A 56,284-nucleotide genomic window follows, 5' to 3' on the forward strand; every position below is an offset into this window, starting at 1 on the left:
CTCATGGCCGAGGATCGCCGGAAACAGGCCTTCCGGATCGGCCCCCGACAGCGTGAAATCGTCCGTATGGCAGATCCCCGTCGCCTTCACCTCGACCAGAACCTCCCCAGCCTTCGGACCTTCGAGCTCTACCTCAGTCACGACAAGGGGTTTTCCGGCCTCAACAGCCAGAGCAGCGCGTGTGCGCATGGATCGCCTCCCGAAAACTTACATGATGCGGGCCTTCTGCGGCCTTGACTGCAGATTACAAACGGGTGAAGCGCAGTGACAATTGCGACCTTAGTGTGTGTATCAGCCCTTTTAGCATGGCCATCGGTAGGCCTATACTGACGCTTGTCAGGGAGGACATCGTCATGAAAATCGCAAGCTTGGCGTTGTTTGCGGTGCTTGCCCCGGGGATGGCCGGAGCCGCCGATTTTTCCGATCCGGACTGGCCCTGCATCCAGCGCAAGGTGGAAAACCTGTCGCCGGGGCTGATGTGGCCGACTCCGGTGACCAGGACGTCTTTGCCTCAGGAGGCCGCCGATCTGGCCTCTATTCTTGCCCTGCGCCGGGTAAGCCCCGAAGAGGCCGAGACGCAGGTCCAGAGCTTCGTTGAAAAGATGCCGGCCGCCGATGCGCAGCTTCTCGGCAACATTTTCTACGACGCCTTCGACAAGCTCGCCGAGGACCGCCATCGCCTGATCAGCGGCATTGCGCGCTATTCCCGCAGCCAGATCGCCCTGTCGAAGAAGATCGACGACAGCCGCAGCGAAATGGCGAAGCTGACCGCCGGGAAGAGCCAGGAATTCGACCGCATCGACAAGCTGGAAGAACAGATCGACTGGGACGAGCGCATCTACAAGGATCGGGCGCAGGCGCTGACCTATGTTTGCGAAACGCCAGTCATCATCGAGAAACGCGCTTACGCGATCGCGCAGCTATTGCTGAAACACCTCCAGCACTGACATCGGCAACTTACGAAGCGACACCTTATTCCCATTCCAGTTCGGTATAGGCCGTCGTCGCGTTGCGGGGATTGTAGAGATCGAACAGCACCCACGTCTGCGCCTCGCTCATGCCGATGCTGCGTGATGCTTCGGCAAGCGGCACTCCCGCCCGGACAGCGGCCCGCGTGTCGGTTTCCAGAACCTCCAGATAATGCGCCAGCGCTTTCGCCCCGGCCGGCCAGCCAAACACCGGACCGCCATGGCCCGGCACGGCGCGGACGGCTTCAATCCCCGAAAGCGCATCCAGCACCGAGCGCCAGCCCTTGAGCGAGCCGTCGAGCGCCGGCGCATGCTCGTCGAAAAGCAGGTCTCCCGCGATCAGCGTCGCGGTTTGCCTGTCGAATACGGTGAGATCGGAAGACGTGTGAGCTGTCGGCCAGGCCTTCAGTTCGATCGTCCTGCTGCCGAGATCGATCGTCTCCATATCGGCAACCATGCGGTCCGGCATAACGATCCGGCTACCGAGAAAGACCTGCGCGCCGATCAACCGGCCGAAGCTCGCCTGGTAGCTTTCCGCCCGGTCGGCAAGCGCCCCCGGCAGGTTCTGCTGTCCGACGATCTTCGCCCCGGCCTCGCGCAGCGGTTCGGCGCCGAAAACGTGGTCCGGATGCATATGGGTCAGGATCAGGTGGGAGATCGGCAGTGCGGTCCGCTGGCGAACGGCAAGATAGACCTCCTCGCCCACCTGCCGGGAACCGCCGGCATCGACAACGGCAACGCCCTGCGTTCCGACCACGAATACGATGTTGGAGACATCGCCGGCATTCCCGGCATCCGGTTCCGCCACGTCACCGCGATGAACGAACAATCCGGGCGCTATTTCCGTGAATGCAAGCCGCGACTCCCGACGCGGCCGGCAGAACGGTTCGGCGGGAGCGAAGGTGGTAAGCCAGGACGGGGGACGATCCCGCACGCTCTCTTCGCATGCCGCCTCGCTTACCGCCGCATGACCCGGCAGCAGCGCCACGCGGCAGGTCCCGTCGGAAGAGGCCGCACCGGATGCCTCCACGGCGGACAGTAGACACAAAGACACGAAAGCCTCGAACATCGGCCTCTTCCTGTTTCCGGACACCAGAATCCGACGGAGCCTGCGTCCGGCACGGCAATGCCTCAACACATCCGAAAGGCTCGGTTCTTCGCAGGCCCGACATGGCATATGATGAAAGACATGAGTGCCCCAGGCATTGCAGGCCATCAGCACAGGGGACATCGCACCGATGAGACAAGCACTTGCGGCGCTGTCGGATCCTGCTTTCAGCGGGTTTCGCCCTGGGCGATGAACCGCGCCCGAACAATCCGATGGTCGAGAGCGCCACCTGGAACGACATCAGGGGCGACGTCGCCGGTGACGCATCCCTGCTCGATGGCGGAGGCTTCCTCACGATGACCGCTCCCTATCGCGCCGATGACGCGGCTATCGTGCCGATCACCATCGAACAGACGGACAGGACGATGGGCCCCATTTCATCGATCAAGCTGGTGATCGATGAAAACCCTTCGCCGGTCGCCGCCGAAATCCGTTTCGGCCCGGCCATGATGCCCCTGAAATTCGAAACCCGCGTGCGGGTCAACCAGTATTCCAACGTCCGGGTGATCGCGGACACGCCGCAGGGCAGCTACATGACCGGCCGTTTCGTCAAGGCTTCCGGCGGTTGCTCCGCGCCGGCGACGAAAGATCCGGCTGCCGCGCTGAAAGGCATGGGCGAAATGCGCCTGAGAAGCTTCGACACGGCAGGCACCGCGCAGAACGTCCGTCGGGAAGCGCAGATCATGATCCGGCACCCGAACTATTCAGGCTTGCAGCGCGACCAGATCACTCAACTCTTCATCGGCGCCCATTTCATCAACGAACTGGAAGTGCGCCAGGGCAGCGAATTGCTCTTCACGCTGCAAGGCGGCATATCGATCAGCGAGAATCCCACTTTCCGTTTCACCTATGTCGACGATGGTTCGCTGGAGTTCACCATCCATGCGGTCGACACCGAGGGCAATATTTTCGACCGCGTCCTGCCCAAACGCCCGCCGGCCTGACAACAACGGTTCAGAAACAGAGCATTTCCGCCTCGGCCTGCGCCCTCCGCAGATCGGTGACCATGGCGCGTGGCACGACTGCCCCCTTGAACATCGAAAGCTGCTCGCCGGTCCCCTGCTGCAATGTCAGAACGGTCTCGGCCTCGACATATTTCTCATAAGGCAGGATGGAGGCGATCACGTCTATGGAACAGGCGCATTGCCTGAGGACCGTGCGGTTCTGCCCATTTGCCGCCATGCAGGCGAAAACATAATCGGCGCGCGCTTCCGTGGGATAGTCGTTCAGCCGCTCCTGCAAGCTTTGCCCCGCCGCAGGCGCACCAAAGACCGAGGCGAGGAGGAGGCAGGCGATCAGCCGTCTCATGGCTTTGCCTCGCCCTTGTCCGTCAGCGTGATGACATTCCGGTAGCCGGCATCCTCCGCCCCCTGCCCCTCCGGCACGGTCGCTTCCAGCGAGTAGAGCCAGCCGGGCACCTCCTCCGAAACGACAACGGACAGCGCAAGCTCGGCGAAGCGCCCCATCCTGGCACGCGCCTTGTCCTTCTCCAGCGGGTGAAGCGTCACTCTCTGTGCGGCGATGTCGCGATCTCCAAGTTGCACCGAGACTGGCACGATCTCCGCATCCTTCAGGAGCGCCTCCTTGATGCGGTTGCGGATGTAGAACGGGCTTCCGCCGGATTGAGCGGCGATATCCGACAACGTGCTTTCAAGGAAATACATGATGAGCGGGTTGCCGACGGAAGCCGGGAAATTGCCGAGCGACCGCATCCGGGGACCCTGCCGAAGGATCAGCGCGACATTGTCGTCGCCGGTCAATTGCAGGCCGATATTGTCGCTGTCCGGCGCCTCTCCCTTCTTTCCGGCGGAAAGCACCCGGTCATAAAGCAGGGTATCCGGCGGCTGTTTTCCGACGCCTGCCGGCGGCGGGGCATCGAGCCCCGAAAGGGACCCTTTGTGGAACAGAAGATCGTAGGTTCCGGCAGCGGACGCAGCTCCGGCGAAGCCGAGCATTACGAGAAGAAGCACGAACAGACGCATTGCCAACCTCCCTTTTTGCCATGAGCCTAATGCCGTCTTCCTCAGCACGTCACCGCAGACATTGGTCTGTATTTAGGGTTGCATTTGGGGTCTGTATTCGAGGCCCGTATCGAAGTCAGCGGTCATCCCGCTTCACGCGACCCGCACCCGGGTCTTCCAGTCGATCAGCGCCCGGAGGCGTACGAGCTGCACCGGCTTGGTCAGCACGGCGAAGGACATCTCGTTCGCCTGCACCTGAAAGTCGCGGTGCCGGTTGGCGGAAATGATGATGGCCGGTATCTCCGAGCCGGCAAGCGCGCGCAGCGTACGGATCGTTTCGATACCGTTGTCGTCATCGTCAAGCTGGTAGTCCGCAAGCACGATATCGGGCGCGGTCCCGATCTCCTGCATCAGGGAGACGGCTTCGAGCGTCGAACCGGCCGCAAGCACGCTCGCGCCCCATCCCTCCAGCTTTTGCGTCATCGCATGCAGTTCGTCCGCATCGTTCTCGACCACCATCACGATCAGGTCGAGATCGCCCTCCGGCGCAGCCTCCACCACCGGGTTTTCGTAGAGGGCGACAGGGCCCGGCGCGGCCAGCGGCACGTCGATCGAGAACATGGAGCCCACACCCGGCCGGGAAACGAGACGAACCGGATGGCCAAGGTGACGACAGGCCCTCTCGACGATCGAGAGTCCCAGTCCCATACCGGTGCCCTTGCCCCGGCCGCCCCGGGTGAATTCCTTGAACACGCGCTCCTGGTCGGCTTCCGATATGCCAATCCCCGTGTCCCACACCTCGACGCGCAGGCGCGGGCCGGCAAGCCGGCAGCCGACCAGCACCTTGCCTCTTTCCGTGTACTGAATGGCGTTGACCACGAGGTTCTGCACCGAGCGCATGAGATAGCGCTGGTCGCTCGTCACCCAGCGGCTCGACGGCACGATCCTGAGCTCGATTCCCTTTTCCGAAGCGAGCGGCGCCAGGTCTTCGCTCAGTCCCTGCAGCATGTTTCCAAGCGAAAAGGACGTGATGCTGAATTCGGCGCCGGAACTGTCCAGCCGTGAAATGTCGAGCAGCGCCTGCAGCAGGGTCTCGATCGAGGTGAAGGAGCGGTTGAGGCGGCTCACGACCTCCTTCGCGCCCGTCTCCCCGACCGTCTCCGTCAGCGTCGACAGGTAGAGCTTGGCGGCATTGATCGGCTGCAGGAGATCGTGGCTGGCGGCGGCAAGAAACCGGGTCTTGGAAACATGCGCGGCTTCCGCGGCTTCCTTGGCAAGCCGCAATGCTCCTTCGATCTTCGTCTGCTCCGCGGCGTGGACCTGCAGTTGCCGGTTGGCTTCGGTCAGCTCCGCCGTGCGCTCCAGCACCCGCTGTTCGAGCAGGGCGGCCGCCTCCGTTTCCGCTGTCACATCCATGAGCGAGACGATGAAACCATCGTCCGGCAGGCCGTGCAGGCGCATGTCGAGGCGCATGCCATCGCGCCGCCGGAAGCGCTGCTGCACGGTCTCTCCACGCCGCAATGCCTTGAACCAGCGCGCCAATTCCGGCCGGCGGGATTTTCGGTCGAAGATTTCGTGGCGTTCGACATGCTCTATGATCCGCTGGAACGACGTGCGCTTTTTCAAAAGGGACAGAGGCACGCCGAGCAACGCGCCAAACCGTTCATTGTGCACCAAAAGCTCGCCTTCGAAGGAAAAAGTGCAAACCCCGAGCGACATGTGGTCGAAGGCCGCCTGCAGGAGATGGGCCTGCTGGTCGATCAGACGGTCCTTTTCCCGCCGGTTCTCCCGCACCAGATCGGTAATCTCCGTCTGCAGCACGGCAATATTGCCCGAACTGGTCTGGCGGCGGGAAATCTGGAACCACCGGTCATTGCGAAGCGCAATGACAAAGGAAGAGAAACTGTGACCGGCAGTCTCCGGCAGGCCGTTCGCCGTTCGCCTGCGAACGGCCTTCACGCCCTCGGTCTGCTCGCTTGCGAGGTATTTGCTGGCGTCGACGGCGCGAAGATAATCCTCGAATGCGAGCCCGGGTTTGATCATCGGCTCGACATCCGGCAGAAGCCGCCGGAACTGCGTGTTGCACACCTGCAGCCGATCTTCCGAAAAGAGGGCGAAGCCTCCTTCCATCGCAACCATGGCGTCGGCGAGATTGCGCTGCATGCGCTCCTGCGTCTGGTAGGCGATTTCGAGCTCGCTCGACGCCCTGCCGAGCGTGTCGAGCGCCTTTTCCAGATCCTTCGTCTTCTCCCAGACCTTGGCCTGCAGCGTGATCGCCGACTGGAACAGCGAATAGGCCGTGCCGCCCACTTGGTGGCCGCGCTCGGCGCGGTTGATGAGCGCTTCGATGATCTTCGCCTGCTTGGCGATCTGGACCTCGGGAGGGTCGTTCGGGTCGATCATAGGGCCGCCCCCCGTTCCGGCCGGAAGAAGGCAACGCCGACGAAGGTTTGGTTCACATGCACGCCAAGATGCTGCTCGCCATAGGTGCTGAAGCCGACCACACGGTGCTGGCGAAAGCGTTCCGATGCCTCGTCAGCCAGCCCCTTTCGTTCGATTTCCAGCTTGCGCAGGTAACAGTCGAACCCGAGGATGAAATCAGGTTCGGCGCCATCGTCATCGGTGACGGTCAGGCCGCTATCGAGGGTGCGGATGATCTCCTTGCCCCGCCCCAGCGTGAGAAGCAGGCCGTCATCGATCGCCGAGAGGAAGGTCAGGCCATGTTCTCCGTGGATCTGCTGGATGGCGCGCACATGATAGAGATCGCGATTGCGCACCAGCACCGGATTTTCCGCAAAGATGGTCGGAGAGAGTTCGTCGACCGGAACGCCGACAAGCCGCGCATATTCCTCCGCGGCGGGCGAACCGTTGATCTCCAGTACCAGCCGCTCCTCGGGAACTGCGCGGGTGACCACCATGCGGCTTTCCGTCGGCTGAAAGTGGTCGAAGCCGAGGCCCCGGAAATCGAGATCCGTTTCCAGCAACAGGAGAAGCGCCGCGTTGCTCTGGAATTCGCCGTCGCGCAGGACCTGCGTCTGCTGGAAGCGCAGTCCGTCGCCCGCGGAGCCGCCGAACACCGGTATGTCGCTGAGCCCTGCCTCCAGCGCCGCGACCAGGATATCCTCCTGCTTGGACAGCCCATCCGCAAAGATCAGCGCCAGGCGCCGACGTCCCGGCGTGCTGCCGAACTGGGCGGAAAGCCGCTCGGCCTGTGACACCACATCCGCGATGGAAAGCGGCGAGATCGGTGAAAACAGGGCCGACGCAACCCGGAAATGGCTTCGCTCGAAGGCGAGCGCGACCAGCCCGTCGTTATCATAGCCGCGCGGCGTTATCTGGCCGGCCGTAGTGCAGCCGAATACCACCGTGTCAGGCATGGCGTCCGCAAGCACGGCTGGCAACGCCTTGGTCGCCAGCCGACAGGGTACGAACAGAAGAATGAAGCTCGGCCGCGCGTTCGACAATTGACGGCGGATATCGAGGATAGCCTCCCTCGTATCGCCGGCATGGGACACGGCGATACGCACCGCTCTCGCGGGTTTCCTGTCAAGAGCCTCCCGTTGCGCCGCCACCCTCCTGCCGTCCTCCCGTGAAAGGCTTGTCACCGCCGCCGGCACCCTCCTATTGAAGGTTGTGGCGGATGGAAACTTCCCTCACCAGCATCGCCGCCTGGGTGCGATTGTGCACCCCGAGCCGCCGCAGGAGCGCCGTGATATGCGCCTTCACGGTCGCCTCGGCGAGCTGCATCTCATAGGCGATGAGCTTGTTCGGCATGCCTTCGCAGATCAGGCTCAGAATGCGTGTCTGCTGCTGCGAAAGATGAGCGATCTTGCGCGAGATCGTCTCGACGGAACGGTCGTCCTCCTGCGCCCGGGCCGGCATGGCATAACCCGGCGGCACATAGGTCTTGCCGTTCCAGATCTCCGTCATGGCTTCCTGGAACACCTGCCGTCCTGTTTCCTTTGGAATGAAACCCGCCGCGCCGGCGGAAATCACCGATTGCACGACACCTTCCGTCGTGATCGCCGAGATGACGATCACTGGAACATCCGGCATCTTTTCCTTGATCTTCAGGAAACCGCTCAAACCCGATACATCGGGCAGGTTGAGATCCAGGATGACAAGATCCGGCGAAAACCGCATTCGCAATTGATGCAATGCCTCGCCTAGCGTAGTCGCAGTTCGAATCCGGCGGGTATTGAAGATACTCTCCATCGTCGTCGCAAGAGCATCGCAATAGAGCGGGTGATCATCGATCACCAGCGCCGACTTGATCGAAAGCGACGGTACGGACAGTGCTGCCCGTGACATAGCTTTCCTCCCAAAAATCCTTTCTGGGCAATGCAGGAAGCCGTCTCGAACGGCTTAGGCACCACCGGAAAAATCTCTGCTCCCAATGCAGCCATGCTCTCCTCAACATGACAGCGACGAATTTGTCGCACAATTTTCCAGACCCGGCAATGCTGAGTTCAAAACTGTGATGAGGGCGGTCAGGAGCGATGTCGGCTCCAGCACGCCGGGTGCGGAATGGTCGGGAGCCTTTACACTCTCCGAGGACGCCGGGCCTGATCGACCGCGCTTCTTGAAGAATTTCAGCCGTCGCACACCAACGGCTGAACAAATTGAGGATATTCAAGAGGATGCGCGGGCGCATTACACGATGGAAGACAAGATCGGCAGTGACGTAAATCCTCCGATAACCGCCTCGGCGAACTGTTCGCTGTCTTCGGCGTAGCCGGCGTGGCCGACGCCGGTCATGGCCGTGACGGCTTTGCCCAGCACTGCGCCATGTTCCGCCACGACATTGGCAGGAACGATCCGGTCGCGGTCTCCGGAAAGAAAGTGGATGGGGCTGGTCGATTCGGCCAGAAGCCTATGCAGATCTGCTCGCGCATAGAGGGACGACGCGGCGCGCAACCCTTCAGGCGTCAGTCGCGCCATTTCGCCGCGAACAGCCTCGACAGCCGGCTCGTCGGCACCCTCGGCGCACAATGAGGCGGCGCGCTTTTGCGCATAAAGCTCCGGCCCTTCGGCGATGAGGTCTGCAATGCGTTTCGTGTGAGCTTCGGGCCAGTTCTCCGGTCCGCCGAGCCCAAATCCCCTGGGCGGAGAACTCAGCACCATCCGATCGACACGATCCGGATGGAAGTGTGCAAGGGTCGATGCCAGGACGCCACCAAGCGAATGCCCAAGAATATCGGCCCGCATGATCGCGATTTCGTCAAGAAGGCCACGCAGATGCTCGGCAAACTGCTCGAGTGTCGGAAAGTCGTCGTAAAGCCTGTCGCTGCCGCGATATCCCGGCATGTTCACAGCCACCGGCCGGAAACCGGCAGCCTCCAGCGCCGGCATGACCGGCACGAAGGAACGGGCGCTGCCGCCCAATCCGTGAAAAAGAAGCAACGGCCGTCCCGGGCCTTCGGAATAGGTCATCACGACAGTCCGGCCGGAGACGCGAACCGCATGATCCTTCAATATCCCGGTCGCCTCGACCTCCTGCTCCACAAAGTCAGGAACGGTCGCAAACGATGCGGCATCTTCCTCGTCGCCATCCGACCAGATCAGCTGGCCCGGTTCCTCGCGAAATGCGAACCGGCGCAGGTGCTCAACGACCATGTTCTGAAACTGTTCCATTTGCCCGCTGTCCGCCAGGCTGAGGCGAATGCGCAGAACGCCCTCTTCGGCATCCAGCTTGCAGATCTTCTCCGCACTGAACGGAATCCAGCCTTCATAAGGCGTGTAGGTTACCGGAAAACGATGGTTCCAGTGTTTGCAAAGCTGATTGAGATATTTTTCCGCGTTAGGCGTCGTGAAAGTCGTTTGGGAGATGGCCATGAAACAAACCTCACTGAAATCAGATAACCGGGTTCTCGAGGACACCTATTCCGTCGATCTCGATCCTCACGCGATCGCCGGGCGATAGGTATTTCGGAGGGGTGAAGCCGATGCCGACACCGGCCGGAGTGCCTGTCGCGATCACATCGCCCGGCAGAAGCGTGATTCCGGCCGAAATGGTCTCGATGATGCGCGGCACGTCGAAAATGAGCAGGCTGGTGTTCGACGACTGGCGCAGCTCATTGTTGACGAAGCAGCGAATGCCGGCATTCCCGAGATCGAACTCGTCCCGCGTCACGATCCATGGTCCCATCGGGCAGAAGCTGTCCTGCGACTTGCCGATCAGCCACTGGCTATGAAGACCCTGCAAATCCCGGGCCGTCACATCGTTGACGATCGTATAGCCCCAGACGTGATCCAGAGCCGCCTCGCGCGAAATCCCCTTCCCCGCCTTGCCGATGACGACCGCCAACTCGGCCTCGTAGTCGATGGCGGTCGACACATCGGGTTCGATCCGAATAGGTTCGCCGCTGGCGATCACCGTTTCCGGGACCTTGGAGAAGACGATCGGAGCCTTGGGCACCACGCCGGCCGCGGCGCTGCTGTCGAAGCCGCTCGATGCGAATTCGGCGGCATGTTCCGAATAATTCTTTCCGATGCAGAAAATGTTGCGTCGCGGCCGCGGAAGCGGCGCGTCCAGCCGGACGTCTTTCAGCGCGACCGCCTTGTCGTGAAGTGGCTGAGGTGCGACCGCACGACCGATGAGGGCGGCGACGCCGTTCTCCGCCTCGGGCTCGCTCAGATCGAGAGGGACGACGGCCTCCAGATTGGGGGAGACGATACCGACATGGCGCCGCACACCGTCTGAATAGACGCAATACTTCATTCTGCTGTATTCCTGTTGTTTCTGTTTTCGGAGTGTAGAAGGTTCTGCCCGGCGTACGGTCGCCGGGCAGCGTGATGCTTTTGCCGCGTCAGTCGTACAGGACGTCCTCTGCGTAGCCATATTTCTTGATGGCGGCCGCCAACTTGCCGTTCTCCTTCTCCACGCGCAGGAATTCGTCCAGATAGGCTGCCCAGATGAAGTCGCCCTGCACGATGGGCAGCGCCAGCGGGCTTGCGCCGTACTCGGAATTTGGCAGGAGTACGAGTTCGGGGCGCTTCCCGACCACATCCGTCAGGGCGGAAGTCGAATTGGCCCAGGCATCCGCCTTGCCGGCGATGACCTGCGCAACGCTGTCCGTCTGGTTCTTCACACGGATGATCTTGGCGTTCTTGAATACGGCCGTGACGAACATGTCGATATTCGAGCCGAGTGTTGTCGAGATCGTCAGCTCGGGTTTGTCGAGATCCTGCCAGCCGGCATATTTCTTGGCGTCTTCGGCCCGCACCACCAGGGCGGCGGGAGACTTTATGAAGGGCTTGGAAAAACTCAACGCCTGCAGCCTTGGAAGCGTGATGGCCAGCGGGATCGTCACGTCGAATTTTTTCGACTGCAGACCCGCGGCCATGGTGGCCACGGAATCTTCGACATATTCGACCTTGACGCCGAGCTGCGCTCCGAGATCGTTGAAGACATCAATCGCGTAGCCCGCCACCTTGCCGCTGGCGGGATCGCGATAGGAAGCAGGATAGTTCACGGTCCAGCCCACGCGCAGCGTTCCGCGATCGGAAATCTGACGCAGGATGGAATCGCCTTGCTGGGCATAGGCGGAGGCGCCGAGCGCCAACACGGCAAGGCCGCACACAAACACACTCTTCAGCAGTGCAAAAAGCTTGCTCATTTCAAGTTCCCCTGTTTATTGGATATTGAATACAATCTTCTATTGAATGTCGAAAGTCAAGCCGCTATGGTCGGCTCAAATTCGATCCTGAAAATCAAAAAGGGGAACTCAATCGGGATGGGGTATCGGTTTTCGTTTGGTGTTGTGTGGGACAATTTGCCAATCCTGCTGTCGGGTCTTGGCGTCACGTTCCTGGTTGCCTTTGTCGCGCTTGCGATGGGGCTGGTCATCGGAACGGCATTCGGCGTGATGCGAACCTCGCGGAGCAGGCTGTCGCAGGGAGCCGCTGCGGCATATGTGAGCGTCTTTCGAAACACGCCCACGCTTGTCCAGCTGATCTGGGTTTATTACTGCCTTCCGATTTTCCTGGGAATCGAGCTGAGTTCGATTGCCTCCTGCACCATTGCCCTGGGGCTTGGGGCCGGCGCCTATACCGCGGAGATCATCCGGGGCGGCATTCAGGGCATCGACCGCGGCCAGTGGGAGGCTGCGGCCACGATCGGACTGAGCCGATTCGAAACGATGCGGAAAATCATCCTGCCCCAGGCGCTGCGCAAGATGATCGCGCCGCTGGTCAATGAGATCGTGTCGCTCGTCAAGTTCTCGTCGCTCGTCTCAATCCTGGGCGTCGAGGATCTGACGTATGTCGCGCAACTTCTCGCCACGACGACCTTTCGGCCGATCGAACTCTATACGTTCCTCGGGCTGGAATATTACGTCATCTGCACGGCGCTCTCCTACCTCGCCGCGATGATCGAGCGCAAACTTGCAAGGAAAGACTAGATGTCTGTTTCGAAGGTGAAGATCCAGAACTTGAAAAAGTCCTTTTCGAACCACGTCGTCCTGCGCGGAGTGGACCTGGATGTCGCGGAAGGCGAAGTCGTGGTTGTCATCGGCGCCAGCGGTTCGGGCAAGACCACCCTGCTTCGCTGCATCAACCTTCTGGAGATTCCGGATGCGGGGTCCATCCTTGTCGACGGAGAGCCGATGGGGCGCGAGGAAAAGGGGCGATTCCGCCCCCTTGGCGACCGCAAGCTGCAGGAAATGCGCGCACAGATCGGCATGGTGTTCCAGAGGTTCAACCTTTTCCCGCACAAGACCGCGCTTGAGAACGTGACGCTCGGCCCGATCATATCGCGGGGAATGTCGAAGGCGGAGGCCGAGAAGCTCGGCTCGTTGCTCCTTGAGCGGGTCGGACTGGCCGAAAAGCGCAACGCCTACCCAAGCCATCTTTCCGGCGGCCAACAGCAACGGGTTGCCATCGCGCGCTCACTCGCAATGCAGCCGCGGCTGATGCTCTTCGACGAGCCGACCTCGGCGCTGGACCCCGAACTCGTCGGTGAAGTGCTCGAAACGATGCGCCAGCTGGCGACAGAGGGAATGACGATGATCGTCGTCACTCACGAAATGGCTTTTGCGCGGGAAGTTGCCGACCGTGTTGTATATGTTGACCAGGGGCAGATTCTCGAAGAAGGACCGCCCGATGAAATTTTCAGGGCACCAAAACACGAGCGGACACAAAACTTTCTGCGGCGAACCCTTCGCGAAGTTCCTGATCCGGGGCACTGTCAAGTCGCCGGCTGCCCGGCGCGGGCAGAGCCGAGGAACGGTTGAGTCTGGCTCCGGTGCCTGAACTTATAAAAGTAAGGAGAAAAAAGAATGCCGCCCTTGAGCGACGTCCTGGGAAAAGTCGATGGTCCTGTAAGCGTGCCTGAACATGCTTACAGCGTGCTGAAGAATGCTCTTCTCGGGGGCAAGCTTAAACCGGGAGACACGCTGATCCAGGAAGACATCGCCAGCAGTCTCGGCTTCAGCCGGGTCCCGGTTCGCGAGGCTCTGAAGCGCCTGGAAGGCGAAGGCCTCGTGGTGCAGCGGCCGCGTCGAGGCTATGTGGTCGCCTCGCTCGACGCGGACGAAGTGGAGGATGTTTTTGATGTCCGGATGCTCCTGGAGGAGCGCGCCGGATATCTCGCAACGCAAAAACGGACGGATAGCGACGTGGCCGCGGTGCAAGAGGCCTTCAAGGAGATGCTCAAGATCCAGGCGCGCGCCAAATACGATCGGGAAGGCTGGGGCGTCGCCAACCGAAGCTTTCACGATCGGCTGTTCGCGCCCTGCAATCGCCCTCACCTGCTCCGCATGCTGGGCCAGCAGCGCGATCTGGTGACGTTGTATGTGCGGATCGGCGGCAACATAGCACCGGACATCGAGAGAACCACCGAGGACCACCGCCGGATTCTTGACGCCTATGAAAGACAGGACGCCGACGAAGTCGCCCGCCTCAGCCGCGAGCACGTCGAACATACCATGACGAGACTCGTCTCCAAACTGCGCGAACTGGGCTGAGGCAAAGCATCGGCCTTTCGCGACCCTACGGAACCTTCGTAGCGAAATTTGAATACAATCGACTGTAGTCATAAAAGAGGGAAGCATAAGATGGCAGACAGCAAGCGCATTGCGATCATGGGAGGCACTCTGATCGACGGCACAGGAACGGCGCCGCGATCCAACCCGGGCCTCTACATCGAGGGCAACACGATCCGGAAAGTCGGGACGCTCAATGAAGACGAGAGCCGGGACTGGAGCACAGCTCAGGTGGTGGATGCGTCCGGGCAATACATCATGCCCGGCTTGATCGACGCCCATTGCCATATGTCTCTGCATCAGGGGAGCCTTCCAGGCGTCAAATTCCCATCGAGCGCGGAGTTCTGCACGCTGTGGGCCGGTCGGAACGCAACCCAGGTCCTGCACGCCGGCGTCACCGGGATATCCGTTCCCGGCGGCAAGTGGTTTGCCGACGTGGCGGTGCGCGATTCGATCAATGGCGGCCTCCTGAAAGGCCCCCGGATGTTCGTGGCAGGGCGGGGACTGACCCCTTATGGAGGTATCTTCGACCAGACGTCCGCCTGGAGCCCCGCCATGGGCGACACAAGCGGCCCGACCGCTTCCGCAGGCGTGATCTGCAACACCATCGACGAATTCGTGACGGAAGTTCGGCGCCAGAGCAAATATGGCGTCGACATGATCAAGGTCGCGGATTCCTATTGGGGCGACATCCAGACGGTATCGCAGGCGGAACTGCGTGCGGTCGTGGAGGAAGCCCATCGCCGCAACCTGAAGGTCAGCATCCACGCCCGAGGCTCGGGGTCCACGCGCGATTCGGCGAAAGCCGGCGTCGATTGGATATTCCACGCCGACTGGGCAACCGACGAGGATCTCGATGCGGTGGCCGAAGGCGGAATGCCGATCGTTCCGGCCTTCACCTCCCCGGCCATCGCGGTCAAGTTCGGTGGAGAGATGGGCTTTTCCGAAAAGATGCGCGACCGGCTCAAGCGGCAGCTGGATATCAACTACCGCGCTATCCAGAAAGCCCGCGATCGCGGGATTCGCATCCTCGCCGGCACGGACAGCGGAAACGTCGCAGCTTACGGACATGGGCGATGGCACGGGCTCGAACTGGAGATCTTCGTGAAGGAGATCGGCATGTCGCCCATGGAGGCGATCATGGCTGCCACCAGCCTGAATGCCGTGACGATCGGGCTGGAAGGCAAGACCGGAGCCATCAGGGACGGAATGCTGGCCGACATCATCATCTGGGACGGCGATCCGGTTGCCGACATCTCCATCCTGCACAAGCCGGAGCATCTGACCTTGGTCATGAAGGATGGCGGGATCGTCGATCGGACGACCGAAGGCTATCTCCCGCTGAAGAACGAGCCTCCCCGAGCCCATTGAGACGCGATCGAGAAGGAAGGCACTCCATGAAAACACTTCATGAATTCGATTTGCCGTTCGAGGGAACGACGGTCCATTGCTGGGAGGGAGGAAGCGGTGTCCCGATTATCCTTCTGCACGGCTCCGGAGCCGGGGTCGGAACCCACTCGAATTTCAAGAAAGTCATCGGACCGCTTTCGCGGAAGTACCACGTACTTGCAGCCGACCTCGTCGGCTTCGGGCGCTCAGGCCTCAAACCGGACAAACCTTTCTATGACATGGACATGTGGGTCCGTCAGGCCCGGATGCTCATCGACCGGTTCGCCGGAGAACCTGCGGTGCTTGTCGGACATTCGCTGTCCGGTTCCATCGTCCTGAAGGCGGCGGCGGGGTCGCCGCATGTGCGGGGAGTTCTCACCACCGGCACGACCGGCATGCCTCCCGTCGAAGGGAGGCCCGGACCGCGTTGGCGCTTTCCGGAGGGACATGACGCTGTTCGGGCCGCTGTGGAACGCACCTTCTACGACAAGTCCCTGGCGACCGACGAGGAGGTGGACAACCGGCTGGCGGTCCTGACCGCCCCGGGTTATCGGGACTATTTCACAAGCATGTTCTCCGAAAGCCCGAACCATTACCTCAACGCGGCCGCGCTTCGGGACGCCGAACTTGCATCGATCACCTGCCCGGTCGTGTTCATGCACGGTTTCCAGGATGCGTCCTTCGCGCCGGAAGACACCTCGCTGCCACTGGCACGCCGCGTCGCCAATTCGAAGGTCATCGTCCTCAATCGGTGCGCCCACAGCGTCGCGGTCGAGCATGCACCGACCTTTCTAGCGGCAGTCGATGAACTCGTGGCCCGGACGGCGACAAACTCACACAACTAAGGAGTGATGAAATGGTATATGTTGAACAAGGCATTTTCTATCGTTATGAGCCGGAGGTGTCGCCAGTCCCCCTGGTTGTCGACGTCTCGCGAAGCGGCCGGGAGTATCCGACCGACATGCGGACGAATGTGCCGTTCAATGCCATTCACGACAACGTTTCCATGTATGTCGACGAAATCTGGGCCGACACACCCCGGTACGGCGGAACGATGCTTTATGCACTCTTTCCCCACATGTACATCGATGCGAACCGGCATGAACTGGACATCGACCCCGAACTCGTGGTGCTTCCCTGGCCGGTGCCGCTGGAACCTACGGTATCGAAGCGCGGGCTTGGCCTGATCAAGGCGAAGTCCCGATATGGCGAGCCCGTCCAGGAACGCAAGCTGACCTACGATGAAATCGAGGACCGGCTGAACCGATATCATCGGCCGTACCATCGTGAGTTGGGCGCCATTATCGACCGGGCCAAATCCGGTTTCGGCAAGGTCTATCATCTGAGTTGCCATTGCATGTCCGCGATCGGCGCTCCTACGCATCCCGATCCGGGCCAGGAACGCCCCGACTTCTGCGTGGGGAACAATATCCGCGGAACGGAATCGAGTTCGCCTGAATTCATCGAATACGTCGCAGGCCTGTTCCGGGAGCAAGGCTTCAGCTGTACGGTCAATTTCCCCTACGGAGGCGGGGAAATAAATCGCCGTTACGGCAATCCCGAGGGGGGTATCGAGAGTATTCTCGTGGAGATCAACAAGAAGAAATTTATGGACGTAAAGACCTTCCGCAAGAACGAAGGCTTCGACGAGATCAAGAACGCCGTAAACAACGTGCTTAAAACGCTGTCCAACGACCTGCGCTCAAAATGAGGACACTACGGTTTACCCAAGGCTGCGACGGTTAAACCGGAAGCACACCTCGGGCATCCTGAGTTCCAGCCTGATGCATCAAGTGTGGCCAAGGGCGTGTTCCCTTGGCCATTTGCCTCGTTTCGTCCTGCCTTGGAACGCCGGGCCTCGCACAAAGGAGATGTCGCTGTTCAGCGACATGCGTGATCGCAAGGTGATAACAGCACGACAAGCGGAACACGGCCATCCGGTGCTCGATATCAAGCGTGCTGGTCGCTTGGTCGAGCAGGAGCAGTTTCGTCCGCCGGGCCACAGGGCGGGTACGAGCCATGCTCCTCGAAGATTGCGATTTCCTTTCGCCAAGAACGAAGATTTTCCCCGCTCTCCAATACGAACGCTGACAGGCAAGACCTGTATCGAGTCCATCAAAACTCCAATTTGAGACATCACTAGACATGGTGTATCCTGCAAATATCAGGGCTCATGTCGGATAGGCGATGGTTCAATCGTGATCACTGCAGCTCAGATGCGGGCTGCAAGAGCCCTTCTTGGCATCGATCAGCGCCAGCTGGCCGAGCGGGCGGGAGTTTCGGTGCCGACAATCCAGCGCATGGAGGCAAGTGTCGACGTCGTTCGCGGCAACGTGGATTCGCTGATGCGGCTGCTGGCAGCTCTGGACAGCGCCGGCATCGAACTCATAAACGAGCGAGCCGTCAGCGAGGACGGCGGACGGGGGGTCCGGCTGAGGACGAAAGCCAAGCCACCCGAAGACGGATCAAGGACATCGTCTAAACCCGTGGGTCAGGCGAGGTCGCGTCAATGACATCCCTTTCCGTCATCCTGTCGTGCATCGCCGCGTTTCTGGTGACGGGAAGCATCGGAATCCTGATGAGCCGGTCCCATCTGGCGACCCCGACCGTTTACGGCCTCAATCTTCTCGTTTCGTTGGTTGTCTTCGTCGCCAGCCTGTCGCATCTCCCGGTGTCTTTCGCCGATGCGCCGACCCTCGTCCTTCCCATCGGCCTGCCGTGGCTCGGCGCTCATTTCCGGCTCGACGCGCTCTCGGCCTTCTTTCTCCTCGTGGTCAATCTCGGCACCATGCTCGCCAGTCTCTATGGCCTCGGCTACGGCCGACACGAACAGGCACCACACCGGGTGCTGCCGTTCTTCCCGGCCTTCATCGCCGGCATGAACCTGGTCCTGCTCGCCGATGATGCCTTCACCTTCCTGATCTCGTGGGAATTCATGTCGCTCGCCTCGTGGGCGCTGGTGATGTCGCATCACCGCGATGCCGACAATCGCAGGGCGGGCTATATCTATATCGTCATGGCGAGCTTCGGCACCCTGGCCTTGCTGCTCGCCTTCGGTCTTCTTGCCGGACCGGACGGGGCCTACGGCTTTGCGGCCATCCGTTCTGCCGAACATTCGCCGCTCACGGCAGGCCTCGTCCTGACCCTGCTGCTGCTCGGCGCCGGCTCCAAGGCGGGTCTCGTGCCACTGCATGTATGGCTGCCTCTGGCTCATCCCGCCGCGCCGACCCATGTCTCGGCGCTGATGAGCGGCGTCATGACCAAGATCGCGGTCTATGGCTTCATCCGCGTCACCTTCGATCTACTCGGCACGCCGATGTGGTGGTTCGGCCTCGTCGTTCTGTTGCTGGGTGGAGGCACGGCGGTGCTGGGCATCCTGCACGCGATGATGGAACGCGATCTCAAACGCCAGCTCGCCTACAGCACGATCGAGAATATCGGCGTCATCTTCGTCAGCCTCGGGCTGGCGCTGGCGTTCAAGGCAAACGGGATGGGCCTGGCCGCGGCGCTCGCCCTGACCGCAGCCCTGTTCCATGTGCTCAACCATTCGCTCTTCAAGAGCCTCCTGTTCTTCGGTGCCGGCGCGGTGCTGACGGCAACGGGCGAGCGGGACATGGAAAAGCTGGGCGGCCTCATCCATCGCATGCCCGTGACCAGTTTCACCTTCCTTGTCGGTTGCGTCGCGATTTCGGCCTTGCCGCCGCTCAATGGATTCGCTTCGGAATGGCTGGCCTTCCAGGCCATCCTACAGAGCCCCGATCTGCCGCAATGGGCATTGAAGATAGCGGTGCCGGCGGTCGGCGGCCTGCTTGCCCTGTCGGCCGCACTGGCCGCTGCCTGTTTCATCAAGGCTTTCGGCATTACGTTTCTCGGTCGTCCCCGGACCCCCGCAGCGAGTGGAGTCTCGGAAGTCGACCGTTTCTCGCTCTTTGCGATGGGCGTGCCTGCCGGCCTCTGCCTGCTGGCAGGCGTCCTGCCCGGGATCGTCATCGACGGCGCTGCGCCCGTGGTGCTTTCTCTCGTCGGCGACCGGATGCCGGTGCAGACGGATATCCCATGGCTGTCGATCGTGCCCGTCGCCGAAAGCCGCAGCTCCTATAACGGCCTGCTAGTCTTTGTGTTCATCGCTTTCTCGGCCTCGGCGACGACCTATATCGTCCATCGCTACGCGTCGCGGGCGCTTCGTCGTTCGCCTGCCTGGGATTGCGGCTTTCCGGAAAGCAGTCCCCTGACGCAATATACGGCGGGCAGTTTCGCCCAGCCCATCAGGCGCGTTTTCGGAACGCGCGCGATGCGCGTCCGCGAGCGGGTCGACATGCCCGCTCCCGGCGATCTCAGGCCAGCCACCTTCTCCGTCGAGCAACACGATCTCATATGGGAGGGGCTTTATGTGCCGATTGCGGGCGCGGTCGGGTTTGTTGCCGAAAAGCTCAATCACCTGCAGTTCCTTTCGATCCGGCGTTATCTGAGCCTGGTCTTCCTGGCGCTCGTTTCCCTGCTTCTGGTGCTGGCGCTATGGTCCTGATTTCCGCCCTTCTCGTGCAGGCTTTGCAGATGGCGCTGGTCGTGCTGCTCGCACCGCTGCTGACCGGGCTCGTCCGCAAGATCAAGGCAAGGCTGCTGCGCCGGCAGGGGCCTTCGGTGATCCAGCCCTATCGCGATCTCCTGCGGTTGCTCCGCAAGGAGGCGGTGGTGGCGGAAAATGCCTCCTGGCTGTTCAGGGCGGCACCCTACCTGATCTTCGCCTCGACCTGGGTGGCGGCCGCCGTCATCCCCACCTTCGCGACCGGCCTGATCTTCAGCTGGACCGCGGACTTGATCGCCATCATCGCCCTTCTGGGCAGCGCGCGGTTTTTCCTCGCGCTCGCCGGCATGGATGTCGGCACCAGCTTCGGGGGCATCGGTTCAAGCCGCGAGGCGATGATCGCGACGCTTGCCGAACCCTCGATGCTGCTCATCATCTTCACGCTGGCCCTGGTCGCCGGCTCGACGCAGCTTTCCACCATCGCCGCGTTCATGGGCTCTCCCGCTGTGGGTTTGCGGGTTTCACTCGCGATCGCGCTGATCGCTCTCATCATCGTGGCGGTCGCCGAGAACGCCCGCATCCCGGTCGACAATCCGGCGACCCATCTGGAGCTCACCATGGTGCACGAGGCCATGGTGCTCGAATATTCCGGCCGGCATCTCGCGATGATCGAACTGGCCGCCTCTCTCAAGCTGCTCCTCTACATTTCGCTGATCGCCTGCATATTCGTCCCGTGGAAGCTCGCTGCCCCGGAAGCCGGACCGGCCGCCTATCTGGCGGGGCTCTTCGCCTATCTTGCCAAGCTTGCGGTCGGCGGAGCGCTTCTTGCGCTGTTCGAAACCTCGGTTGCCAAGATGCGGGTTTTCCGTGTGCCGGAATTCCTGGGCGCAGCACTCATGCTTGCGCTGCTCGCCACTCTTCTGCGCTTCGTTTCGAGGAGCCTGTGATGAACGGTCCGGTTTTCGACATCGCCCATATGCTCGCCGGCGGATTGGTGCTGGTGAGCATGATGATGCTTTACCAGGATCGCCTCTATGCGCTGCTCAACGTGTTCGCGCTGCACTCCCTCGTGCTGACATTATCCGTCGCCTGGCAGGCCTTCGTGCAGGATGCGCCGCATCTTTACGTGACCGCGGCGATCGCTCTCGTGTTCAAGGCGATCATCATCCCGGTGGCGCTCCATCATATGATCCGCCAGCTCGGCATCCATCGCGAGATCGAGACCGTCGTCGGAATCGGCTCCACCATGCTGGCCGGCATCGGGCTGGTCGCGCTGGCGACCGTGGTGATGCTGCGCGTCACGCCGGAGGCCGATCCCCTGGCGCGCGAGGATCTCGCCTTCGCGCTCTCGGTTCTCCTGCTCGGACTCCTGATCATGGTCACGCGTCGCAATGCCGTCAGCCAGGTCGTCGGCTTCATGTCGCTGGAAAATGGGCTGGTGCTTGCCGCGACGGGCGCCAAGGGCATGCCGCTGGTCGTCGAGATCAGCGTCGCCTTCTCGATCCTGATCGCCTTCATCGTCATCGGCGTCTTCCTGTTCCGCATCCGCGAGCGGTTCGACACCGTCGATGTCCGGGCGCTCGATGACTTCAAGGGAAGGCGACGGAAGTGAACGCACTCGCCCCTCCGCTCGCCTTTGATGCGGTCGCCGCAGTTCTCCTGATCCCCGTGGTTGCGGCCGCCCTTCTGACGCTGCTGCCCGGCTACAGGATCACGTCGCGACTCAACGTGCTTGCAAGCCTTCTGACATTGCTTGCCGCTCTTTCCCTGTTCGTCACCGAGAGGCCCCAGCCGGGCCAATACCTGCTGGTCGACGATCTCAACATCGTCTTCATCGTCCTCAATGCCTTCGTCGGGTTCACCACCAGCATATTCAGCGCGAGCTATATTGCACACGAGCTCGAAACCGGTCGGCTGACGCCGGTGAACCTTCGTTTCTATCATGCCATGTACCAGATCATGATGTTCGGCATGAACCTCGCGTTCGTCTCGAACAATATCGGACTGATGTGGGTTGCGGTCGAGCTTGCGACGCTGACGACGGTGCTGATGGTCGGCATCTATCGCACACATGAGGCGCTTGAAGCCGCCTGGAAATATTTCATCCTCGGAAGCGTCGGCATCGCCTTTGCGCTCTTTGGCACCATTCTCGTCTATCTCGCCGCACAACCCGTCGTCGGCGAAGGTTATGACGCCATGGTCTGGACCATTCTGGTCGAGCATGTCGCGGCCTTCGACCCGGCGCTTCTGAACGTCGCCTTCGTCTTTCTCATTCTGGGTTACGGCACCAAGGTGGGTCTCGCACCGCTGCATGCCTGGCTGCCGGATGCGCATGCCGAGGGACCGACGCCGATTTCGGCCGTGCTCTCCGGCCTTCTGCTGAATGTCGCGCTCTATGCCGTCCTGCGCTTCAAGATCCTGCTCAGTGCAAGCCCCGAGGCGATCGCCGCCGGGCCGCTGATGATGACGATGGGGCTTACGTCATTGATCTTCGCGGCCTTCATGCTCTACCGCCGCCGCGACATCAAGCGCCTGTTTGCCTATTCCTCGATCGAGCACATGGGCATCATCGTCTTCGCTTTCGGTCTCGGCGGACCGCTCGCCAATTTCGCCGGGCTGTTGCACATGGTCATGCACTCGCTCACCAAATCGGCGATCTTCTTCGCCGTGGGTCACGTTGCCCAGATCAAGGGAACACAAAGGCTTTCCGCTATCCGAGGCCTTACCGAAACCCATCCGGCTCTGGGCTGGGGGCTGCTTGCAGGCGTCGTGGCCATCGCCGGCCTTCCACCGATGGGCATCTTCATGAGCGAATTCCTGATCGTCAGCTCGACCTTCGCCAGGCATCCGCGGCTCGCGATCCCGCTCGTTTTCGGGCTGCTGGTGGCGTTCGGCGCCCTGCTCCTGCGGCTGACAGGAGTGGCCTTCGGCCAGCCGCGCGGCAGCACCGCTCCCGGCAAGGCGTCTTATATTCCGATGTATGCTCATCTGGCGCTGGTCCTCGGTGCCGGCATCTATCTGCCGCCACCGCTGGTTGCCTGGTTTCAGCATGTCGCCAACCTTCTTCGATGACGGGAGAGACCGGGATGTCGATGCTGACCAATTTCATGAAGGCGGGCCATTCCGTTCAGGCGCACCGGCCGTGGCCGCGCACCATTCTCGACGTGCCGGCCTGGATTTCGATCGCCGAGGCCCTGAGGGATGGACACCTGACCCTGCTAGGTCTCTGGGGCGAGCGGAATTCGGTCCACATGGCGCTGCTGGATGAAGCCGATGGCACGGTCGGCGTCGTGAGCCTGGAAGAGCTGAAAGGCGTCTATCCCTCCATTGCGGCGTATCACCCCCCTGCGCTCCGGCCGGAAAGGACGATCCGCGATCTGGTCGGACTCGAACCGGAGGGCCTGCCGGACACCCGGCCCTGGCTCGACCACGGGCGCTGGGATATCCGTTTTCCGCTGGGGCAGGCGATGTCTCGAACGCCGGAGGCCACTCCATACGGATTTCTGCCGGCAAAGGGAGAGAGCCTGCACCAGATTCCGGTCGGCCCCGTTCACGCCGGCATCATCGAGCCGGGACATTTCAGGTTCACGGCCAATGGTGAGACGGTCGTCCGCCTCGAAGAACGCCTGGGCTACGTGCACAAGGGGATTGAGGCACTGATGGCAGGCGCCGATCTCAGCAAGGCGGCGCGGCTCGCCGGCCGGACATCGGGTGACAGCACGGTTGCCTATGCCTGTGCGTTTTCGCAGGCCGTGGAAGCGGCCCTCGGCCTTGAAATTCCTTCCCGCGCGGTATGGCTACGGGCGCTGATGGCCGAACTCGAACGGCTCGCCAACCATCTCGGCGATATCGGCGCCATCTGCAACGATGCCGCCTTTTCCCTGATGCTTGCCCATTGCGGCGTGTTGCGCGAGCGCGTGCTTCGGGCTGCGGACGTCGCTTTCGGCCATCGTCTGATGCGTGATCGCATCATCCCCGGCGGTGTTGCCGTCGATCTCGAAGACAACGGCATTGCCGCCCTGCGGGGCCTGATCGCGGAAATCCGCCGCAGGTTTCCCGCCTTGGTGGAACTCTACGACAATACGACGTCGCTGCAGGACCGAACGGTCGGGACAGGTCGTGTCCTCCCGGAACTCGCCCGCCAATATGGCGCAGGCGGCTATGTCGGGCGCGCATCCGGTCGCGGTTTCGACGCGCGGCACAGCCTGCGCTATCCGCCCTATGACGAACTTGCCTTCGACGTCCCGGCACTCAGCGAGGGAGACGTGAATGCCCGCGTCTGGACCCGCATCCGGGAGGTGGAGAACAGCCTGTCGCTGGTCGATCAGATATTGGACCGGCTTCCGGCGGGACCGGTGCGGACCGAGCTTCCCGGGAACGTCGAGACACGGGAAGGCATGGCTGTCGTCGAAGGTTTTCGAGGCGACGTGCTGGTCTGGCTCCGGCTTTCCGGAAACAGCATAGAGCGCTGCCATCTGCGCGATCCGTCCTGGTTCCAGTGGCCGCTGCTGGAGGCCGCCATCGAGGGAAATATCGTCGCCGACTTTCCCCTCTGCAACAAGTCGTTCAACTGCTCCTATTCCGGCCATGATCTCTGAAGGCAGGCCAACATGCGCAAGCTCCTTTTTGGAAGTCTGATCCGACCGCCCCTGACCGAACCGCCTCCGCACGTTTCCGATGCGGCGATGGAGGAACTCGCCGCCGCCATCGACAAGGCCGCCCGCGGGCGGCTCGGCCACAGCCTGTCGATCCGCGCCGTCGACGCCGGCTCCTGCAACGGCTGCGAGCTGGAGATGCATGCGCTGAGCAATGCTTTCTACGATATCGAGCGTTTCGGCATTCGGTTCGTCGCTTCCCCCCGGCATGCCGACGTCCTGATGGTGACCGGCCCCTTGACGCGGAATATGGGCGAAGCCTTGCGGCGAACCTATGACGCCACGCCCGGCCCGAAATGGGTGGTCGCGCTCGGCGACTGCGCCCGCGACGGCGGTTGCTTTGCCGGCAGCTATGCCGTCCTCGGCGGGGTTTCAAAAGCTGTGCCGGTGGATCTTCATATTCCGGGATGTCCGCCTTCTCCGGCGGACATCCTCAAAGGTCTGCTCGCGCTGCTTGAACAGGTGAACAAGGGAAGCCGCGTTTCGTGACGGCGATCCACAATGCCTTTCAGGGCAGGACTGACCGCCCGGCCCGTGGCGTTCAATGGGCCTCCGCGCGGCCGACGCGGAGGCTCGAAGGCGTCTGGCCGAAGGCCTGTTTGAACGCCTTCGTAAAATGCGAGGCGCTCACATAGCCGACATCGAACGCAACATCGACCACTTCACGCTTGGTATTCTGTAGCAACTCCCTGGCACGTTCGAGCCGTATCTGCCGATAGGCGGCGGCGGGCGACAGACCCGTCTTCTCCTCGAACAAACGCTCAAGCTGCCTTCGTGACAGACCCACCGATTTGGCAAGTCCTTCAATGGAGAGGTCTCCTTCGAGATGCTGTTCCATGGTGATCAGCACGGACGTGATCCGGGGATCGTCGACATCCAGCACGAAGGGCCGGCGAGCCTGGCAATCGGTGGAAGTACGAGCGCGGTCGATCTGAAGGACCTCGAGAGCGTTCCTCGCAGCGTCCCGGCCGATATGTCGCTGTACGAGAAGATTGGCGAGGTCGGCCGCGCTGCTTCCGCCAGCACACGATCCCCGGCGGCCGTCGAGATGGAAGAGCCTGTCCGATCTTACCTGCAGGTCCGGATATCTTTCGCGGAAAGCCTGGAAATGAAGCCAGCTCACGCAGGTCTCATGCCCCTTCATGAGACCTGCCTCGGCGAGAATGAAAGACCCGGTGCAGAGCCCGATCAGTTTCACACGCTGTGAAGAGGCACGTTTGAGGAACGAAATGGTTTCATGATCGACAGGATTGGAGGCCGACAGCAACCCGCCGACGACCACGATATAGTCGAACAGCGCGGGGTCCACGAAATCGGAGGTCGGCGCTACCTGGACACCGCAGCTCGACGTCACGAGGTGGCGGGTGCTGCCCAGAACCTGCCAGTCGGCAAGCACCCTGCCCGACCGATCCTTCTGGTCACTGGCGAGCCGGAGCGTATCGACGAACATCGCGAACGCGGAAAGCGTAAAAGACTTCGCCAGGACGAAGCCCACCTTGAGACGCCGGCCCGAATCCTTCTGTTCACCCTGCTTGTGCTGCACCGAAAGCATTGCCTTGCCCTCCTCGCCGATCCGACATGGAACCGAGAGACCTTAGATGATCTGAAATCCGTGCGCGAGCGGATCGCCGTCCTCGACGAAGATCATGCTGTGGCCGACCAGCCGCAAGGATGGACGTCGACACGGCAGAGGGTTCCCATCTCATCTTTCCGGTCATCTCGTTGCCCGCAGGGCACTGCGGTCAAGCACGCCACGGGAAAGCCGGTCCATCAAAAGGGCGACGGCCACAATGGAGAGGCCAGCCCTGAGGCCTAGGCCCATTTCCATGCGGGTCAGTCCGCGGGTCACCTCCGCGCCCAGCCCACCGGCCCCGACGAGACCGGCCAGGACGACCATGGCCAGCGAGAGCAGGATGCACTGGTTCAACCCGACAAGAAGCGTCTGCTTGGCAAGCGGAAACTCGATCTTCCAGAGCACCGAGCGCGGGTGGGCTCCGATGGCGCTTCCCAATTCGAGAAACTCACGCGGCACCTGGTTGAAGGCCAGCGTCGTCAGCCGGAGCATCGGCGGGATGCCATAAACGATGGTCGCAATGATCGCCGGCACCCGTCCCAGGCTGAAGATCATCACCGCCGGAATAAGGTAGACCCATGGCGGAACTGTCTGCATCACGTCGAGTATCGGACGGATCACCGCTTCCAGTGTCTTGTGGCGCGCGCAAAGCACGCCCAGCGGAAACGCGACAACCACGGAGATCGTAACGGCCACCGTGACGAGAGCGACGGTCTGCATGGAAGCCGTCCACAGGCCGGCGATCAGGCTGAAGCCCAGGCACAGCCCGGACAGGATCGCCACCCGCACACCGACCGCGAAGAATGCCGCGACGACGACCATGCCGATGATGCCGACGGGAGGTATGGAGAGCAGCGCCGCTTCGATCGCCGAAAGGACTACTTCGACGGTGTAGCTGATCGCCGCAAACAGCGGATGGAGATTCCTGTTGAGCCAGTCGACAACAGGCGCGAGATAGGCGCCGGGCGAGAATTGAAGCATTGCGGAATTCATGATGTCCTCCCGGTTCCGAGACGAGCTGCGCTCTGGGTCATCCGATCGAGCACCATGGTCAGGACCACGATGGCGATGGCTCCGTCGATCGAACTTGCAATGTCCAGCGTCCGGATCGAGCCGTAGATCGTCTCACCCAGCCCGCCGGAACCCACGATCCCTGCGATGACGACCATTCCGAAGGCCATCATCAGGCTCTGGTTGATACCGGCCATGATGCTCGGAACCGCAAACGGAAGACGGATCTTGAAGAACATCTTTGCAGGCGTGCTCCCGGTCGCCTCGCCAAGCTCGATGAATTCCCTCGGCGTCATCCGGATACCAAGCGAGGTCAGCCGGATGACGGGAGGCATGGCGACCACCACCGTGGCGACAAGCGCTGTCGCCGGACCATAGCCGAGCAACGCGATGGCCGGCAGGAGGTAGATGTACGGCGGCAATGTCTGGATGAGATCCAGTCCAGGCTCCATGAACCGGTCCAGGACCGTAAAGAACCCTGCCGCGATGCCGATGGGTATGCCAAACGCCAGCACGAAGGCGGTCGCGGTCATGACCAAGGCAAGCGTGCTCATCGTCTGGGGCCACAACCCCATCGAGAAACAAAGCGCCAGGGCAACGGCGCTCAGCACGGCGAACCAGACGTTGACCAGTCGCCAGCCGGCCAGCGCCACGGCGAGGGCAACGACGTAGAAAGGCGGATACTGGACCACCCAGAGAATGCCGTCGTACAGTCCCTCAAGCAACCATCGAATGTACTCGAAAATGAAACCGCCGTTGTCGCTCAACCGGCTCAGTGCGGCGTCCGTCCATTCGTCGAAAGCGTCCGTGAAGTCTGAAGTGTCCATGTCGTCCAGCTCCGGTTCGCAATCAGGCCGCAGCAAGATCGCTTGCGGCGGTTCCCTTGACGCCCATCAGGAGACTGAGCGGAGTGACCACGCCGACAACCTGATCGTTGTCGACGACGGCGATCGCATCGTGCTTCGACTGCATCGTCAGGGTGATCAGCTCGTCTATGTCGGCGTCCGGGGTCGTGCGGATCAGCGACGAGATGTCGGAGCCTGGCTTGCTGCTCTGAAACTCGGCGACGCTGCGCATGACGGAGTGCGCCTTGATAAGATGCAGCCTCGATATCCCGGCGACGAATTCGGCGACATAGGCATCCGCCGGATTGAGGATGATCTGTTCGGCGGTGCCGGTCTGTATGATCGCGCCGTCCTTCATGATCGCGATACGGTCACCGATGCGGATCGCCTCGTCGAGGTCGTGGGTGATGAACACGGCCGACTTGCCGAGTTCCTTGGTGAGCTGCCGGAACTCGTCCTGAAGCTGACGGCGAATAAGCGGATCGAGCGCGCTGAACGGCTCGTCCATGAGGATGATCTCGGGGTCCGAGGCCAGGGCGCGCGCAAGACCGACACGCTGCTGCATGCCTCCGGAAAGCTCCTTGGGATAGCGGTCCACCCAGTCGGCCAGGCCGACCTTTTCGAGAGCCTGCCTCGCGGTCTCGTTCCGCTGGATCTTAGGGATGCCCTGCACTTCAAGACCGAAGGCGGCGTTTTCGATGACGGTCCGATGTGGGAGCAGAGCGACGTTCTGGAACACCATGCCGATATTCCTGGCGCGCATCTGCCGGAGTTCCGGCTGCGACAGCGCGGCGATATCCCGCCCCTTGACGATGACCTTGCCGGAACTCGGCGCAATCAGCTTGTTGAGCAGGCGTATCAGCGTCGATTTCCCGCTTCCGGAAAGCCCCATGATACAGAAGATCTCGCCCCGGCTGACCTGCAGGCTGGCATTGCTCACGCCGACGACGCAATTGAACTCCTGAAGAACCTCCCTCTTGCCAAGGCCGCGCGCGGAAATGGCGTTCATCGCTGCGCCCGACCTGTCTCCGAAAACCTTCCAGAGGGACTGGCAGTCGATCAGGACTTCACCGGCGTTGGCAGCTTCTGTTTTCATGGCGATCCCCTGTGAGCCAATTGCGCTGGCTTCTCTCGTTGGACGGTGGAACGGTCGCCCGGCATCGTCGGGCGACCGGCGGACGATCAGTCCTTCTTGATATTTTCCCAGCGCTTGACCAGGTCGGCATGGCCGGCGATCCAGGACTGGACCGCCTGATCCATCGTCTTGCCGTCGTTGACGGAGCCATTTATGGCCGTGATGTCGGCGAGCGGAATATAGACGCTGGCCATGACTTCACGGGCGTGCGGATTCTTTTCGGAGAAGCCCTTCTGGCCGATCCAGTAATAGCTCTGCGGCGGCGGGAAGATGCCCTTCGGGTCCTTGAGGTACTTCACCTCATATTTCTGGACCATCCATGATGGCTCCCAGATGGTGACCGCGATCCACTCCTTGCGATCGTAGGCGGACTTGAGCGCCGCCGTCATCGCCGCGCTGCTGCCCTCGACGAGCTGCAGCTTGATGCCGTAGTCCTTGACCGCCTTGGAGGCGTCCTTCATCAGGCCGGACCCGGGTTCGATGCCGATGATCTTGCCGCCGAACTTGTCGCTGTTTTCGTTGAGCTGCTCCAGGGTGTCGATCGGCACGTATTTCGGAACCGCGATCGCCTGATAGAGGCCGTGCGAAACGGGAGAAATCTTTTCGAGACGGTTCTTGTTCTTGTTCCAGTAGTCCTGGGCAACATAGTCCGTCTGGGAAGCGAGAACCTGGATGTCACCCTTCGTGAGAGCGGCGTAAGCGATCCCCCATTCGGAGAATTCCGTCACCTTGACGGTATAACCCGCATCCTCGAGGACCTTCCTGGTGATGCCGGTAATGGGCGTGAGGTCCTCCCAGGAGAGGGTGCCCATGTTGATGGTCTTGTCTTCCGCGCGCGCGGGAAGCATGCTCATTCCGATCATCGCAGCGGCGCAAAGCGCCTTCCACAAAGCCTTCATCTCTTTTGCTCCTAGTTTTTCGTTCCCATTCTCATCGAAGTCCCGCGCAAGACGCAGTCCTCGTATTGCGCGGCGTGGGGATCATCCCTCACGGCCGGCGCGCAATTCCTGAAACCGGATGACGGAGTTGACGCCGAGCCATGCGATCGGCTCCGGCGGCAGCCTGCTCGGCTCCGGCTGATTTCTGTATTGGTCGAGTTCAGAACCGCCGGAACCGGCAGCCAGATCGGCGGCCATCATGCCCGCCAGTGTGCTCTTCACTGTCCCGAGGCCGTTCTCGCAACATGCGGAATACAGCCCCTCCTCCACTTCGCCGAAGGCCGGAACATGGTTCCTGCTGAGGCAGAGCCTGCCTGCCCAGCTATATTCCATCGGCAGGCTGCCAAGCCCGGGGAAGCGGGCTTCGAATGACCGCCTCTGCTCGGCGGCGATCCCTGCCACGCGTCTCTCCGAAACCTGAAGACCGGGGTCATAGGTGAAGCGCGTGCGGACCACGATCCTCGACATGCCGCTGACGGTTATCTTTCGGATGGTGGCGCCCATCGGATCGGCCGGCAGCAGCGCCCATCGATCAACCCCCGTGACATCGTCGCCGTATTCGTTCTGGGAAAACGCCGCGGTCATGGACGCATAGGTGAAGATATGCATCAGCCGGCCTTTGAAGTGACCGAAGCTCTCGATGTGCCCGTTCACACCGAGAATGACTTTCGGGGCGCAGACGGAGCCGCGACTGGACCTCGCCTTCCAGCTTCTCCCCTCCTTCGACAATTCGAGAACCGGAGAGTGTTCGTATATCGAAACATTCCGGCTAAGCCCGCCGGCCAGCTCGCGGATATAATCCGCCGGCTGGATCATGACGGCGCCAGGAGTGTAAAGACCGCCATAATAATACCGGGACCCGGTCATCTCCCGCATCTGTCCGGCGTCGAGGAGGACATGCGCCTCCCCGATGCGCTGCAAGGACTTCCGATAATTGTCGTTCAGGGTAAGGCCACGCTCGGTCGCCGCGGCGTTAACCTTGCCCGACTGGTCGAACGTGGCTTTCGACATGCCGTACTCGGAAGCGATTTCCGCCGCGAACGCGATTGCGAGGCGGTTCTGCCGGATTTCCGTCCTGGTCGCCTCCTCGTTGGCGAGCGAATATTCGCCTGACGACAGATTGTGGGGAACGTCGATCATAAAGCCGGAATTCCGTCCGGCAGGCCCCTTGGCGATTTCGCGGGCGTCCAGGACGACAATCTTGTCCCGGGGACGAAGCTGGGCCAGACGCCGGGCCGCCGACAACCCGGCGAACCCCGCTCCGATGATCAGCCAGTCCGCGGTGACATCCTGATCAAGCGCCGTCGCGGGAAAGGTGCGCCGGCTGATCGCCTCCCATCCGGAGACGCCGGTATCGACTGGCAGGCGCTTGATCACATGGCGCGTCATCTGATCGTCTCGTCGACCGAGCGATCCGATATGTCGATCCAGATCGTCTTGAGTTCACAATAATTGTCATGGGCGAAGACGGATTTGTCGCGTCCGCCGAAGCCGGATTCCCCGTAGCCGCCGAACGGCGTGGTGGCGTCACCTTCCCCGAAGCAGTTCACCGTGACGACGCCCGCCCGAATCTCGCGCGACAGCCTGATCGCGTTTCGCAGGCTGCCCGTGTAGACCGAGGCCGTCAGACCATAGTTCGTGTCATTGGCGAGAGCGACCGCTTCCGCCAAGGTGCTGAAGGTCGTGACCGAAAGGATCGGCCCGAATATCTCTTCCTGGAAAAGCCGGCTGGACGGCGTCACGCCCTCCACGACGGTCGGCTCGATGAAGACGCCGTCCCGCGTCCCTCCACCATGAGCGACGTTCAGTTTTTCCTTCTTCGCCTCTTCGAGGAAGGAGTTGACCTTGTCGAAGTGGGACTTGCTTACCAGTGCGCCGACGCGATTTTCCGGATCGAGCGGATCACCCGTCTTCCATTCGCGCATGTAGGCGCCGATCCGCTTGAGCAGTTCGTCCTTCACCTTTGCATGGACGATGAGGCGTGACGTGGCCGAGCAGTTTTCCCCCATATTCCAGAAGGCGCCGTTCACCACCTGCTCGGCGGCGAGATCAAGGTCTTCGGCATCGTCGAGAACCACGGCCGGATTCTTCCCGCCGCATTCGAGCACGATCTTCTTGAGGTTGGAGTCCGCAGCATAACGCAGGAAGCGGCGTCCCGTCGGGGTCGAACCGGTGAAGGCGACCATATCGACGTCCATATGCATGCCGATCGGCTCGCCCACCTCCTTGCCGCCGCCGGTGACGACGTTGAAGACGCCAGCCGGGACGCCTGCCTCATGGGCAAGTTCCGCAACACGCAAGGCTGTGAGCGTCGTCTCCTGGGCGGGTTTCACGATGACCGAGCAGCCGGATGCAAGCGCCGGACCGATCTTCCATGCGAGCATTAGAAGCGGGAAGTTCCAGGGCAGCACGCAGCCGACCACGCCGATGGGTTCGCGAACAACCATGGCAAGTGCGTTCGCGCCGACCGGGGCAGTGTTGTCGTAGAGCTTGTCGATCAGTTCGGCGTGCCAGCGGATCGTATGAATCGTGTCCGGAACATCGACCGTCTGGCATTCGCGGACCGGCTTGCCGCTGTCGAGGCTTTCCATGACGGTGAGCTCATGCCGGTTCCGTTCCAGCAGCCTGGCAAGCCTGAGAAGAACTTCCTTGCGTTCGCCCGGAGAGCGAAGCCGCCAGCGGCCGTCGTCGAACGCTTCCCTCGCCTTCCCGACTGCGAAGTCGACGTCGGTCCCGTCGCAGTCCGCGATTTCCGCCAGAACCTCGCCCGTGGCGGGGTTGGTGGAGGTATAGGTCTTTCCGGAGCTGGCCGGACGGAACGCGCCGTCGATGAATGCGTTGGCCGGAAGTTGAAGGCCGGCAGCGATCGCCCTGTACTCGGCAGCGGTCAATGGTTCATGCATGGTTCGCTCCCGATACGATCTGGCCGACCGTGCGCTTCAACGTGGCGACGATGGTCCGCAGGTTTTGTTTTTCCTCGGAGTTGAGAGGGCGCAGCGGCGCGCGGACCGAGCCGGTTTCGAGGCCGACGATCTCGCATCCATGCTTGATCGACTGGACGAACTTGCCGCATTCGAGGAAGTCCATCAGCGGCAGCATCGCCGTCATGATGGCACGCCCCTTGTCGAAATTCTTCTCGATGACGCAGGCTTCGTAGAGTGCGACATGCTCGCGCGGCAGGAAATTCGAGCCGGCGCAAACCCAGCTTCTCGCCCCCCATGCGAAGAATTCGAGAGCCTGGTCGTCCCATCCGCAAGAAAGTGCAATGTGCGGAAATTTACGCGCCAGAAGATGGAGGTTGCCCACCTCCCCGGAGCTCTCCTTGATGGCGACGACATTCCTGGACTTGCCGACGCGCGAGAAATATTCCTCGCCCATCTTCATGCCCATGCGGGCCGGGTAGTTGTAGAGCATGATCGGAAGATTGGCCGCCCGGTCGACCGTCAGCGCGTGAACGGCATTCTCGCGCTCGGTAGGCAGCGCATAGGGAGGTGTCGACACCAGGATCGCGTCCGCGCCGATCTCCCTGGCGGCCCTGGCGTATTCGACACTGTCCTCGGTCCTCGTCGCCCCGGTCCCGATGATCAACGGCAACCGGGCGCCGATAACCTCCTTCGCATAGGCCGCAAGATCATGACGCTCCTGGCTGGTCTGGGCGTAATACTCTCCGGTCGATCCGCCGACAACGATGCCATGGACGCCAGCCTCGATGAGGGATTCGAGGACCGCGGCGAACGCATTCCGGTCTATCTTCCCGTCTCGATCCAGCGGCGTCACGGCAGGCGTATAGATTCCCTCGAACTTCACGACGATTTCTCCAGAGACGGGGTGGCGGGAGCGCCGAGCTGGGCGTCGGATTTCATTCCCTGTGGCGCGATGAACATTTCCATGTTCTCCCGGGATAGCTCCCAGTGCTCGAAGACCAGATCGACCACGGCATCCTCGTCATGGGCGCCAAGCGCTTCTATGAAGCCGTCGTGATGCTCAACGGCCAGATCGAGCCGCCGCCGCATGTCGTCGTTCCTCGGGCGGAAGAAGGTGTGCCCGATGCGGGCGTGGTCGATGAGCAGCCGGCCAAGACTCGGCTGGAGATAGACGTTGGCGGACATTTCGCCGAAAATCTCATGGAACCGGTTGTTCTCAAGGACCATCGCCAGCGCGTCCATCTCCTGGCTGGCCCTGCGGAATCGCTCCTGCGTCGCCTTGAGATCCGCGAATTGAACAGGCTTGTAATTCTGCACTGCCAAGCGACCGACCGCCGCATAGACCATCGGTGCAACAAGAAAGAAGTTCCGCAGCGTCGCGTGGTTCATTGGAATGACGCGCGCACCCCGGTTCTCGCGGATATCCAGATATCCCTCGCCCGCGAGGCGGCGGAAAATATCCCGGACCGGCGTCCGGGAGAGGCCGTAGCGCTCGCTGAGGCTCGCTTCGTCAAGGTCTGCGTCGGGGTCGAGCTCCATCGTCAGGATCTTGCGCTTCAGATCCTCATAGAGGCTGCCCTTAACGGTCTTCGCCATGGCGTAGCTCCAAGCATTTCGGTTGGGAACGACCGAAACATCGCACGTCAGCGGCAACGAGTCAATCAATTGTGTACTTCGAGTACACAATTGATGTTTCTAGAAAGTACAAACGAGCCAAAGGTCGGAACCGTCGATGTCGGCGGCGTCGTGGAGGTCCTGGGGGATGGCCTTCAGGCCGGCCGCGAACAGCACCATGGCGAAGCCGAGGTGCTGCCAGATTCCGATGACCGCAAGCACGGGAAGGACGGCGTTCTCGTCGCGCGGCCAGTTGGCGGCCGACAGCCGCCGCATTCTCAGCGGCAGGCCCATGTTGGCGGCGCCCGTCATGTGCGGATAGAGCGCATAGGAGTGGAACACCATCGCCACGTCGCGCCGCTTCGGCCTCACGCCGCCCACCGGATAACCTTCCGCATCTTTTGAACACGTCGGATGTTGATCGCGGGAGTGCGGAAGAGGTCGAAAAGATCAACGGTGGCGCAAGAACGCCACCGTGAACCTCCATGGGGCCAAAACAAGCATGAATGCCCTCGGCTCCCAACGCCGGTCGTTCAACGTCAGGTTCGGCCTTCTGGAAAAATACCCACTACCTTGGTCGGATTTTCCCCCTGCATCGGCCCAATATACTGTTCGAGTTGATCCCTGAATGTCTCTGCCCGGATGCGATCGCGCAAGAATTCGCGGAAGTGAACGGGATAGGTCTTGTAGGCGAAGATGGGTTCCATGCCCTCCGGTGGCGGCATATCTTCCCGCACCGACCAGGAGCGTCTGGTGCCCTGGTTTTCCTCGGACAGCAGCCAGGACATATAGAGCTTCGCGGCCGCAGGGTGCCTGGCTCGCCTGAAAATCGCGCCGGGATGCGCCCAAGAGAGGAACGCTCCCGTTTTCGGAAGAAGGAACTGCGTCGGCCCCTTCGGATTGGCAACGATCGGCCCAGACGTGGTAAAGGACACAGCCGCCTCGCCATTTTCGACACGCTTGCGGGTAATGCCCGAACCACGGTTCCAGAGCACGTCCTGTTTCACCAGCTTTTCGATATAATCCCAGCCGTGCCCGGCGACGATGCGCTCGAACTGATAAAGGATGGAATCGTCGTCCTGCGGATAGGTCAGCGCAATTTGTCCTTTGAATTTCGGATCGAGGAAGTCGAGTGCGTCGTAGGGCGCCTCGCTCTCCGTTATCTTGGACTTGTTGATAAGGCTGCTGAAAGCGTAGATTGCGACGCTGGTGATCATGCCGTCGGGGTCCTTGAAATCAGGATAGACGGCGTCCCAGCCGAGGGGCTTATAGGCCAGAAGTTCGCCATTGGCCTTCCAGCGATCATAATACTGCCAGGCCAGCATATGCACGACATCGCATTGCAGAGTGTCGAGATCAAGCTGGTTGTCGATCCGGACACCCTGGTATTTGCTGCGGTCGATCAGAATGCGGGCGGTCATGCCCGGAAAGCGTTTTGCAAACGCCTGTTCCATCCCGGCTGCACCGTTGGGTATGTCGCCACCGCCATACACGACGAGTTTGCCGCCTTCCGCAAGAGCAGCTTGGTGTAATTCGTCCAGCGATCGGTTTTCCATCTCCAAGGCGGGAGCAGACCCTGCAACTTTACCAGATGCCGCGGCAGATGCAGTCGAAGCCAGAACGGGCGCAAGAGCGACAAGCTTTGCCATCGTGCGGCGAGTGAACATTCGGGTGTCTCCTCTTGTTTTATCTGAAGGTTCGCCACGGCTATCACGGTCAATTTATTCGAAAAAGTCAGGAAAACTTCGTTGTTGACGTTCGAATACCTTGATATTGTTTGCGTATGGAAGTTCCGGCAACCACCCATCTCATTGACTTTCTTGCAGTTATCGATCATCGGGGGCTTTCTGCGGGTGCCCGGGCACTGGGACGGGCCCAGGCCGCTGTTTCCTATTCGATACAGTCACTTGAGCGTGAGTTGGGGGTCACCTTGTTCGATCGGACAGCAAGGCCGCTTTCTCCGACGGAGGATGGACTGGCTCTTGCCGCCGCGGCGCGCGACGTCGTCCAAGACATTGCCCGGCTCCAGGCCAAAGCCGCCAATCTGCGTGGCGGCATAGAAAGCCAGGTGAGCCTGATCGTCGATACGTTGATGCCGATGGCGCCTCTCATCCCCGCGGTGGCGGCCTTCGGCCAACAATTCCCGGCGGTCGATCTCGAGGTCGTCATCGATGCCATGACCTCACCGCTGGTCGCGGTTCTGAACGGCACTTGCGCCTTGGGAATCGCAGGCCCGATGGCGCTCAGGGTGCCCGAGATAACAGCCGTACCTTTGATTGAGATAAGGCGAGTTGCCGTTGCCGCCCTATCGCATCCGCTGGCGGAAGCAAGCACGCCGATCTGTTTCGAAACCGCGCGGCGCCACAGACAGATCATTATGCTCGATCGCGACCGGACGAGCTCGAGCCGCGCTTCCAACGCCGTCTCGGATCAGTCCTGGCGGACCAGCGACATTGGCGCCAAGCGAGAAATGCTGCTCGCCGGGCTTGGCTGGGGAAACATGCCGCTGCATGTCATCGAGGACGATCTGATCTCAGGACGGTTGAAGCAGCTTCCGCTTGCAACGGACTTGGCGGCACTCTGGTCGGCCGCCATGCCACTTTATCTCATTCGCTCAAATCGGCATGCCACCGGGATCGCGGCCGATTGGTTATTCCAGCGTGCGACCGATTTTGTCTCCCGCTCATAGTCACCGATAATTTCAAGCCACCATCGGCCAAAGACGATGATCCGGGGCCATTTGCTTTTGCGGGCGAGCCGGCAGACGTTTTGCTCCCTACCAATAGCGTCACTTCGACATAGCGCACCCTCAACGAAAACCCTTTCCCGCAACACGGTATCTTGCAATGGATACCAAATTGGTTTTAGATAGCAGGTACCGGTTGGCGCTCGTTGTTTTGGGAACGCGGCGCCGCCTGTCGTGACGGTCGATCGCGGAATATGGAGGAGAGCGACCGGCATTGTCTCAACTAGACTTTAGTTAGGGAGGACACCCGTGAAATTCGAAATCAATCGCAGAACATTGCTCGCCGGCGCGGCAGCTTCGTTTGCAATGCCGTCTATCCTTCGAGCTGCTGAATGGCCCGAGCGCGCGGTGACGCTCGCGCATGGTTTCGGGCCTGGCGGCAACAGCGATGGTATCGCGCGCGTCGCAGCGGAAGGCCTGACAGCCGAACTCAAGCAAAGCTTTGTCGTCGATCCGCGGCCTGGCGCAGGCGGAACGACGGCTTCCGATCAGATCGCCCGTGCGACGCCCGACGGCTACAACCTGATCATGTTCACCGGAGCCCATGCCGTTGCCGCGGCGATTTATGCCAAGCTGCCCTACAATACCGTCGACGACTTTACCTTCGTCAGCCTGATCGCAGGTGGCACCCCCTTCACCATTGCCACCTATCCCGACCATCCGGTCAACAATCCAAGGGATCTGATCGAGCAAGCGAAGAAGGCAAGCCGTCCTTTCACATATGCTTCTTCCGGTATCGGCACGACATTGCATCTGGCAATGGAACTTCTCGCTTCACAGGCGGGTATCAAGCTTCAGCATGTCCCCTACAAGCAGAATTCGCAGTCCATGGTCGACCTTCTGTCCAAGCGACTCGATTTCGTCATCAATGGTCCCGCTTCCGTCTTCCCGCAAATCCAGTCCAAGGAAATCAAGGCGATCGCGGTGACGAGCCCCAAGCGCTATGCCGACCTTCCGGACGTTCCCGCCATCGCCGAGGTTTTGCCGGGATACGACGTCACGTCCTACTACGGCGTCGCCGGACCGAAGGGGCTTCCGGCAAACATCGTCAGCAAAATACAGGGCGTCATGACCGACATCGTGAAGCAGGATACGAGCATCTCCCGCATCAAGGGCCTCGGTTCGACGGCGATGGCCTCGACGTCCCAGGCGTTCCACGACCTCGTGAAGGCGGACGTCGACAAATGGACCAAGGTCGTCAAGGACGCCAACATCGAACGCATCTGATGCGCCTGCCACCTCCGCCTGGGGATCGTCCCGCCGCCACGGAGGTGGCTCCACGCCCGTGAAGAGATGGAATAGTTTATGGAAAGCACCTCCAAGGCCTGGCCTGTTTACAGCGACCAAAGATCGGCAAAAGGCCTCCATTTCCCCCGCATGACGACGGCGGAGGCTTTGGCAAGAAGCCTGATCCGATACGGGATCGATACAATCTATGCGCTGCCTGGTCTTCAGAGCGATCCTTTGTTCGACGCCTTTTACAGGGAATCCGCGTCGCTTCGCGTCATCCATCCGAGGCATGAACAGACTGCCGCCTATATGGCGCTTGGTGCGGCACTCGCCACAGGCAAGCCGCAGGTCTGTTCCGTCGTGCCAGGTCCGGGTTTTCTGAATGCGTCGGCCGCCCTGTTGACGGCGTTCAGCATGAATGCACCCGTGATCGCCATTGTCGGCCAAATTCCGCAGTCAGACATTGATCGCGGCTACGGGCATTTGCATGAATTGCATGACCAGCTCGGGATAGCGGACCATTTCAGCAAGTTCACGATGCGGGTCACGCATCCGCAACAGGCGCCCTCGGCGATTGCAGAAGCTGTCGCCAAGGCGACGTCCGGCCGGCAGGGACCGGTCGTATTGGAATGCTCCATGGATGTCCTGGCGCAGACAGCGCCCGTCGACCTTGACGTGCCTGGCTATCCGCTTGTCTCATATCCCATCGATCGCGACGCCGTGAACAGGGCCGCAGCGCTGCTGGCGACCGCAAGACGCCCGTTGATCATCGTCGGCGGCGGAGCACAGGATGCCGGCCCCCAGATCGCAGCCCTTGCCGAGTTGATCGAGGCGCCGGTCGCAGGATATCGCCGCGGCACCGGTGTCATTCCGTCGGATCATCGGCTTTCGGTCCGGTTGCCGGTTTCGCACCGGCTTTGGGCCGAGGCTGACGTGGTGATCGGCATAGGCACGCGGCTTCATATGCAACAGTCGATGTGGGGAGTATCGGATGACCTGAAGGTCATTCGCATCGACATCGACCCATCAGAACCGAACCGGTTCCGCAAGGCAGACATAGCTTTGGTGGGCGACGCAGCGCTTCATGCATCGGCACTGGTCGAGCAACTTTCGGCACTTGCCGTCACGCCATCCTCCCGGGCTGCCGAGCTGGCCGCGCACAATGCGTGGCTGGCCGGCAAGCTCGACGAGCTTCAGCCTCAGGTCGGTTTTCTCAAGGCCATTCGCGCGGCATTGCCCGCTGATGGAATCTTCGTCGACGAGGTGACGCAAGTCGGCTTCGTCAGCCGTCTCGCTTTTCCCGTGAACGGTCCACGAACCTTCCTGTCCCCCGGCTATCAGGACAATCTCGGCTGGGGTGTGGGAACGGCGCTCGGCGTCAAGGCGGCGCTGCGCGACCGCGCTGTAGTCTCTATCGCCGGCGACGGAGGTTTTCTCTACCAGGTCAGCGAACTGGCGACGGCCGTGAAGCATGATCTTCCGGTCGTCTTCGTGGTGTTCGACAACAGGATGTTCGGAAACGTCAAACGCATCCAGCAGGAGCGCTACGGCAACCGCGTTATCGCCGCAGATCTCCAAAGCCCCGATTTCGTGCAGCTCGCAGAAGCTTTTGGCGTGCTTGGCCTTCGTGCCGAAAACCCGGATGCGCTCGAGCAGGCGGTGCGCTCCGGGTTCGAAAGTGGTCGCCCGACCCTCGTCCATGTGCCATGCGGGACGATGCCGAGCCCGTGGCCACTCATCCTCATGCCCAAGGTCCGCGGCTGAACGCGAGGAGATGACGACATGACCCTGGAACAGACTTTGATCCATCTGCACCCCGACGTCCGGGATTTTCTGAAGCGCGACCAGCAGATATTCATCGGCGGCGCATTCACGCCGACACCGAATGCCGACCGCATCGATGTATTCGACCCGTCAAGCGGACTGGCGATCACGACCATTCCGGCCTGCGGGAATGCCGAAATAAACGAGGCCGTCGCGGCTGCACGGTCTGCGCTGACGGGCGAGTGGTCACGGCTGCGGCCGGCCGATCGCGAACGCGCGATCCAGAAGCTCGCCGATCTCCTGGAGCGCGACGGCGAAGTTTTCGCGCAACTGGAGTCGCTCAACAATGGCAAGAATATCGGCCTCTCCCGCGCGATCGAGGTCGGAGCATCCGTTGACTATCTGCGCTACATGGCCGGCTGGGCGACGAAGATCGAGGGCCATACGCTCGACAGCTCCATTCAGGCGCCTCCCGAAGGCAGCCGGTACATGACCTACACTTTGCGCGAGCCAGTCGGCGTCGTGGGTGCGATCATTCCCTGGAATTTCCCTCTTTCCATGCTTGTCTGGAAGGTCGGGACGGCGCTTGCAGCCGGCTGCACGATCGTCGTCAAGCCTTCCGAGGAAACACCCCTGACAGCCCTGCGTTTTGCGCATCTCTGCCACGAAGCAGGACTGCCGGCAGGCGTCGTCAATATCGTGACCGGTTACGGCCACTCTGCCGGCGCAGCGCTTGCGACACATCCGGCCATCGACAAGCTTGCGTTCACCGGCTCGACCGAAGTCGGCAAAATCATCGGCCACAACGCAGTCGATGGCATGAAGCGCTTTACACTGGAACTCGGCGGAAAATCGCCGATGCTGCTCTTTGCGGACATGCAGGATAACCAGGATCAACTCCTCGCTCGCCTTGGCCTCTTCTTCAACCAGGGGCAGGTTTGCACGGCTGCCACGCGCGTGCTGATCGAGCGCAGCATCTACGAACAGACCGTCGAGAAGCTTGCGAAAGTCGCGGATAGCCTTGCGTTCGGGCCGGGCCTTGATCCGACCGCCGAGATGAACCCGGTGGTTTCGGCCCGGCAGCGCGACCGCGTGAAGGGCTTCATAGAGCGCGCGGAAGCCGCCGGCGCATGCCTTTCGAGCGGTCACCGCGCCGTCCCGGAACGCGGCTATTTTGTCGCTCCCACCCTCGTCAGCAACGTGACGCCCGATATGGAGATCGTCCGCGAGGAAGTGTTCGGCCCCGTTATCGCCGCCATGCCTTTCGAAGACGAGGAGCATGCGCTTCACCTTGCCAACAACACGTCCTACGGGCTCGCCGCATCTATCTGGAGCACGGATCTCAACCGCGCCATGCGCCTGACACGCGCGCTGAAGGCGGGCACGGTCTGGGTCAACACCCACAACGTCCTTGATGCCAATCTGCCCTTCGGCGGCATGAAGCAATCGGGCCTCGGGCGGGAACATGGCCGGGAAGGGCTCGAACATTACCTGGAAACCAAAACGGTCACCATCCGGTACCAGTGAATTCTTCTACAGAGGATTGATATGAAAAACTTGCCGCTCGCGGGCCTTCGTGTGCTCGAATTCACCCAGATGGTCATGGGGCCGTGCTGTGGCCTGATCCTCGCCGATCTTGGTGCGGAGGTCATCAAGATCGAACCCATGCCGCGCGGCGATCGCACCCGGCATCTGTCGGGTCTTGCCGCCGGCTTCTTCGCAGCGTTCAACCGAAACAAGAAGAGCATTGCCGTGGACATGAAGAGCGTGGAAGGCCTGGCCCTGGTCAAGAAGCTTGTCGGCAAGGCGGATATCGTCATCGAGAATTTCCGGCCCGGCCGCATGGACAACCTCGGCCTTTCCTACAAGACCCTGTCGGCAATCAACGACAGGGTCGTCTATTGCTCCTTGAAGGGCTTCCTGCCCGGCCCTTATGACAAGCGATCCGCACTGGACGAGGTCGTACAGATGATGGGTGGCCTCGCCTACATGACCGGCTTGCCGGGCAAGCCCATGCGAGCGGGCGCGTCCGTCAACGATATCATGGGCGCGATGTTCGGCGTCATCGCGATCCAGGCAGCCATCCGCGAGCGAGAGAAGACCGGTAAAGGTCAGGAAGTGCAGGCGTCACTGTTTGAAAACAACGTTTTCCTGATGGCCCAGGCGATGCTGGCCGAAGCGATGACCGGCGAGACTTCCGAGCCCTGGTCCGTCAAGGAAAGGCCATGGCCGGTTTACGATCTCTTCGACATGACCGACGGCACGCAGCTTTTCGTCGGCATCATCGGTGACGGCCAGTGGAATGACTTCTGCATCGAGTTCGGCCGGCCGGAATGGCTGTCCGATCCGCGCCTGCAAAGCAACAATGATCGTTCAGCCCAGCGCTCGTGGCTGCTGCCCGAAGTCCGCAATATGCTGACCGCCATGCCGATCGATCAGCTTATCGAGAGACTTGAGGCCATCGGGCTTCCGTTTGCGCCGGTTCGCCGCCCCGGCGAACTGTTGGAAGATCCACATCTGCTTGCGTCCGGCGGATTGATCGATCTTACGCTGCCGAATGGTGTCGAGGCGCGCACGCCGGCGCTGCCGATCACATTCGGCGGCAAGCGGCTCAACCCGACCGCCGGTCTTCCGACTGTCGGCGGACATACCCGCAACGTGCTGAGCGAATACGGCATCGACGCCAACGAGATCAATAGCATGATCGCCAAAGGCATTGTTGCGGAAATGCTGGGCGAGCGGCCTGGGGAGGACAGCGCCCAACGCACGGCGCAGTCCGCATAGGGAGACGGACATGGAGAGAGAGAAAGTCGAAATCGTCGAAGTCGGCCTGCGCGATGGCCTGCAGATGCTACCGATGATCGTACCGACCGCTGAGAAGCTCGAATGGCTCTCGATGGAAGCAGCGGCGGGCGTCAAACGTTTTGAGGTCGCATCCTTCGTACCCGCGAAGAACCTGCCGCAAATGGCGGACGCAACGGAAGTCGTTGGCGCGGCCCGCGATATGCGCGGTCTGGTCGTGGCCGCGCTTGCACCGAACCTTCGTGGCGCGGTCAATGCGGTCGCCGCCGGCGCACAGGTCGTGGTCATGCCTGTTTCCGCCAGCGCCGCGCATTCCATGTCGAATGTACGCAAGACGCCAGACGAGATGGTGGAGGAGCTTGGCCATGTCGCCCGGATGCGCCGTGACGAGAACTGGAATATCCATATCGAGGCCGGTATCGCGACAGCGTTCGGCTGCACGCTCCAGGGTCGGGTTTCGGAGGACGAGGTTGTTCGCCTGGCCGTGGCCGCCGTGGAGGCCGGCGCCGACGAGATCGGTTTGGCCGACACTGTCGGCTATGCGACACCTGGTCAGGTGAAGCGCATTTTCAGCAACGTCCGCGCGGCGGTCGGCGACAAGTGCAAATCGGCGCATTTTCACGATACTCGGGGAACAGGACTCGCCAATGTGCTTGCTGCCCTCGATACAGGCATCCGCTCGTTCGACGCATCTCTCGGCGGTTTGGGTGGCTGCCCTTTCGCGCCCGGCGCCAGCGGAAACATCGCGACGGAAGATCTGGTCTATATGCTCGAATCCATGGGTTTCGACACCGGGATCGATCTGGCAACCCTGGTCGCGATGCAACCGACGCTGAAGCGCATCATTCCAGGGCAGGAGCTGTTCGGAAAGATGACGAAAGCCGGCATACCGCTCGGTTTTGCAAAAGACAAAATGGCCGCAGAATAAGGAACCGCAGATGGCAATCTACAGCCTTGATGGCATAGCTCCGCAGTTCCCCGAAGAGACCTCGTGGATTGCCGATACCGCTGTTATAATCGGAGACGTATCGCTGGGCGAAGGTGTCGGGATATGGTTCGGCGCCGTGCTGCGAGGAGACAATACACCGATCAATGTCGGCCGGATGACCAACATCCAGGAAAATTGCGTCATCCACTCCGATCCTGGATTCCCCGCCGGCATTGGCGAAGGGTGCACGATCGGCCATAGCGCAATCGTGCATGGTTGTACGATCGGAGACAATACCTTGATCGGGATGGGCGCCACCGTCCTCAATGGGGCCGTGATCGGCCGCAACTGCGTGATCGGAGCCGGCGCGCTCGTGCGCGAGAAGGAACAGATTCCCGACAACTCTCTGGTCGTGGGCTCCCCGGCCAAGATCATTCGCCAGATCGACGAAAGTGGTGAAGCGATGCTGAGAGCGTCCGCCGAGGACTATGCTGAAAAAGCTCGCCGCTTCGCCTCCACCCTTCAACGAATCCGCTGAGCTCTAGTTCTACTCACCTTGAAAAGGGAGCCGGGCAATCCGGCTCCTTTTTCTATTACCCGCAACCTTCTATTTGCATGCAACGCGCAGGATGAGCTTTTGAAGAGCGATCAGTTGGTCAGTGATCAGCTTGACCGCGACCGGATCAGTCAGTTCGCCATTCTCGGCGAACTTCTTGTCGGCCATGCCGATGAAGACTTCCGGTCTGTTGAGGGTGAAGCAGTTCATGTAGACGAGAATCTGGCGCAGATGATACTGGGACCGCGCCGTGCCAAGCATGCCGATGCTCGCACCCATGATGGCCACCGGCTTATCCTCCATGGGCGGCTCCGGCGCGCGAGACACCCAATCGAGCGTGTTTTTCAAAATACCTGAGACGGAAAAGTTGTATTCGGGAGATGAAATCAGAATCGCATCGGCTCCCGCAAGCTTCTGCCTGAGCTGCATGACCGAGGCGGGCATGCCATTTTTGCGGATATCGTCGTTGTAGAGCGGAATATCCGATATGCTTTCGATCGAGATTTCCATGCCGTCCGGTGCGAGTTTTTGGGCCGCCTTCAGGGCAAGCATATTGAACGAGCCTTCGCGAAGGCTGCCACAAAGTCCAATAACATTCATAGATTCCACCCTATATTGGATACCATATTGGTATATATTTGGGATGGAGGATGTCAGCAACCTTAAAATGCGGGCATGACCGAGAATACGCCGGCAATTGACCTCAAGATCAAAGATCGGTACTCATTGATGGATACCGCGAGGAAGAGAATGCAGGAATCAGACGCTGGAAAGTCAGCAACGACGATAACCTATGAGCGCCTAAAGAAGGCCATTTTGTCGCTGGAGCTTTTGCCGGGCCAATCTCTTGCCGAGCGCAGTCTGGAAACTCTGCTGGATTCGTCCCGAACCCCCATTCGCGCTGCGCTCGTCAAGCTGGAAACCGAGGGACTCGTCCGCAAGGGCGATCGCAGCTATTCGGTCGCGCCCATAGAACTGGACGAACTTGAACAAGCGTTTGCGTTCCGAGCCCTTCTGGAGTGTTCAGCCGTTCGCGCCGCAGCAGCAGTCGCGACACCGAACGATATCGCCCGCCTGCGGGCCTTGGCGATGGAATCCTCGGCAAGTTCCCCTGAGGTGGAAATCCGCGCCCCGAAAGCGGAGGAATTCCATCTGGAATTCGCCCGGATTGCCGGCAATGTGTTCACAGTCCGGGCACTCGAGGACATCATGCGGGTCGTTTATCGCGCACGTTGGCTCGACCTCAAGGCTGACAAGGACGATGTTGGGTCACGCGAACACAATGCAATCATCGACCTGATAGAAAGCGGAAAGGCCGATCAGGCCGTGGCCATGATGGAAAAGCATGTGGCTCACTCTCGCGACAGGCTACTGTCTGCCATCAAGTCGCAGGCGCAGGGTTTTCGCATGCGAGGGCTTAAGGTCGTCAGTTAACTTGAAGCGAGCCTGGTGCCGATCTTGAAGTAGGCCAAGCCTTCTCCAAGCCCGTTTCTGAACATGGTCAGAGGCACCGGCGCCGTCCCGGCAGCGGAATGCCAGGAACGAAATTTCCGAAATCGAACAGTTCCGTAACCCGCCGCAGGAGAAGATTTCCAATCCTGCAACAGATAATGCGCGTCACCCGCTGTCCTCCATTTGGGGCTACCGGAATGATTTGGCCTGATCGGCAACCTCACCGCATTTCCGTTGACAGCCTGAAAACAGAGGGTATATTTGGTATATTATTTTGGATACCAAAACGGTAGACAAATTGAGGAGAAAGCGGCGCAATGACCGACGGGCTGGAAGAGACGAAGCCGGTAGGATTTACAACGCAGCGCCTGGCGCATGTCGATCTCGCCAGTGAAATCGGGGCGATCGATACGCATGTGCTGCGGATGAGCCGGACCATCATTGCACCGGACGGCGGCTATGCGCCTCATTCGCATGAGGGGCGACCCGAACTGATCTACATACTTGAGGGAACCTTTACCGACGTCCGCGATGGGATGGAAACCCATTATGGGCCAGGCGAAGTGGTTTCGATGACCAATGGCGTCACGCACGCTATTCGCAACCTGAGTGGGAAGCCGGTGACGTATATTTCCGTCACGGTACGCAAGCCCTGAGGAATACCGGACGCCGCGCGGCGTCCACCATTTGGGAGGAGAGCCACCGGTGCGACGCGCTTTTGTCTGTCGAACGCGAGGCAGCTGAGGATTGGATCGACGAAAGCCAATGAACAGAACGTTCCAGAACGCTTGGGTTGTCAGCCTGACGCATTTCGATCGCGACGGCGGTCTCGACGAACAGGCTATGCGCACGCATCTTTTGCGTCTCGCCGATGCAGGCCAGAACGTCTATGCTGGCAGCACGAACATCGGTGAGGGCTTTTCGCTGGATGACAAGGAACTCCATCGTGTTCTGAGCGTCGCGGCGGAGACGCTTAAAGGCCGGATTGGCATACGTGCCGGTGGCCGTGAGGCGCGAAGTGTTAGTGAGGCTCTCGCCACCATCCGCATCGCGAAGGATGCCGGCGTAGAAGCAATTCACCTCTTCCAGCTGGATGTCGGACACGGCAGCAGCAAGCCGGACGCCGGCGAATTGGAGCGCTTCTACTGCCAGGTCCTGGAAAGATGCGATCTGCCCGTCATCCTCTCCAACTATCCAAAACTTGGCTACGCCGTGCCTGTCGACCTGATCGCGAGGCTTACAGAGCGCTTTCCGCAGATCATCGGCATGCGCGATTCCGGTGGAGATACCGCCTATCTGACGGATCTGCTGTCGCGCCTTGGTGGACGTCTGGAGATTTCGACCGTCGGCGTACGCGCGATGCTCCCTGCCCTCTTTCTCGGCGCCGACACGGTGATGACAACGGAGGCGAATGTCGCACCGGCTTTGGTCACATCGGTCATGGAGGCCTTTCATGCGGGAAAGATGCGCAGCCTGCGTGAGCACTATGCCGCATTGGTCTCGCTGCATCTTGCCCTCAACCGCTATGGCGGTTCCGGCGGACGTGGCATGAAGCCGCTGCTCGACAACCTGGGTCTGATGGGAGGCGCCCTGCGACAACCGCGCAGAGGGATATCGGATCAGGATGCCGAGGCGCTGCTGCATGCCGTTCGTCTTCTCGACCTTGAGGAGTTCAGGGAGTTGGTCGCGACCTGAACAACTGATCATCTTCGGGAGGAAGAAAGCATTTCGTCTTCGGTTTCATGGCCGGATCGGCCAGCTCATGGGAGGAGTTCATGAACACCAAATCCATCGTCTCGGGCGGTGTCTGCATTCTGATAGGCGGCTTCTTCAGCTTGTCAGCCCTGACATCGCTCAAGATCGGTACGTCGACCAATATGGGTCCGGGGTACTTTCCGCTATCCTTGGCGATCATCCTGATCGGCATCGGCCTCTACATCGCCGCCCAGGCCATCAGGGAAGAGAGCGACGGCTTTCGCTTCGGCCTCGGCGCGATACCATGGCGCGGGACGCTGCTCATATGCCTCTCTCCCATTATCCTGGGTCTGACCATTCGCGGCATGGGGCTTGCTCCCTCGATTTTCCTGACCGCGATGGTCTCCGCCTTTGCCAGCCGTGCGCAGACCATGAAGATGGCAGTCTCCGTGAGCCTCGTTCTAACCATCTTCTGTGTCCTCATCTTTGGTGTGATCCTGAAACTTCCGATCCCCGTCATCGGTCCGTGGTTCAGTCTGTAAGGAAAGCCTTATGGAAATTCTGTCTCACCTTGCCATGGGTTTTTCCGTCGCCATGACGACGCAGAACCTTCTTTATTGCTTCATCGGCGTGGTCGTCGGCACTGCGATCGGCGTTCTGCCGGGTCTCGGCCCTGTCGCCACCATGGCGATGCTCATGCCAATCACCTTCAATCTCGATCCGACGGCGTCACTGATCATGCTTGCCGGCATCTATTACGGGGCGCAATATGGGGGATCGACCACTGCTATCCTGATCAACATGCCAGGCGAATCCTCGGCCGCCGTCACGACTCTCGACGGCTATCAGATGGCGAAGCGCGGCAGGGCCGGCCCGGCGCTGTCGGCCGCGGCGCTCGGCTCCTTCTTCGCAGGCTGCGCCGCCACAGTGCTGATCGCCCTCGTGGCCATACCGCTGACGCGCGTGGCGCTCGAGTTCGGACCGGCTGAATATTTCTCGCTTGTTCTTCTCGGCCTGGTCTCTTCCGTCGTTCTCGCTTCTGGCTCGATGCCGAAGGCAATCGCGATGATCCTCATCGGCCTCTTGCTCGGCTTGGTGGGCAGCGATCTTTACACAGGCGTCGCTCGCTTCACCATGGGCTTCACGGAACTTTCCGACGGCGTCAATTTCACGGCCGTCGCGGTGGGCTTTTTCGGTATTTCCGAGATTTTTCGAAATCTGCAGCTGGAGAGCGGAAAAACCACGGACGTCTTCCCGATCGGCAAGCTCTGGCCTTCCAGGGATGATTTCAAGCGCATGATAGCGCCTGTCCTGCGCGGAACGGCCGTCGGCTCGGTTCTGGGCACTCTCCCCGGCGGCATGGCGGTCCTTTCCTCCTTCGCCGCTTACACGATCGAGAAAAGTGTTTCAAAGAACAAGCAGGAATTCGGAAAAGGCGCGATCGAAGGTGTTGCAGCGCCCGAAAGCGCCAACAATGCGAGCGCTCAGACATCCTTCATTCCCATGCTTACACTGGGTATTCCGTCCAACCCGGTTATGGCCTTGATGATTGGAGCGATGATCATGCAGGGCGTGGTGCCTGGGCCGAACGTCATCAGCCAGCACCCCAACCTGTTCTGGGGCATCATCGCCTCGATGTGGATCGGAAACGCCCTGTTGGTCATCCTCAATCTGCCGCTGGTCGGCATCTGGGTGAAACTACTCCGCGTTCCTTATCACGCATTGATCCCGGTGATTATCGTGTTCTGCTCTGTGGGCGTATACAGCATCTCAAGCGCACCCCTGGACCTGTGGCTGGTCGCAATCTTCGGTATTGCAGGATACCTTCTCATCAAGCTGGACTTTGAGCCCGCACCCCTGCTTCTCGGTTTCGTGCTGGGGCCTTTGCTCGAAGAGCATTTCCGCAGGGCAATGATCCTGTCCGGCGGCGATCTCAGGATTTTCTTCAGCCAGCCAGTCAGCGCGTCGCTGCTATTCCTCGCGGCCTGCGTGCTGATCGCCGTCTCCTTCCCGGCGCTGTACCGGAAGCGTGGCAAAGTTTTTGTCGAGGACTGACCGGTAGACGAGGCCGTGCTCGGCACGGCCTCACTCATTCCAATCAGGCAAGAAGAAGCCGCGAGATTTCCCGCGAGGCAGCCAGCAGGGGCTCGACAAGCGATGAAAGCAGACCGCTTCGAGCGGCAGGCACCAAGATGGCGAGACTTGCTTCACACCGGCCACCTTCCTCAATGATGGGAACAGCAACACCGTGAACGCCGAGCTGAAGTTCATCATAGGAAACCGCATATCCGGCTTCGCGCGTGAGCGCGATACGCTGCCGGGCAACCTCAGGGTCTTTACTGCTCTTGAGAACCTTTTCGACATATTTGGGATCCTGAAAGGCGATCAACGACCAACCGCTGGCACCTTGGAGGAGCGAATGGCGAGAGCCCGGCCGATGCTCTACTCGCACCAGATGCTTCTGGCCGAGGGCCTGTTCGATGACCACAGCCTCCGCGTTGGCAATGCCATGCAGCACGACTGTCTCGCCGGTCTCGCTGGCAAGTTTCTGCATTACAGGCTTGGCCTTGCTGCGCAGATTCGTGTCCATGCCGCGGGTCAATTGCAACAAGGCCGGACCTAGCGTGTAACCGCCGGTCTGGCGGCGGACATAAGCGCGTTGCGACAGGGTCGCCAAAAGCCGATGAGCGACTGTGCGGTTGATGTCGCAGTTGCGTGCGACATCCGCAGCACTCATCGGCCCATCGCGCGCGACGCATTCGAGCACGGTAAGCATTTGATCACCTGTCAGCGAAATCTCGACCAACGTATGTCTCCATTTTCGAATGCCTAGATCCTTATCTCGAACCGGCCTGCCAATGCCAGTTCCACACGTGATCCCTCAAGCTGCGCGTTGACCTAGATAACCACATATGATCTATATACGAACAATGTAGTTCGATAAACGGGATAAAATCATGAGACTTGTCAGCTATGAAGAGCAAGAGAAGCCACGCTTTGGAGCGATCATCGGAGATCGCGTCGTTGATCTGGCGCTTTGGAGCACAGTCTGCGCCAAAACGGATGCCTCCCTGGTCGAAATCCCGGCCAAGATCGAGGATTTCTTCGAAGATATCGAAAGGCTCGAACCATCGCTGAAAGCCGTCGTCGCAGCATTCGACGCGAACGGCGCCGAGAACGCGGATGTGAGCAAGCCGCTAGCCGACGTCAAGTTGCTCGCGCCCATTCGCCGCCCCCCCAAGATCGTCTGCGTGGCGCGCAACTATGTTGAACACGCAAAGGAAGCAGGCTTGGAAATTTCTCCGATACCCATCCTCTTTGCGCGCTTCTCCAGCACGTTTGTAGCGGATGGTGACCCGGTGGTCGTTCCGACGGTATCGGACGATCTGGACTGGGAAGGAGAGCTGGCGGTCATCATCGGCAAGAACACCAATGGCAAACGCCTCACCAAAGAAGAGGCGATGGACTACGTGTTCGGTTATTCGATCTTCAACGACGTGACCGTGCGCGACTACCAGTTCCGCGTCACGCAATATACGGCCGGCAAGAATTTCCGCGCGTCAGGTCCGTTCGGTCCTGCGATCGTCACGGCTGACGAGGTTGCCGATCCTCACAAACTCGACATCAAGACGACGCTCAACGGCAACCAGATGCAGTTCGCCAATACAGATACGATGATCTACGACATTCCGACGATCATCGAGAACATCTCCGAATTCATCGATCTGGAAGCAGGCGATGTCATCCCGACAGGCACGCCGGCAGGCGTCGGCTTCAAGCGCAAGCCACCGATCTTCCTCAAGAATGGGGATACGATCACCGTCGAGATTCCGGGTATCGGCGTGCTCAGCAATCCCGTTGTAAAGGAAGGAAAACGGTAATGTCGAAAGAGATGTTCGAACGTGGTTTGAAAATCCGCAAAGAGGTGCTCGGCTCCGAATATGTGGAAAAATCGCTGAATGCGGCTGACGATTTCAACCGCGACTTCCAGAACCTCGTCACCGAATATTGCTGGGGTGCCGGCTGGGGGAGATCCGCTCTCACCCGCCGCGACAAGAGCCTTCTGAACCTCGTGATGCTCGGCGCCTTGAATCGCGGCTCCGAATTCAAGCTGCACCTGAAGGGAGCGGTGACGAATGGCTGCAGCCGCGAGGAGATCAAGGACACGCTGATGCAGCTTGCCATCTATGCAGGCATCCCCGCGGGCGTCGAAGCATTCCGCCTGGCACGCGAAGCATTTGCGGAAATCGACAAATCCTGATGACTTTGGCGGTTTCCGGCCGCCGTCTTGCGGTTTCACCTCCGACAAAAGGAAAACCCGCGATCAGGTCGCGGGTTTTCTGCTTTGCCATGTCGGGAACAACTGGGAACTAACCGCCGATCTTTGCCTGCAGGGTTATCATGTCGGCTTCCCGCTTGGCTTCAAACGCATCGAAGTCGAATGTCGGAAGGTCGATCTCCTCGATCGGATCGTAAGGCCGTGCCGTACCGTGCCAGCCGATCTTGTCGATGCCCCAATAGAATTCGAGCAGATTGCCGTCCGGATCGCGTGCGTAGAATCGTGGCTGGTTTCCAGGCCCGCCCTTGCGGCAATTGACGATCTCCACCCCTCCGTCCCGCATTTCTCGAAACAGGCTGAGAAGGTCCTCCGGAGAGGCCAGTTCAAAGGCAATGTGGTGCAGGCCGAAGCCAAAACGCGGCGCGTCCGGAGCGTCAGGCCCGAGAATGTCGTCACGCATTTTGAAGATCGACAACTCGTGATGGGTGGTGTCGCAGCGGATGAATGCGCCGGCTGCGACCGCAACACCGTGCCCGACCTTCTCCTTTGGATACTCGAATTTCTCGGTCAGCCTCATCCCGAGATACCGGCTGTAGAATTCGACGGTACGGTCGATATCCCTGACGGTCAAACCGATATGACCCAATTTCGAAACGCGCGCTTTCATATTTCCTCCTGTTCGAATAACGAACTTATATGTTCGTTATTCGATATAATATCACGACTAATCATGGGGGCAATCGGATTCTCTGCCTCCTCACGCAACAGCTTCGGCCATATCAGACATTGCCTGTAGGGGAGATACGGTTCTTCTCACGGCTCATCGCCGGCATAAGAGAACCCGAAATGCAACACTGCAGATTCCTCGTTGGCCATGCTCGCAGGCATCTTCTACGGCGCGCAATATGGCGGATCGACCCCGGCCATTCTCGTCAATCTTCCAGGCGAGTCCTCCTCGGTCGTGACCGCATTGGATGGCTACCGGATGGCTCGTCAGGGCAACGCGGACCTGGCCGTTGCAACATCTGCGACCGGCTTGTTCTTTGCGGGAACCGTTGCGACACTGGTGATCGCCATGTTTGCACTGCCGCTAGCGGGCCTCGCCCCCGATCTCGACCCTGCCGAATATTTCTCGCTCCGTCCTCGGGCTCATCGCCTCGGTCGTGTTCGCCCACAGGCAGCGCCCGCTATGCATTCGACATACCTGACATGGTGGATAGCATGGATTTCGTCGTCGTGGCCATGGGGTGTTCGGTATAGGAGAAATCATCGCCAATCTCGAAGATGAAAGCGACCGGCAGATCATGCTGAAGGAGATCAAGGGGCTTTGACCCAATCGGCAGGACTTCAAAAGCATGCCAGTGCCGATTCTACGCGGTACTATGCTCGGCTCACTACTTGGCATCCTGCCAGATGGTGCCGGGCTATGGTAAGCGGCGGCGCGTTCCTGGCGCCGATGCCGTTTTCAAGCCTCTCCAGAACCCGCCAGGAGGCCTTTGTCGAGGACTGATAATGGCAGCCCCTGATCCGAAGGGCTCTCCTCAGGCCCTTCGGACTATGGGGCGGGACACTGCAACACATCTGTCTCAAGCCGCCAGCGAAACGACTTCCGATACAAGACATGATGCAAGCCTGTACGCTCGCCTCGCATCTTGCCTATGCTCCGGCAAGGCAACAGTCGGACCGCTCTTTCACAGGCCGACATCTTGTGCTGACTGCCCGAAGGTTTTCAGGCGGCCAGAATGACCTTCATTGCCTTTTCGCGCGCGGCGTTGCCGAACACGTCGTAAGCGTCGAGGATCTGGTCGAGCCTGAAACGATGCGTGATGAGCTTGCCCGGATCGAACTTGCCGGCCTTGACGGTCTTCAGCAACATCGGCGTCGTGTTGGTATTCACCAGCCCCATCGAGATGTTGATGTTCTTGATCCAGAGATCCTCGATGTGAAGCTCCACCGGCTTTCCGTGAACGCCGACATTGGCGATATTGCCGCCCGCCGAAACGATCTTCTGGCAGATGTCGAATGTCGCGGGAACGCCGACAGCCTCGATCGCCACATCGACGCCCTGGCCGCCGGTCAGGTCCATGATCCGCGATGCGGCGTCTTCCTCGCCGACCTGAATGGTGTCCGTCGCGCCGAATTGCCGGGCAAGGGCCAGACGCGCCGGGTCCATGTCGATCATCACGATCTTCCCCGGAGAATAGAACTGCGACGTCAGCAACGCCGACATGCCGACCGGGCCTGCGCCGACGATGGCGATCGTATCGCCCGGCTTCACGCCGCCCGCCTGTACCCCGATCTCAAGTCCTGTCGGCAGGATGTCCGAGAGCATCACCAATGCTTCCTCATCCGCACCTTGCGGGATGGGATACAGCGAATTGTCGCCATGGCGAATGCGGACATATTCGGCCTGCGTGCCGTCGACCGTGTTTCCAAGCTGCCAGCCGCCATCGTCGCAATGGGAATAGAGCTGCCGCTTGCAGTTCGGGCACGAGCCGCAGGACGTGATGCACGAGATCAGCACCGGATCGCCCCGGCGGAAATTGCGCACCGCGCTGCCGACATCGTCAACGACGCCGACGCCTTCGTGACCAAGTGTGCGTCCTTCCGTGACGCTCGGCACATCGCCCTTCAGGATGTGCAGGTCGCTGCCGCAGATTGTCGTCTTCGTGATTTTCACGATGACATCCGTCGCCTCCTGAATGACCGGTTTCGGCTTTTCGACCCAGTCCTTCTTGCCCGGCCCGTAATAAACAAGCGCTTTCATCATATCCTCCCGCGGGGGCATGCCCCTCAGCATGTTTTTGCAAAGATCACACAAACCCGTCTCCAGTCCGGATAGTGGGGCACCAACCGGTGCCCGCAACCAGTCTAGACGAGGACCATGGGCGGGCGCACGCCGATGCCTGATCCATTCGGGAAGCCGGTGATCGAAATCGGAAGAAATCAGCCTGCACTTTCAAATCGCCCGCCGAAACGGATCGGAAGGCGCGCGTCCAGTCGAGATCCGTTTCAGGAAAAGGAACAAGGATAGTAGACCGTCACATGCGCCCAGGCCGGCTGCGCAATGTCTGGTAGGGTGTTTCGCCGAAGCGCTGACGGTAGCAGGCGCTCATCGCGGTAAGGTTCACATATCCCCTCCCCGCAGCGATGGAGGAAACGGTCTGCCCGGGCGGAGCCTCTTCGAGCGCCTTGCGGAGACCGTCAAGACGACGAGCGGTGAGATATTCATGCGGCGTCACGCCACGAAACCGCCGAAACCCTTCGGAGAGGCTACGCGCCGAAATGCCGAGTTGCGCGGCGATATCCGTCACGGAGGGCGCTTCATGCGCCCTTTCCTCCATCAGCCGCTCCGCCTCGCGCACATATCGGGGTGCTGCGCTGCGCGCTCCGGTTTCAAGATTGAGCCCCGAACACTCAGCCCACCCGCGCAGCAGTTCGAGGCACAAGGTTTCCTCGATCCGCTTCTCGATCAACGGGCTGGCAATGCGATCGTTCCGAGCGTCGACCGACAGGGTTGCGTAATCGAGAAGGGAAAGCCAGGCCGAATGGCCGTGACCGAAGACCAGGCGTTTTTTCCAAAGGTCGTCTTCGGGCACGAAACCGTACCAACGCTGCGCCGTTTCCTCCATCACCGCGTGCGGAATGGTGAGGTTGAATTGAAGATCGTCACCGTCGGCCACGTTCCAGTAGTCCGTTCGGCTGCAGTCGACGACGTAGCTGTCTCCGGGCCTGGTATCGATGCTCGCGCCGTCCGTCAGCGGATGGCGCACACTTCCGCGCATGGTGTTGACAACGATGATATTGCCAGAGGACGGATCGAATTCATCCGCCTTCGTGGGCACGCCAAAGCAGAAGCGGCTCAGAACGATCCGGCCGATCGACAGTGTGCGCAAGGTGGCGTTCGGATCGGAGCCTGCCACGAGCGGCCGCGTGGCAAGCGGCATGTAGACCCGATGGCAGAAGGCGTTGACCTGAGCCCACTCCCGGGACGCATTCAGCTTTCCGCTCAGGAGCGGTCTGCCTTGCGCATCGTAAAGCAGCGCATGCTCCAGCAATTCTTCGCCCTCCACACATCTCCGGCGCCATTGTGCCTGGAAATGCCGGAAATTCAATCAGGCAACGGCTGTACGCCTCCCGGCGCAAAGCCGCCCCTCATGTTGCCATCCGGCAGCGATATGCGTTCACTCCGCGGGATTGCCG

Annotated in this window: 56 protein-coding genes and 2 pseudogenes (1 of these 58 cut by a window edge); 31 read left to right on the forward strand and 27 right to left on the reverse strand. The window is 60.7% G+C overall.

Going from position 1 to position 56,284, the window contains the following annotated elements; translation table 11 throughout:
* Positions 1–189 (reverse strand): alcohol dehydrogenase catalytic domain-containing protein (locus tag ACFFP0_RS01160; RefSeq protein WP_377254854.1); only part of this gene is annotated, 189 nt, incomplete at its 3' end.
* Positions 190–353: 164 nt separating this feature from the next.
* Here ACFFP0_RS01160 and ACFFP0_RS01165 point away from each other — a divergent pair.
* The gene (locus ACFFP0_RS01165) at positions 354–947 is read left to right on the forward strand and encodes a hypothetical protein (RefSeq protein WP_377254857.1); all 594 of its coding nucleotides are present in this window, start codon (positions 354–356) and stop codon (positions 945–947) included.
* Positions 948–972: 25 nt separating this feature from the next.
* On the opposite strand, the gene ACFFP0_RS01170 is transcribed toward ACFFP0_RS01165, so the two are convergent.
* On the reverse strand, positions 973–2,037 hold the full coding sequence (locus tag ACFFP0_RS01170; RefSeq protein ID WP_377254860.1) for a quinoprotein relay system zinc metallohydrolase 2: 1,065 nt from the start codon (positions 2,035–2,037) through the stop codon (positions 973–975).
* Positions 2,038–2,219: 182 nt separating this feature from the next.
* Between ACFFP0_RS01170 and ACFFP0_RS01175 the strand changes: the two genes are divergently transcribed.
* The gene (locus tag ACFFP0_RS01175) at positions 2,220–3,020 is read left to right on the forward strand and encodes a quinoprotein dehydrogenase-associated SoxYZ-like carrier (RefSeq protein ID WP_377254863.1); all 801 of its coding nucleotides are present in this window, start codon (positions 2,220–2,222) and stop codon (positions 3,018–3,020) included.
* Positions 3,021–3,030: 10 nt separating this feature from the next.
* On the opposite strand, the gene ACFFP0_RS01180 is transcribed toward ACFFP0_RS01175, so the two are convergent.
* The 8 genes from ACFFP0_RS01180 to ACFFP0_RS01215 form a co-directional block, all read right to left on the reverse strand.
* Positions 3,031–3,384 (reverse strand): hypothetical protein, encoded by a 354-nt coding sequence (locus tag ACFFP0_RS01180; RefSeq protein WP_377254866.1) that lies wholly within the window; start codon positions 3,382–3,384, stop codon positions 3,031–3,033.
* Positions 3,381–4,058 (reverse strand): hypothetical protein, encoded by a 678-nt coding sequence (locus ACFFP0_RS01185; protein ID WP_377254869.1) that lies wholly within the window; start codon positions 4,056–4,058, stop codon positions 3,381–3,383. The genes ACFFP0_RS01180 and ACFFP0_RS01185 overlap by 4 nt, the downstream gene beginning before the upstream one ends.
* A gap of 132 nt (positions 4,059–4,190) precedes the next feature.
* Positions 4,191–6,440 (reverse strand): hybrid sensor histidine kinase/response regulator, encoded by a 2,250-nt coding sequence (locus tag ACFFP0_RS01190; RefSeq protein ID WP_377254872.1) that lies wholly within the window; start codon positions 6,438–6,440, stop codon positions 4,191–4,193.
* Positions 6,437–7,642 (reverse strand): FIST N-terminal domain-containing protein, encoded by a 1,206-nt coding sequence (locus tag ACFFP0_RS01195; protein WP_377254875.1) that lies wholly within the window; start codon positions 7,640–7,642, stop codon positions 6,437–6,439. Before ACFFP0_RS01195 ends, ACFFP0_RS01190 begins: the two co-directional genes overlap by 4 nt.
* 16 nt (positions 7,643–7,658) lie before the next feature.
* The gene (locus tag ACFFP0_RS01200; protein WP_377254878.1) at positions 7,659–8,348 is read right to left on the reverse strand and encodes a response regulator; all 690 of its coding nucleotides are present in this window, start codon (positions 8,346–8,348) and stop codon (positions 7,659–7,661) included.
* 342 nt (positions 8,349–8,690) lie between these two features.
* Positions 8,691–9,872, reverse strand: coding sequence for an alpha/beta fold hydrolase (locus tag ACFFP0_RS01205; protein ID WP_377254881.1), 1,182 nt, complete (start codon positions 9,870–9,872; stop codon positions 8,691–8,693).
* 19 nt (positions 9,873–9,891) lie between these two features.
* Positions 9,892–10,758: a fumarylacetoacetate hydrolase family protein gene (locus ACFFP0_RS01210; RefSeq protein ID WP_377254884.1), complete on the reverse strand. Its 867-nt coding sequence runs from the start codon at positions 10,756–10,758 to the stop codon at positions 9,892–9,894.
* Positions 10,759–10,846: 88 nt separating this feature from the next.
* Positions 10,847–11,656 (reverse strand): substrate-binding periplasmic protein, encoded by an 810-nt coding sequence (locus ACFFP0_RS01215; protein ID WP_377254887.1) that lies wholly within the window; start codon positions 11,654–11,656, stop codon positions 10,847–10,849.
* Positions 11,657–11,674: 18 nt separating this feature from the next.
* On the opposite strand from ACFFP0_RS01215, the gene ACFFP0_RS01220 reads away from it, so the two are divergent.
* The 14 genes from ACFFP0_RS01220 to ACFFP0_RS01285 all read left to right on the forward strand — a co-directional run bounded on the left by ACFFP0_RS01220 (position 11,675) and on the right by ACFFP0_RS01285 (position 25,078).
* Positions 11,675–12,439: an amino acid ABC transporter permease gene (locus tag ACFFP0_RS01220; protein WP_377254890.1), complete on the forward strand. Its 765-nt coding sequence runs from the start codon at positions 11,675–11,677 to the stop codon at positions 12,437–12,439.
* Positions 12,440–13,270 (forward strand): amino acid ABC transporter ATP-binding protein, encoded by an 831-nt coding sequence (locus ACFFP0_RS01225; protein WP_377254894.1) that lies wholly within the window; start codon positions 12,440–12,442, stop codon positions 13,268–13,270.
* Between the two features lie 54 nt (positions 13,271–13,324).
* Positions 13,325–14,002 carry a GntR family transcriptional regulator gene (locus tag ACFFP0_RS01230; RefSeq protein WP_377254897.1) on the forward strand — a complete coding sequence of 226 codons (678 nt, stop codon included), beginning with the start codon at positions 13,325–13,327 and terminating at the stop codon, positions 14,000–14,002.
* 90 nt (positions 14,003–14,092) lie between these two features.
* The gene (locus ACFFP0_RS01235) at positions 14,093–15,391 is read left to right on the forward strand and encodes an amidohydrolase family protein (RefSeq protein WP_377254899.1); all 1,299 of its coding nucleotides are present in this window, start codon (positions 14,093–14,095) and stop codon (positions 15,389–15,391) included.
* 26 nt (positions 15,392–15,417) lie between these two features.
* Positions 15,418–16,254 (forward strand): alpha/beta fold hydrolase, encoded by an 837-nt coding sequence (locus ACFFP0_RS01240; RefSeq protein WP_377254902.1) that lies wholly within the window; start codon positions 15,418–15,420, stop codon positions 16,252–16,254.
* A gap of 11 nt (positions 16,255–16,265) precedes the next feature.
* Positions 16,266–17,120: an N-formylglutamate amidohydrolase gene (locus ACFFP0_RS01245; RefSeq protein WP_377254905.1), complete on the forward strand. Its 855-nt coding sequence runs from the start codon at positions 16,266–16,268 to the stop codon at positions 17,118–17,120.
* A 160-nt stretch (positions 17,121–17,280) separates the two neighbouring features.
* On the forward strand, positions 17,281–17,541 hold the full coding sequence (locus tag ACFFP0_RS01250) for a hypothetical protein (RefSeq protein WP_377254908.1): 261 nt from the start codon (positions 17,281–17,283) through the stop codon (positions 17,539–17,541).
* 66 nt (positions 17,542–17,607) lie between these two features.
* The gene (locus tag ACFFP0_RS01255) at positions 17,608–17,922 is read left to right on the forward strand and encodes a helix-turn-helix domain-containing protein (protein ID WP_377254911.1); all 315 of its coding nucleotides are present in this window, start codon (positions 17,608–17,610) and stop codon (positions 17,920–17,922) included.
* The gene (gene hyfB, locus ACFFP0_RS01260; RefSeq protein ID WP_377254914.1) at positions 17,919–19,934 is read left to right on the forward strand and encodes a hydrogenase 4 subunit B; all 2,016 of its coding nucleotides are present in this window, start codon (positions 17,919–17,921) and stop codon (positions 19,932–19,934) included. The genes ACFFP0_RS01255 and hyfB overlap by 4 nt, the downstream gene beginning before the upstream one ends.
* The gene (locus ACFFP0_RS01265; protein ID WP_377254917.1) at positions 19,925–20,881 is read left to right on the forward strand and encodes a respiratory chain complex I subunit 1 family protein; all 957 of its coding nucleotides are present in this window, start codon (positions 19,925–19,927) and stop codon (positions 20,879–20,881) included. Before hyfB ends, ACFFP0_RS01265 begins: the two co-directional genes overlap by 10 nt.
* Positions 20,881–21,546 carry a hydrogenase-4 component E gene (locus tag ACFFP0_RS01270; protein WP_377254920.1) on the forward strand — a complete coding sequence of 222 codons (666 nt, stop codon included), beginning with the start codon at positions 20,881–20,883 and terminating at the stop codon, positions 21,544–21,546. The genes ACFFP0_RS01265 and ACFFP0_RS01270 overlap by 1 nt, the downstream gene beginning before the upstream one ends.
* The gene (locus ACFFP0_RS01275) at positions 21,543–23,006 is read left to right on the forward strand and encodes a hydrogenase 4 subunit F (RefSeq protein ID WP_377254923.1); all 1,464 of its coding nucleotides are present in this window, start codon (positions 21,543–21,545) and stop codon (positions 23,004–23,006) included. The genes ACFFP0_RS01270 and ACFFP0_RS01275 overlap by 4 nt, the downstream gene beginning before the upstream one ends.
* Before the next feature lie 14 nt (positions 23,007–23,020).
* A complete protein-coding gene (locus ACFFP0_RS01280) occupies positions 23,021–24,532 on the forward strand; it encodes a hydrogenase large subunit (protein ID WP_377254926.1) in 1,512 nt (503 codons plus the stop codon).
* A 12-nt stretch (positions 24,533–24,544) separates the two neighbouring features.
* On the forward strand, positions 24,545–25,078 hold the full coding sequence (locus ACFFP0_RS01285; RefSeq protein WP_377254929.1) for an NADH-quinone oxidoreductase subunit B family protein: 534 nt from the start codon (positions 24,545–24,547) through the stop codon (positions 25,076–25,078).
* A 52-nt stretch (positions 25,079–25,130) separates the two neighbouring features.
* Here the strand turns inward: ACFFP0_RS01285 and ACFFP0_RS01290 are convergent, their stop codons facing one another.
* The 11 genes and pseudogenes from ACFFP0_RS01290 to ACFFP0_RS01340 all read right to left on the reverse strand — a co-directional run bounded on the left by ACFFP0_RS01290 (position 25,131) and on the right by ACFFP0_RS01340 (position 36,296).
* Complete coding sequence (locus tag ACFFP0_RS01290; protein ID WP_377254932.1) at positions 25,131–26,141, reverse strand: GlxA family transcriptional regulator; 1,011 nt, start codon at positions 26,139–26,141, stop codon at positions 25,131–25,133.
* A 162-nt stretch (positions 26,142–26,303) separates the two neighbouring features.
* On the reverse strand, positions 26,304–27,155 hold the full coding sequence (locus ACFFP0_RS01295; RefSeq protein WP_377254935.1) for an ABC transporter permease: 852 nt from the start codon (positions 27,153–27,155) through the stop codon (positions 26,304–26,306).
* On the reverse strand, positions 27,152–28,000 hold the full coding sequence (locus ACFFP0_RS01300; protein ID WP_377254938.1) for an ABC transporter permease: 849 nt from the start codon (positions 27,998–28,000) through the stop codon (positions 27,152–27,154). The genes ACFFP0_RS01295 and ACFFP0_RS01300 overlap by 4 nt, the downstream gene beginning before the upstream one ends.
* 22 nt (positions 28,001–28,022) lie before the next feature.
* Positions 28,023–29,114: a quaternary amine ABC transporter ATP-binding protein gene (locus ACFFP0_RS01305; RefSeq protein WP_377254941.1), complete on the reverse strand. Its 1,092-nt coding sequence runs from the start codon at positions 29,112–29,114 to the stop codon at positions 28,023–28,025.
* Between the two features lie 86 nt (positions 29,115–29,200).
* Positions 29,201–30,052 (reverse strand): glycine betaine ABC transporter substrate-binding protein, encoded by an 852-nt coding sequence (locus tag ACFFP0_RS01310; RefSeq protein ID WP_377254944.1) that lies wholly within the window; start codon positions 30,050–30,052, stop codon positions 29,201–29,203.
* 81 nt (positions 30,053–30,133) lie between these two features.
* Positions 30,134–31,480 (reverse strand): NAD(P)/FAD-dependent oxidoreductase, encoded by a 1,347-nt coding sequence (locus tag ACFFP0_RS01315; RefSeq protein WP_377254947.1) that lies wholly within the window; start codon positions 31,478–31,480, stop codon positions 30,134–30,136.
* Complete coding sequence (locus ACFFP0_RS01320; protein WP_377254950.1) at positions 31,477–32,994, reverse strand: aldehyde dehydrogenase; 1,518 nt, start codon at positions 32,992–32,994, stop codon at positions 31,477–31,479. The genes ACFFP0_RS01315 and ACFFP0_RS01320 overlap by 4 nt, the downstream gene beginning before the upstream one ends.
* On the reverse strand, positions 32,987–33,898 hold the full coding sequence (locus ACFFP0_RS01325; RefSeq protein ID WP_377254952.1) for a dihydrodipicolinate synthase family protein: 912 nt from the start codon (positions 33,896–33,898) through the stop codon (positions 32,987–32,989). The genes ACFFP0_RS01320 and ACFFP0_RS01325 overlap by 8 nt, the downstream gene beginning before the upstream one ends.
* Entirely contained in the window at positions 33,895–34,611 is a 717-nt protein-coding gene (locus tag ACFFP0_RS01330; RefSeq protein ID WP_377254955.1) for a GntR family transcriptional regulator, read from the reverse strand. The genes ACFFP0_RS01325 and ACFFP0_RS01330 overlap by 4 nt, the downstream gene beginning before the upstream one ends.
* Before the next feature lie 276 nt (positions 34,612–34,887).
* A pseudogene (locus ACFFP0_RS01335) lies at positions 34,888–35,010 on the reverse strand (glycerol-3-phosphate ABC transporter ATP-binding protein); the annotation flags it as partial.
* Between the two features lie 158 nt (positions 35,011–35,168).
* Complete coding sequence (locus tag ACFFP0_RS01340; protein ID WP_377254958.1) at positions 35,169–36,296, reverse strand: ABC transporter substrate-binding protein; 1,128 nt, start codon at positions 36,294–36,296, stop codon at positions 35,169–35,171.
* Between the two features lie 116 nt (positions 36,297–36,412).
* Here ACFFP0_RS01340 and ACFFP0_RS01345 point away from each other — a divergent pair, with 116 nt between their 5' ends.
* The 7 genes from ACFFP0_RS01345 (at position 36,413) to ACFFP0_RS01375 (ending at position 44,637) form a co-directional block, all read left to right on the forward strand.
* Positions 36,413–37,318: a LysR family transcriptional regulator gene (locus tag ACFFP0_RS01345; RefSeq protein ID WP_377254960.1), complete on the forward strand. Its 906-nt coding sequence runs from the start codon at positions 36,413–36,415 to the stop codon at positions 37,316–37,318.
* Positions 37,319–37,624: 306 nt separating this feature from the next.
* Complete coding sequence (locus ACFFP0_RS01350; RefSeq protein ID WP_377254963.1) at positions 37,625–38,602, forward strand: Bug family tripartite tricarboxylate transporter substrate binding protein; 978 nt, start codon at positions 37,625–37,627, stop codon at positions 38,600–38,602.
* Positions 38,603–38,680: 78 nt separating this feature from the next.
* Entirely contained in the window at positions 38,681–40,369 is a 1,689-nt protein-coding gene (locus tag ACFFP0_RS01355) for a thiamine pyrophosphate-dependent enzyme (protein WP_377254966.1), read from the forward strand.
* Positions 40,370–40,387: 18 nt separating this feature from the next.
* Positions 40,388–41,896, forward strand: a complete 1,509-nt coding sequence (locus ACFFP0_RS01360; protein ID WP_377254969.1) for an aldehyde dehydrogenase family protein — start codon at positions 40,388–40,390, stop codon at positions 41,894–41,896.
* 21 nt (positions 41,897–41,917) lie between these two features.
* Entirely contained in the window at positions 41,918–43,153 is a 1,236-nt protein-coding gene (locus ACFFP0_RS01365) for a CaiB/BaiF CoA transferase family protein (protein ID WP_377254971.1), read from the forward strand.
* A 10-nt stretch (positions 43,154–43,163) separates the two neighbouring features.
* The gene (locus ACFFP0_RS01370; RefSeq protein ID WP_377254974.1) at positions 43,164–44,099 is read left to right on the forward strand and encodes a hydroxymethylglutaryl-CoA lyase; all 936 of its coding nucleotides are present in this window, start codon (positions 43,164–43,166) and stop codon (positions 44,097–44,099) included.
* Between the two features lie 10 nt (positions 44,100–44,109).
* A complete protein-coding gene (locus ACFFP0_RS01375; RefSeq protein WP_377254979.1) occupies positions 44,110–44,637 on the forward strand; it encodes a gamma carbonic anhydrase family protein in 528 nt (175 codons plus the stop codon).
* 69 nt (positions 44,638–44,706) lie between these two features.
* On the opposite strand, the gene ACFFP0_RS01380 is transcribed toward ACFFP0_RS01375, so the two are convergent.
* The gene (locus ACFFP0_RS01380) at positions 44,707–45,255 is read right to left on the reverse strand and encodes an NADPH-dependent FMN reductase (protein WP_377254982.1); all 549 of its coding nucleotides are present in this window, start codon (positions 45,253–45,255) and stop codon (positions 44,707–44,709) included.
* A 75-nt stretch (positions 45,256–45,330) separates the two neighbouring features.
* On the opposite strand from ACFFP0_RS01380, the gene ACFFP0_RS01385 reads away from it, so the two are divergent.
* The 5 genes from ACFFP0_RS01385 (at position 45,331) to ACFFP0_RS01405 (ending at position 49,857) form a co-directional block, all read left to right on the forward strand.
* The gene (locus tag ACFFP0_RS01385) at positions 45,331–46,089 is read left to right on the forward strand and encodes a GntR family transcriptional regulator (RefSeq protein WP_377254985.1); all 759 of its coding nucleotides are present in this window, start codon (positions 45,331–45,333) and stop codon (positions 46,087–46,089) included.
* Between the two features lie 335 nt (positions 46,090–46,424).
* Positions 46,425–46,763, forward strand: coding sequence for a cupin domain-containing protein (locus ACFFP0_RS01390; RefSeq protein WP_377254988.1), 339 nt, complete (start codon positions 46,425–46,427; stop codon positions 46,761–46,763).
* A gap of 109 nt (positions 46,764–46,872) precedes the next feature.
* Positions 46,873–47,802 carry a dihydrodipicolinate synthase family protein gene (locus ACFFP0_RS01395; RefSeq protein ID WP_377254991.1) on the forward strand — a complete coding sequence of 310 codons (930 nt, stop codon included), beginning with the start codon at positions 46,873–46,875 and terminating at the stop codon, positions 47,800–47,802.
* A gap of 80 nt (positions 47,803–47,882) precedes the next feature.
* Entirely contained in the window at positions 47,883–48,344 is a 462-nt protein-coding gene (locus tag ACFFP0_RS01400; protein ID WP_377254995.1) for a tripartite tricarboxylate transporter TctB family protein, read from the forward strand.
* 10 nt (positions 48,345–48,354) lie between these two features.
* Positions 48,355–49,857 (forward strand): tripartite tricarboxylate transporter permease, encoded by a 1,503-nt coding sequence (locus tag ACFFP0_RS01405; RefSeq protein WP_377254998.1) that lies wholly within the window; start codon positions 48,355–48,357, stop codon positions 49,855–49,857.
* A gap of 43 nt (positions 49,858–49,900) precedes the next feature.
* Here ACFFP0_RS01405 and ACFFP0_RS01410 read toward each other — a convergent pair whose 3' ends face one another.
* Positions 49,901–50,608: an IclR family transcriptional regulator gene (locus ACFFP0_RS01410; RefSeq protein ID WP_377255002.1), complete on the reverse strand. Its 708-nt coding sequence runs from the start codon at positions 50,606–50,608 to the stop codon at positions 49,901–49,903.
* Positions 50,609–50,759: 151 nt separating this feature from the next.
* Between ACFFP0_RS01410 and ACFFP0_RS01415 the strand changes: the two genes are divergently transcribed.
* Together ACFFP0_RS01415 and ACFFP0_RS01420 are read left to right on the forward strand one after the other, a co-directional pair.
* Positions 50,760–51,683 (forward strand): fumarylacetoacetate hydrolase family protein, encoded by a 924-nt coding sequence (locus tag ACFFP0_RS01415; protein WP_377255005.1) that lies wholly within the window; start codon positions 50,760–50,762, stop codon positions 51,681–51,683.
* Complete coding sequence (locus ACFFP0_RS01420; protein ID WP_377255009.1) at positions 51,683–52,063, forward strand: carboxymuconolactone decarboxylase family protein; 381 nt, start codon at positions 51,683–51,685, stop codon at positions 52,061–52,063. Before ACFFP0_RS01415 ends, ACFFP0_RS01420 begins: the two co-directional genes overlap by 1 nt.
* Before the next feature lie 109 nt (positions 52,064–52,172).
* Here the strand turns inward: ACFFP0_RS01420 and ACFFP0_RS01425 are convergent, their stop codons facing one another.
* Positions 52,173–52,748 carry a VOC family protein gene (locus tag ACFFP0_RS01425; protein WP_377255012.1) on the reverse strand — a complete coding sequence of 192 codons (576 nt, stop codon included), beginning with the start codon at positions 52,746–52,748 and terminating at the stop codon, positions 52,173–52,175.
* Positions 52,749–52,943: 195 nt separating this feature from the next.
* Between ACFFP0_RS01425 and ACFFP0_RS01430 the strand changes: the two are divergent.
* A pseudogene (locus tag ACFFP0_RS01430) lies at positions 52,944–53,508 on the forward strand (tripartite tricarboxylate transporter permease); the annotation flags it as partial.
* Positions 53,509–53,810: 302 nt separating this feature from the next.
* Here the strand turns inward: ACFFP0_RS01430 and ACFFP0_RS01435 are convergent.
* From ACFFP0_RS01435 to ACFFP0_RS01445, 3 genes are all read right to left on the reverse strand, one after another.
* Complete coding sequence (locus ACFFP0_RS01435; RefSeq protein ID WP_377255015.1) at positions 53,811–54,848, reverse strand: zinc-dependent alcohol dehydrogenase family protein; 1,038 nt, start codon at positions 54,846–54,848, stop codon at positions 53,811–53,813.
* Positions 54,849–55,122: 274 nt separating this feature from the next.
* Entirely contained in the window at positions 55,123–56,154 is a 1,032-nt protein-coding gene (locus tag ACFFP0_RS01440) for an AraC family transcriptional regulator (RefSeq protein WP_377255018.1), read from the reverse strand.
* A 111-nt stretch (positions 56,155–56,265) separates the two neighbouring features.
* A protein-coding gene (locus ACFFP0_RS01445; protein WP_377255021.1) for a benzoate/H(+) symporter BenE family transporter crosses the window boundary here: on the reverse strand, positions 56,266–56,284 show its end. Its footprint extends 1,208 nt past the window's final position; 19 of the gene's 1,227 nt are visible here — the last part of the coding sequence; its start codon lies beyond the right edge, outside the window; its stop codon occupies positions 56,266–56,268.

This window comes from Neorhizobium puerariae, from assembly GCF_042429745.1.
Taxonomy (GTDB): Bacteria; Pseudomonadota; Alphaproteobacteria; order Rhizobiales; family Rhizobiaceae; genus Neorhizobium; species Neorhizobium puerariae.

Excerpts from the sequence above, each read along its gene's own strand:
- ACFFP0_RS01165 (WP_377254857.1), top strand. The coding sequence starts at position 354 with ATGAAAATCGCAAGCTTGGCGTTGTTTGCGGTGCTTGCCCCGGGGATG.
- ACFFP0_RS01170 (WP_377254860.1), bottom strand. The coding sequence starts at position 2,037 with ATGTTCGAGGCTTTCGTGTCTTTGTGTCTACTGTCCGCCGTGGAGGCA.
- ACFFP0_RS01180 (WP_377254866.1), bottom strand. The coding sequence starts at position 3,384 with ATGAGACGGCTGATCGCCTGCCTCCTCCTCGCCTCGGTCTTTGGTGCG.
- ACFFP0_RS01185 (WP_377254869.1), bottom strand. The coding sequence starts at position 4,058 with ATGCGTCTGTTCGTGCTTCTTCTCGTAATGCTCGGCTTCGCCGGAGCT.
- ACFFP0_RS01190 (WP_377254872.1), bottom strand. The coding sequence starts at position 6,440 with ATGATCGACCCGAACGACCCTCCCGAGGTCCAGATCGCCAAGCAGGCG.
- ACFFP0_RS01200 (WP_377254878.1), bottom strand. The coding sequence starts at position 8,348 with ATGTCACGGGCAGCACTGTCCGTACCGTCGCTTTCGATCAAGTCGGCG.
- ACFFP0_RS01205 (WP_377254881.1), bottom strand. The coding sequence starts at position 9,872 with ATGGCCATCTCCCAAACGACTTTCACGACGCCTAACGCGGAAAAATAT.
- ACFFP0_RS01210 (WP_377254884.1), bottom strand. The coding sequence starts at position 10,758 with ATGAAGTATTGCGTCTATTCAGACGGTGTGCGGCGCCATGTCGGTATC.
- ACFFP0_RS01215 (WP_377254887.1), bottom strand. The coding sequence starts at position 11,656 with ATGAGCAAGCTTTTTGCACTGCTGAAGAGTGTGTTTGTGTGCGGCCTT.
- ACFFP0_RS01225 (WP_377254894.1), top strand. The coding sequence starts at position 12,440 with ATGTCTGTTTCGAAGGTGAAGATCCAGAACTTGAAAAAGTCCTTTTCG.
- ACFFP0_RS01235 (WP_377254899.1), top strand. The coding sequence starts at position 14,093 with ATGGCAGACAGCAAGCGCATTGCGATCATGGGAGGCACTCTGATCGAC.
- ACFFP0_RS01240 (WP_377254902.1), top strand. The coding sequence starts at position 15,418 with ATGAAAACACTTCATGAATTCGATTTGCCGTTCGAGGGAACGACGGTC.
- ACFFP0_RS01245 (WP_377254905.1), top strand. The coding sequence starts at position 16,266 with ATGGTATATGTTGAACAAGGCATTTTCTATCGTTATGAGCCGGAGGTG.
- ACFFP0_RS01250 (WP_377254908.1), top strand. The coding sequence starts at position 17,281 with ATGTCGCTGTTCAGCGACATGCGTGATCGCAAGGTGATAACAGCACGA.
- hyfB (WP_377254914.1), top strand. The coding sequence starts at position 17,919 with ATGACATCCCTTTCCGTCATCCTGTCGTGCATCGCCGCGTTTCTGGTG.
- ACFFP0_RS01265 (WP_377254917.1), top strand. The coding sequence starts at position 19,925 with ATGGTCCTGATTTCCGCCCTTCTCGTGCAGGCTTTGCAGATGGCGCTG.
- ACFFP0_RS01270 (WP_377254920.1), top strand. The coding sequence starts at position 20,881 with ATGAACGGTCCGGTTTTCGACATCGCCCATATGCTCGCCGGCGGATTG.
- ACFFP0_RS01280 (WP_377254926.1), top strand. The coding sequence starts at position 23,021 with ATGTCGATGCTGACCAATTTCATGAAGGCGGGCCATTCCGTTCAGGCG.
- ACFFP0_RS01285 (WP_377254929.1), top strand. The coding sequence starts at position 24,545 with ATGCGCAAGCTCCTTTTTGGAAGTCTGATCCGACCGCCCCTGACCGAA.
- ACFFP0_RS01290 (WP_377254932.1), bottom strand. The coding sequence starts at position 26,141 with ATGCTTTCGGTGCAGCACAAGCAGGGTGAACAGAAGGATTCGGGCCGG.
- ACFFP0_RS01295 (WP_377254935.1), bottom strand. The coding sequence starts at position 27,155 with ATGAATTCCGCAATGCTTCAATTCTCGCCCGGCGCCTATCTCGCGCCT.
- ACFFP0_RS01300 (WP_377254938.1), bottom strand. The coding sequence starts at position 28,000 with ATGGACACTTCAGACTTCACGGACGCTTTCGACGAATGGACGGACGCC.
- ACFFP0_RS01305 (WP_377254941.1), bottom strand. The coding sequence starts at position 29,114 with ATGAAAACAGAAGCTGCCAACGCCGGTGAAGTCCTGATCGACTGCCAG.
- ACFFP0_RS01310 (WP_377254944.1), bottom strand. The coding sequence starts at position 30,052 with ATGAAGGCTTTGTGGAAGGCGCTTTGCGCCGCTGCGATGATCGGAATG.
- ACFFP0_RS01315 (WP_377254947.1), bottom strand. The coding sequence starts at position 31,480 with ATGACGCGCCATGTGATCAAGCGCCTGCCAGTCGATACCGGCGTCTCC.
- ACFFP0_RS01320 (WP_377254950.1), bottom strand. The coding sequence starts at position 32,994 with ATGCATGAACCATTGACCGCTGCCGAGTACAGGGCGATCGCTGCCGGC.
- ACFFP0_RS01330 (WP_377254955.1), bottom strand. The coding sequence starts at position 34,611 with ATGGCGAAGACCGTTAAGGGCAGCCTCTATGAGGATCTGAAGCGCAAG.
- ACFFP0_RS01340 (WP_377254958.1), bottom strand. The coding sequence starts at position 36,296 with ATGTTCACTCGCCGCACGATGGCAAAGCTTGTCGCTCTTGCGCCCGTT.
- ACFFP0_RS01345 (WP_377254960.1), top strand. The coding sequence starts at position 36,413 with ATGGAAGTTCCGGCAACCACCCATCTCATTGACTTTCTTGCAGTTATC.
- ACFFP0_RS01355 (WP_377254966.1), top strand. The coding sequence starts at position 38,681 with ATGGAAAGCACCTCCAAGGCCTGGCCTGTTTACAGCGACCAAAGATCG.
- ACFFP0_RS01360 (WP_377254969.1), top strand. The coding sequence starts at position 40,388 with ATGACCCTGGAACAGACTTTGATCCATCTGCACCCCGACGTCCGGGAT.
- ACFFP0_RS01365 (WP_377254971.1), top strand. The coding sequence starts at position 41,918 with ATGAAAAACTTGCCGCTCGCGGGCCTTCGTGTGCTCGAATTCACCCAG.
- ACFFP0_RS01370 (WP_377254974.1), top strand. The coding sequence starts at position 43,164 with ATGGAGAGAGAGAAAGTCGAAATCGTCGAAGTCGGCCTGCGCGATGGC.
- ACFFP0_RS01375 (WP_377254979.1), top strand. The coding sequence starts at position 44,110 with ATGGCAATCTACAGCCTTGATGGCATAGCTCCGCAGTTCCCCGAAGAG.
- ACFFP0_RS01380 (WP_377254982.1), bottom strand. The coding sequence starts at position 45,255 with ATGAATGTTATTGGACTTTGTGGCAGCCTTCGCGAAGGCTCGTTCAAT.
- ACFFP0_RS01385 (WP_377254985.1), top strand. The coding sequence starts at position 45,331 with ATGACCGAGAATACGCCGGCAATTGACCTCAAGATCAAAGATCGGTAC.
- ACFFP0_RS01390 (WP_377254988.1), top strand. The coding sequence starts at position 46,425 with ATGACCGACGGGCTGGAAGAGACGAAGCCGGTAGGATTTACAACGCAG.
- ACFFP0_RS01395 (WP_377254991.1), top strand. The coding sequence starts at position 46,873 with ATGAACAGAACGTTCCAGAACGCTTGGGTTGTCAGCCTGACGCATTTC.
- ACFFP0_RS01400 (WP_377254995.1), top strand. The coding sequence starts at position 47,883 with ATGAACACCAAATCCATCGTCTCGGGCGGTGTCTGCATTCTGATAGGC.
- ACFFP0_RS01405 (WP_377254998.1), top strand. The coding sequence starts at position 48,355 with ATGGAAATTCTGTCTCACCTTGCCATGGGTTTTTCCGTCGCCATGACG.
- ACFFP0_RS01415 (WP_377255005.1), top strand. The coding sequence starts at position 50,760 with ATGAGACTTGTCAGCTATGAAGAGCAAGAGAAGCCACGCTTTGGAGCG.
- ACFFP0_RS01420 (WP_377255009.1), top strand. The coding sequence starts at position 51,683 with ATGTCGAAAGAGATGTTCGAACGTGGTTTGAAAATCCGCAAAGAGGTG.
- ACFFP0_RS01425 (WP_377255012.1), bottom strand. The coding sequence starts at position 52,748 with ATGAAAGCGCGCGTTTCGAAATTGGGTCATATCGGTTTGACCGTCAGG.
- ACFFP0_RS01435 (WP_377255015.1), bottom strand. The coding sequence starts at position 54,848 with ATGAAAGCGCTTGTTTATTACGGGCCGGGCAAGAAGGACTGGGTCGAA.